This window comes from Gluconobacter sp. P5B12 (genome assembly GCF_018812035.1).
Lineage (GTDB): Bacteria > Pseudomonadota > Alphaproteobacteria > Acetobacterales > Acetobacteraceae > Gluconobacter.
In genome coordinates this window covers 636,886-694,556 of the sequence record NZ_JACRVV010000001.1, presented here as the reverse complement: position 1 = coordinate 694,556, position 57,671 = coordinate 636,886, and the positions used below count along the sequence as shown (strand labels likewise).

49 protein-coding genes (2 of these 49 only partly in view) are annotated in these 57,671 nt (G+C 56.7%); 21 read left to right on the top strand and 28 right to left on the bottom strand.

Going from position 1 to position 57,671, the window contains the following annotated elements:
* Positions 1-873: the 3' portion of a diaminopimelate decarboxylase gene (lysA, locus tag KP702_RS03130; RefSeq protein WP_202206616.1), read on the top strand. 459 nt of this gene lie to the left of the window's left edge; the window shows 873 of its 1,332 coding nt (coding positions 460-1,332); the start codon falls outside the window, past its left edge; its stop codon occupies positions 871-873.
* Positions 866-3,547 (top strand): DUF4175 domain-containing protein, encoded by a 2,682-nt coding sequence (locus KP702_RS03125; RefSeq protein ID WP_215768483.1) that lies wholly within the window; start codon positions 866-868, stop codon positions 3,545-3,547. The genes lysA and KP702_RS03125 overlap by 8 nt, the downstream gene beginning before the upstream one ends.
* A 66-nt stretch (positions 3,548-3,613) precedes the next feature.
* Here KP702_RS03125 and KP702_RS03120 read toward each other — a convergent pair whose 3' ends face one another.
* The 6 genes from KP702_RS03120 to KP702_RS03095 form a co-directional block, all read right to left on the bottom strand.
* Positions 3,614-4,300, bottom strand: coding sequence for an HAD family acid phosphatase (locus KP702_RS03120; protein WP_202206614.1), 687 nt, complete (start codon positions 4,298-4,300; stop codon positions 3,614-3,616).
* Entirely contained in the window at positions 4,297-5,439 is a 1,143-nt protein-coding gene (locus KP702_RS03115; protein WP_202206613.1) for an MFS transporter, read from the bottom strand. The genes KP702_RS03120 and KP702_RS03115 overlap by 4 nt, the downstream gene beginning before the upstream one ends.
* A 78-nt stretch (positions 5,440-5,517) precedes the next feature.
* A complete protein-coding gene (locus KP702_RS03110) occupies positions 5,518-6,282 on the bottom strand; it encodes a CDP-diacylglycerol diphosphatase (RefSeq protein WP_215768482.1) in 765 nt (254 codons plus the stop codon).
* Positions 6,283-6,290: 8 nt separating this feature from the next.
* On the bottom strand, positions 6,291-7,769 hold the full coding sequence (locus KP702_RS03105; RefSeq protein ID WP_046899624.1) for a Ppx/GppA family phosphatase: 1,479 nt from the start codon (positions 7,767-7,769) through the stop codon (positions 6,291-6,293).
* Positions 7,770-7,775: 6 nt separating this feature from the next.
* Positions 7,776-9,968, bottom strand: coding sequence for an RNA degradosome polyphosphate kinase (locus KP702_RS03100; protein WP_215768547.1), 2,193 nt, complete (start codon positions 9,966-9,968; stop codon positions 7,776-7,778).
* 183 nt (positions 9,969-10,151) lie between these two features.
* Positions 10,152-10,877, bottom strand: a complete 726-nt coding sequence (locus tag KP702_RS03095; RefSeq protein WP_052750013.1) for an HdaA/DnaA family protein — start codon at positions 10,875-10,877, stop codon at positions 10,152-10,154.
* A 101-nt stretch (positions 10,878-10,978) separates the two neighbouring features.
* On the opposite strand from KP702_RS03095, the gene purM reads away from it, so the two are divergent.
* The 3 genes from purM (at position 10,979) to KP702_RS03080 (ending at position 14,261) form a co-directional block, all read left to right on the top strand.
* On the top strand, positions 10,979-12,040 hold the full coding sequence (purM, locus tag KP702_RS03090) for a phosphoribosylformylglycinamidine cyclo-ligase (protein ID WP_099210328.1): 1,062 nt from the start codon (positions 10,979-10,981) through the stop codon (positions 12,038-12,040).
* On the top strand, positions 12,037-12,618 hold the full coding sequence (gene purN / locus KP702_RS03085) for a phosphoribosylglycinamide formyltransferase (protein WP_215768481.1): 582 nt from the start codon (positions 12,037-12,039) through the stop codon (positions 12,616-12,618). Before purM ends, purN begins: the two co-directional genes overlap by 4 nt.
* Before the next feature lie 230 nt (positions 12,619-12,848).
* Positions 12,849-14,261, top strand: coding sequence for a DUF2142 domain-containing protein (locus tag KP702_RS03080; protein ID WP_215768480.1), 1,413 nt, complete (start codon positions 12,849-12,851; stop codon positions 14,259-14,261).
* Positions 14,262-14,333: 72 nt separating this feature from the next.
* Here KP702_RS03080 and KP702_RS03075 read toward each other — a convergent pair whose 3' ends face one another.
* Both KP702_RS03075 and ndk read right to left on the bottom strand, forming a co-directional pair.
* Complete coding sequence (locus tag KP702_RS03075; RefSeq protein WP_215768479.1) at positions 14,334-15,737, bottom strand: DUF2142 domain-containing protein; 1,404 nt, start codon at positions 15,735-15,737, stop codon at positions 14,334-14,336.
* Between the two features lie 156 nt (positions 15,738-15,893).
* Complete coding sequence (ndk, locus tag KP702_RS03070) at positions 15,894-16,316, bottom strand: nucleoside-diphosphate kinase (protein WP_046899630.1); 423 nt, start codon at positions 16,314-16,316, stop codon at positions 15,894-15,896.
* 114 nt (positions 16,317-16,430) lie between these two features.
* Between ndk and KP702_RS03065 the strand changes: the two genes are divergently transcribed.
* The 3 genes from KP702_RS03065 to KP702_RS03055 all read left to right on the top strand — a co-directional run bounded on the left by KP702_RS03065 (position 16,431) and on the right by KP702_RS03055 (position 20,520).
* Positions 16,431-18,347 (top strand): ABC-F family ATP-binding cassette domain-containing protein, encoded by a 1,917-nt coding sequence (locus tag KP702_RS03065; protein WP_215768478.1) that lies wholly within the window; start codon positions 16,431-16,433, stop codon positions 18,345-18,347.
* Between the two features lie 162 nt (positions 18,348-18,509).
* Positions 18,510-19,652 (top strand): AI-2E family transporter, encoded by a 1,143-nt coding sequence (locus tag KP702_RS03060; RefSeq protein WP_215768477.1) that lies wholly within the window; start codon positions 18,510-18,512, stop codon positions 19,650-19,652.
* A gap of 61 nt (positions 19,653-19,713) precedes the next feature.
* Complete coding sequence (locus KP702_RS03055) at positions 19,714-20,520, top strand: MerR family transcriptional regulator (RefSeq protein ID WP_202206605.1); 807 nt, start codon at positions 19,714-19,716, stop codon at positions 20,518-20,520.
* Here the strand turns inward: KP702_RS03055 and KP702_RS03050 are convergent.
* From KP702_RS03050 to KP702_RS03040, 3 genes are read right to left on the bottom strand one after another with little or no spacing between them, the layout of a single operon-like run.
* Positions 20,480-20,905: a hypothetical protein gene (locus KP702_RS03050; RefSeq protein WP_202206604.1), complete on the bottom strand. Its 426-nt coding sequence runs from the start codon at positions 20,903-20,905 to the stop codon at positions 20,480-20,482. The two genes, KP702_RS03055 and KP702_RS03050, sit on opposite strands and share 41 nt — an antisense overlap.
* A complete protein-coding gene (locus KP702_RS03045) occupies positions 20,902-22,044 on the bottom strand; it encodes a DegT/DnrJ/EryC1/StrS aminotransferase family protein (RefSeq protein ID WP_202206603.1) in 1,143 nt (380 codons plus the stop codon). The genes KP702_RS03050 and KP702_RS03045 overlap by 4 nt, the downstream gene beginning before the upstream one ends.
* Positions 22,041-23,993 carry a nucleoside-diphosphate sugar epimerase/dehydratase gene (locus KP702_RS03040; protein WP_237389861.1) on the bottom strand — a complete coding sequence of 651 codons (1,953 nt, stop codon included), beginning with the start codon at positions 23,991-23,993 and terminating at the stop codon, positions 22,041-22,043. Before KP702_RS03040 ends, KP702_RS03045 begins: the two co-directional genes overlap by 4 nt.
* A 213-nt stretch (positions 23,994-24,206) precedes the next feature.
* Here KP702_RS03040 and KP702_RS03035 point away from each other — a divergent pair, with 213 nt between their 5' ends.
* Positions 24,207-25,055, top strand: a complete 849-nt coding sequence (locus KP702_RS03035) for a UDP-phosphate alpha N-acetylglucosaminyltransferase (protein WP_237389841.1) — start codon at positions 24,207-24,209, stop codon at positions 25,053-25,055.
* On the opposite strand, the gene KP702_RS03030 is transcribed toward KP702_RS03035, so the two are convergent.
* On the bottom strand, positions 25,056-25,457 hold the full coding sequence (locus KP702_RS03030) for a MarR family transcriptional regulator (RefSeq protein WP_202206600.1): 402 nt from the start codon (positions 25,455-25,457) through the stop codon (positions 25,056-25,058).
* Positions 25,458-25,767: 310 nt separating this feature from the next.
* Complete coding sequence (locus tag KP702_RS03025) at positions 25,768-27,159, bottom strand: leucyl aminopeptidase family protein (protein WP_202206599.1); 1,392 nt, start codon at positions 27,157-27,159, stop codon at positions 25,768-25,770.
* A gap of 77 nt (positions 27,160-27,236) precedes the next feature.
* Here KP702_RS03025 and KP702_RS03020 point away from each other — a divergent pair, with 77 nt between their 5' ends.
* The 3 genes from KP702_RS03020 to fdxA all read left to right on the top strand — a co-directional run bounded on the left by KP702_RS03020 (position 27,237) and on the right by fdxA (position 30,499).
* Positions 27,237-29,795, top strand: coding sequence for a helicase-related protein (locus tag KP702_RS03020; RefSeq protein ID WP_202206598.1), 2,559 nt, complete (start codon positions 27,237-27,239; stop codon positions 29,793-29,795).
* Complete coding sequence (locus KP702_RS03015) at positions 29,792-30,088, top strand: RNA-binding S4 domain-containing protein (protein ID WP_202206597.1); 297 nt, start codon at positions 29,792-29,794, stop codon at positions 30,086-30,088. Before KP702_RS03020 ends, KP702_RS03015 begins: the two co-directional genes overlap by 4 nt.
* A 78-nt stretch (positions 30,089-30,166) precedes the next feature.
* The gene (fdxA, locus tag KP702_RS03010; protein ID WP_202206596.1) at positions 30,167-30,499 is read left to right on the top strand and encodes a ferredoxin FdxA; all 333 of its coding nucleotides are present in this window, start codon (positions 30,167-30,169) and stop codon (positions 30,497-30,499) included.
* A 186-nt stretch (positions 30,500-30,685) separates the two neighbouring features.
* Here the strand turns inward: fdxA and cyoD are convergent, their stop codons facing one another.
* The 5 genes from cyoD to KP702_RS02985 form a co-directional block, all read right to left on the bottom strand.
* The gene (gene cyoD / locus KP702_RS03005) at positions 30,686-31,015 is read right to left on the bottom strand and encodes a cytochrome o ubiquinol oxidase subunit IV (protein ID WP_046899641.1); all 330 of its coding nucleotides are present in this window, start codon (positions 31,013-31,015) and stop codon (positions 30,686-30,688) included.
* Complete coding sequence (gene cyoC / locus KP702_RS03000; RefSeq protein ID WP_046899642.1) at positions 31,015-31,635, bottom strand: cytochrome o ubiquinol oxidase subunit III; 621 nt, start codon at positions 31,633-31,635, stop codon at positions 31,015-31,017. Before cyoC ends, cyoD begins: the two co-directional genes overlap by 1 nt.
* Before the next feature lie 14 nt (positions 31,636-31,649).
* Positions 31,650-33,638, bottom strand: a complete 1,989-nt coding sequence (gene cyoB / locus KP702_RS02995) for a cytochrome o ubiquinol oxidase subunit I (RefSeq protein ID WP_202206595.1) — start codon at positions 33,636-33,638, stop codon at positions 31,650-31,652.
* A 7-nt stretch (positions 33,639-33,645) separates the two neighbouring features.
* The gene (cyoA, locus tag KP702_RS02990; protein WP_046899644.1) at positions 33,646-34,584 is read right to left on the bottom strand and encodes a ubiquinol oxidase subunit II; all 939 of its coding nucleotides are present in this window, start codon (positions 34,582-34,584) and stop codon (positions 33,646-33,648) included.
* Positions 34,585-35,032: 448 nt separating this feature from the next.
* The gene (locus KP702_RS02985; RefSeq protein WP_202206594.1) at positions 35,033-35,803 is read right to left on the bottom strand and encodes a Bax inhibitor-1/YccA family protein; all 771 of its coding nucleotides are present in this window, start codon (positions 35,801-35,803) and stop codon (positions 35,033-35,035) included.
* Positions 35,804-35,952: 149 nt separating this feature from the next.
* Here KP702_RS02985 and thpR point away from each other — a divergent pair, with 149 nt between their 5' ends.
* Together thpR and KP702_RS02975 are read left to right on the top strand one after the other, a co-directional pair.
* On the top strand, positions 35,953-36,516 hold the full coding sequence (thpR, locus tag KP702_RS02980; RefSeq protein WP_215768476.1) for an RNA 2',3'-cyclic phosphodiesterase: 564 nt from the start codon (positions 35,953-35,955) through the stop codon (positions 36,514-36,516).
* Entirely contained in the window at positions 36,513-37,118 is a 606-nt protein-coding gene (locus KP702_RS02975) for a uracil-DNA glycosylase family protein (protein ID WP_215768475.1), read from the top strand. The genes thpR and KP702_RS02975 overlap by 4 nt, the downstream gene beginning before the upstream one ends.
* A gap of 4 nt (positions 37,119-37,122) precedes the next feature.
* Here KP702_RS02975 and KP702_RS02970 read toward each other — a convergent pair whose 3' ends face one another.
* The 3 genes from KP702_RS02970 to KP702_RS02960 are packed head-to-tail and all read right to left on the bottom strand — an operon-like array spanning position 37,123 to position 41,542.
* Complete coding sequence (locus tag KP702_RS02970) at positions 37,123-37,821, bottom strand: MarC family protein (RefSeq protein WP_046899648.1); 699 nt, start codon at positions 37,819-37,821, stop codon at positions 37,123-37,125.
* Entirely contained in the window at positions 37,818-39,917 is a 2,100-nt protein-coding gene (locus KP702_RS02965; protein WP_202206591.1) for a lysylphosphatidylglycerol synthase domain-containing protein, read from the bottom strand. The genes KP702_RS02970 and KP702_RS02965 overlap by 4 nt, the downstream gene beginning before the upstream one ends.
* A gap of 5 nt (positions 39,918-39,922) precedes the next feature.
* The gene (locus KP702_RS02960; RefSeq protein ID WP_202206590.1) at positions 39,923-41,542 is read right to left on the bottom strand and encodes a lysine--tRNA ligase; all 1,620 of its coding nucleotides are present in this window, start codon (positions 41,540-41,542) and stop codon (positions 39,923-39,925) included.
* A 202-nt stretch (positions 41,543-41,744) separates the two neighbouring features.
* On the opposite strand from KP702_RS02960, the gene KP702_RS02955 reads away from it, so the two are divergent.
* On the top strand, positions 41,745-44,669 hold the full coding sequence (locus KP702_RS02955) for an ATP-dependent DNA helicase (protein ID WP_215768474.1): 2,925 nt from the start codon (positions 41,745-41,747) through the stop codon (positions 44,667-44,669).
* A 360-nt stretch (positions 44,670-45,029) separates the two neighbouring features.
* Here KP702_RS02955 and KP702_RS02950 read toward each other — a convergent pair whose 3' ends face one another.
* From KP702_RS02950 to KP702_RS02935, 4 genes are all read right to left on the bottom strand, one after another.
* Positions 45,030-47,951 (bottom strand): TonB-dependent receptor domain-containing protein, encoded by a 2,922-nt coding sequence (locus KP702_RS02950; protein WP_215768473.1) that lies wholly within the window; start codon positions 47,949-47,951, stop codon positions 45,030-45,032.
* A 253-nt stretch (positions 47,952-48,204) separates the two neighbouring features.
* Positions 48,205-49,842, bottom strand: coding sequence for a chaperonin GroEL (gene groL / locus KP702_RS02945; protein ID WP_064274005.1), 1,638 nt, complete (start codon positions 49,840-49,842; stop codon positions 48,205-48,207).
* 51 nt (positions 49,843-49,893) lie between these two features.
* Entirely contained in the window at positions 49,894-50,184 is a 291-nt protein-coding gene (gene groES, locus KP702_RS02940) for a co-chaperone GroES (RefSeq protein ID WP_046899653.1), read from the bottom strand.
* Positions 50,185-50,313: 129 nt separating this feature from the next.
* A complete protein-coding gene (locus KP702_RS02935; protein ID WP_202206587.1) occupies positions 50,314-50,508 on the bottom strand; it encodes a DUF4169 family protein in 195 nt (64 codons plus the stop codon).
* Positions 50,509-50,550: 42 nt separating this feature from the next.
* Between KP702_RS02935 and KP702_RS02930 the strand changes: the two genes are divergently transcribed.
* The 3 genes from KP702_RS02930 to KP702_RS02920 are packed head-to-tail and all read left to right on the top strand — an operon-like array spanning position 50,551 to position 52,402.
* On the top strand, positions 50,551-51,264 hold the full coding sequence (locus tag KP702_RS02930) for a dienelactone hydrolase family protein (protein WP_202206586.1): 714 nt from the start codon (positions 50,551-50,553) through the stop codon (positions 51,262-51,264).
* An 8-nt stretch (positions 51,265-51,272) separates the two neighbouring features.
* Positions 51,273-52,013 (top strand): SDR family oxidoreductase, encoded by a 741-nt coding sequence (locus tag KP702_RS02925; protein ID WP_202206585.1) that lies wholly within the window; start codon positions 51,273-51,275, stop codon positions 52,011-52,013.
* 2 nt (positions 52,014-52,015) lie between these two features.
* A complete protein-coding gene (locus tag KP702_RS02920) occupies positions 52,016-52,402 on the top strand; it encodes a DUF2934 domain-containing protein (protein ID WP_202206584.1) in 387 nt (128 codons plus the stop codon).
* 46 nt (positions 52,403-52,448) lie between these two features.
* Here the strand turns inward: KP702_RS02920 and KP702_RS02915 are convergent, their stop codons facing one another.
* Positions 52,449-53,339 (bottom strand): S-methyl-5'-thioadenosine phosphorylase, encoded by an 891-nt coding sequence (locus KP702_RS02915; protein ID WP_099210368.1) that lies wholly within the window; start codon positions 53,337-53,339, stop codon positions 52,449-52,451.
* Between the two features lie 257 nt (positions 53,340-53,596).
* On the opposite strand from KP702_RS02915, the gene hemF reads away from it, so the two are divergent.
* The gene (hemF, locus tag KP702_RS02910) at positions 53,597-54,514 is read left to right on the top strand and encodes an oxygen-dependent coproporphyrinogen oxidase (RefSeq protein ID WP_215768472.1); all 918 of its coding nucleotides are present in this window, start codon (positions 53,597-53,599) and stop codon (positions 54,512-54,514) included.
* Positions 54,514-55,602 carry a hypothetical protein gene (locus KP702_RS02905; RefSeq protein ID WP_237389860.1) on the top strand — a complete coding sequence of 363 codons (1,089 nt, stop codon included), beginning with the start codon at positions 54,514-54,516 and terminating at the stop codon, positions 55,600-55,602. Before hemF ends, KP702_RS02905 begins: the two co-directional genes overlap by 1 nt.
* Positions 55,603-55,606: 4 nt before the next feature.
* Here the strand turns inward: KP702_RS02905 and KP702_RS02900 are convergent, their stop codons facing one another.
* The gene (locus KP702_RS02900; RefSeq protein WP_099211080.1) at positions 55,607-56,185 is read right to left on the bottom strand and encodes a Smr/MutS family protein; all 579 of its coding nucleotides are present in this window, start codon (positions 56,183-56,185) and stop codon (positions 55,607-55,609) included.
* A 312-nt stretch (positions 56,186-56,497) separates the two neighbouring features.
* Here KP702_RS02900 and KP702_RS02895 point away from each other — a divergent pair, with 312 nt between their 5' ends.
* Positions 56,498-56,704 (top strand): hypothetical protein, encoded by a 207-nt coding sequence (locus tag KP702_RS02895; RefSeq protein ID WP_202206581.1) that lies wholly within the window; start codon positions 56,498-56,500, stop codon positions 56,702-56,704.
* Positions 56,705-56,764: 60 nt separating this feature from the next.
* Here KP702_RS02895 and KP702_RS02890 read toward each other — a convergent pair whose 3' ends face one another.
* On the bottom strand, positions 56,765-57,671 hold the 3' portion of the coding sequence (locus KP702_RS02890; protein WP_202206580.1) for a cytochrome-c peroxidase. The gene runs 554 nt beyond the window's last position; only the last 907 of its 1,461 coding nucleotides appear in the window; its start codon lies off the right edge, out of view — the gene reads right to left on this strand; its stop codon occupies positions 56,765-56,767.

Below are 57,671 nucleotides of genomic sequence, written 5' to 3'. Positions count from 1 at the left end.
GATATTGCACGGGCCTGCGGCAAGATTGCTCCGGCGGCACTCCGCGTGAACCCGGACGTCGACGCCCAGACGCATGACAAGATCAGCACTGGCCGCGCAGGAGACAAGTTCGGGATTGAGCACCGCCGTGCGGTCGAACTGTACGCCGAAGCCTCGGCTTTGGAGCATGTGGAGCTTGTCGGTCTGGCAGTTCATCTCGGCAGTCAGATGCTGACGGCCGAGCCGTTCCGCCAGGGCTATTCCCGTCTGGCAGATATGGTTCGGGAAATTCGTGCCCTAGGGCATACCGTCAAAACAGTGGACTGTGGCGGCGGCCTAGGCATTCGCTATCAGGACGAAATCGCTCCACCACCGGAAATGTTGGCCGGTGTCATTGCCGAAACACTTGGAGACCTTGGGGTAGAGCTCAGCATTGAGCCCGGCCGCTGGCTCTCTGCTCCGACAGGAATTTTGCTGTCCCGTGTGATCGAAACAAAAGCGGGCAATCCGGATTTCGTCGTGATCGACGCGGCAATGAACGATCTCGCCCGTCCTGCGCTTTATGATTCTTGGCACGGTATTCTGCCCGTCGCTCCGGCGGCATTCAACGATGCACTCAAGCCGTGGGACGTGGTGGGGCCAGTCTGTGAAAGCAGCGATATCTTTGCCAAGGACCGGGTTCTGCCCGCTTCCCTGAAGCGCGGAGATCTTGTGGCCCTTCTGGATACGGGAGCGTACGGATCCGTCATGAGTTCGACCTATAATTCCCGGCCGTTTGCTGCGCAGGTTCTGGTCGATAATGGTCGCTGGGAGATCATTCGCCAGCGCCAGAGCGTCGAAGACCTGATCGCAGCAGAAACTATTCCGGACTGGCTCCTTCCCGCCCATGGCTGATTCGTTTGCCGCAGCAGCTCGCCTAGCATCCGTCCGCCGTCGCGCTCGACGCGTTCTGTGGTGGGAACACGCCTGGCCAGCTCTGCGCTGGTCTTTGCTTCTTGCGGCATTCTACCTGCTGGCTTGTCTGGCCCGCATTCCCCAGTCACTGCCTGACTGGTTACACGCTCTTTTCGAGCTCACAGTCTTAGGAACTGCCTTCTGGCTGAGCGTCAAAGGGCTGCTTGCTATCCCGCAGCCTACGGATGCTCAGGTTGATCGCCGGATCGAGCGCGACTCTCGCCTGGCCTATCAGCCCCTTCTGACTCTTGCCGACCGCCCGGCCTACGCAGCAGATGGCGAACAAGGCGCCATCTGGACGCAGCACGTTCAACGTGTGGTTTCTTCTCTGGGGCCGCTTAAGGTCAGCCTGCCAAAGCCAGACGTCACGACGCAGGAAAAACTCGGGCTTGTCTCTGTCGCCGCAGCCCTTGCCATTGCGGCCGTTCTGAGCGGATCACATTCCCAATCCCGCTTGCACGCTGGCCTTGTGCCCGGTGTCGATGACGACAGTATTCCGCTCCCGTCCGTTCAGACCTGGATCGACCGACCATCCTACGCTCCCGGCGCGCCAGTGTTTCTGTCGCAAACGCAGCAGGGCAATCCCATCCACGTTCCTCAGGGTGCCATTCTGAATGCGACCATCACAGGCACATCCGGGCGTCCGGTTCTTCGGGGGGCGACCTCCATCAGTCATGACCGTCTGGACGAACAGAGCTGGAGCGAAAAAGCGACGTTGCAGCAGACCGGCACTGTTACTCTAAAAGCCCGCGGCCGCACGCTGGGTTCATGGCGCGTGGACGTCGAGCCGGATCTGCCCCCAGTCGTAGCCTGGAACGGAAAACCCGCTCCCCAAAAAGATGACTGGCGCACCAGCCTTCCCTGGCACGTTCAACAGACTTATGGCGTAGCCTCTCTGGAAGCGGAAATCAGACTGCCTGACCTGCCTAAAGGCCGCGTCGTGCGTGTTCCAGTGCCACTGAATGGACACCCCAAAGATGCAAAGGGAGAGGCACGCCCGGATCTTTCTTCGGACCCGTTTGCCGGAATGGAAGTCGAAGGCAGCCTTCATGCCGTTAGTGTCTCCGGCCGGGAAAACCACAGTGCTTTTGTGCGCTTCCGCCTAGGCTCCCGGAAGTTTTCGGACCCACTGGCACGAGCCATTGTCGCATTGCGTCGCCGCTTGATGCTGGGACAGGAACGCCCGCAGCAGGCGGCAGACGAACTGAAGCTCCTGACGCAGACAACGGATGTCCTCGCCCTCCTCGCCCCACTTGGCCTCGATATTGCTTCCCTGGAGCCCAATGCTCCTGAAGGAGCGGCGGAACAGGTGCCGGGGCAGCTTTGGGCACTGGCTCTGTATCTTGATGATCTCCGCCGGGACGGGCCGGAAATTGCGGATGCAGCCGCGGCCGTCCGGGCAGCACAGCAGGGTGTTCAGCAACAGCTCGATCACATGCAGTCTCTGGGAGAGAAAGGCCATACGCTGGCTGAACAGGAAGAACTTCAGAAGCGCACGAAAGCTCTCAAAGACGCCCTTAACCACCGCATGCAGCTTCTTTTTCAGAAGGCAGCCCAAAGCGGCATCATGATGCCGCAGTCCGGCACAAGCTCTGCTGATCCATGGTCGGATCAGATGCAGCGCCTTCAGAACGATGCATCGCAGGGGCATGGGGATGAAGCATTACGTAAACTCCAGCAGATGGAAGACATGGCCGAGCATATGCGTCAGGCCACGCCGGAAGATCTGAAAGCCCTCGCGGCTCAGATGAAGGCTCAGGAAGAAGCACGCGCGCAACGTGCCGCCCTTCATGATCTGGTTCATCGGGAAACGACCCTGCTGGATCATGCACAGGCCCGTTTGTCTGCCGCCCGCAAGGCCGCTCTGCCGCCTGACCAGCAGGACGGTCATGAAGACATCAGCCAGATGTCTACAGCCGATTTGCTGCGCCAGCTTGGAATGCAGCCCCCGCCGAATATGGAACAGCCAGCATCTCCAAAACCGACAGCGCCTGTCGATCCTGCGACAGTCGCTGCACAGTCGCCTGAACGTCGCGCAGATCATGCCTTTCAGCGTGCACTATCTCGTGTGGATGAAATTCTTGGCCGGCGGGTAAAGGACCTGACAGGCAAGCCCGCCACTGCGTTCGACAAGGCAAAAGCGGATATGCAGGATGCCCGCAAGGCCTTGGCAGACCGTAAGGATGATCAGGCACTTACGGCAGAACAGAAGGCTCTCGCAGATCTGTCTGAGGCCGGAAAGCAGATGCGCCAGAGCCAGAAGTCCGGCGGGTCGGGTCAGGGTAAAGGCGGAAGCCTGAGTTTCATCCCATCCATGGGCGGTGGTGGCTCCGGGCAACAGCAGCATGGCAAAGCTGGACAGCAGGGTGACGGAGGCGATCAGCCTGACGCCGAAGATGACGACGACGGGGACGAAGACCGCAAGGATCAGGATCCACTGGGCCGCAAGCTCGGCGAAGGCCAGAGCGGCAAAGATTCGGACGCCCACATCCCTGATCGTAACGCCCGTGACAGGGCGCGGGACATCGAACGTGAGCTACGTCGTCGCGCTTCCGACAGAACTCGCCCTCAGGGTGAACTGGACTATCTGGAACGTCTTCTAAAGTCGTTTTGAGGCCACAAAAAAAGGTGCTCAGGATTTTCTCCTGAGCACCTTTTTTATACCGAAAACAGATATGTCTCAGGGAACGCGATAAAACGGGTTGGGGAGAAGAAAGCCCTTCTCTGCATGTCCGTCCGCAAGATCAGAAGGCTGATCTCCCAGACTTGCAATGATCGTATACCCCTTGGCCTCGATGGCAGCGCGTGCTGGTGCCTTATAGTGCGCCGCATACCCATGAGATGTCATTGGGCGCAGATCCAGTCCGTCCCAATGCTTGATTCCAGCCAGATGAAGATTGCGTGCTGTCGCTTCGCGCTCATCTTCATGACGGCCCGTGATGAAGAACACAGCGACATGATTTCGCTCGGCTTCATCAATCAGAGCCAGCGTGGAAGCGAACGCCGGAGCACGGCCGCTCTTTTCCCAGGCAATCGCCCCGCAAGGACCTTTCGGCAGCGCATCACACGGACCATTGGCAATATAACCAAAGTTGTCCGCACGGATCTCGTCCCAATTGGAGAGTGTCGTCTCGTCAATATCGAGAACAATAGCCGGCTTGCGAACCTGAGGCGCCCGCTCGGATATCCAATGACGAGCCTGTGCGATCACCGTGTCGAAATCGTGCTGATAATCGCCGCTATCATGATACGCGCTGGCAGCCATGACAGCGTCACCAACGTTGGCAGGCTGCTCGGCGTACGCTGCAAATGGCGTGAGAGCCGCACTGAAGAAAAGCCCGGTGGCGAGCAGAAAGGAACGGGTCATGGCGGGGCCACCTTTCGCGAAAAGAGAACAAGACCGACCCCAACCAAGGCCAGAGCCGTTCCGATAACGGAAACACCGGGATAACCCAACCCCATGGACAAGGCGACCCCTCCTAAAGCGGCACCAAGCGCATTTCCAAGATTGAAGGCACCAATATTAACCGAGGATGCTAGGGCGGGTGCATCATGAGCCGCCTGCATGACGCGCATCTGAAGAGCAGGCATCAGCGCGAATGTCGCTGCGCCCCAGACAAGAGTTGCGATCAACGCACCCGGCACGGTTTGAGCCGCCCAAGGGAAGAGCAGCATGACGGCCCCTAGAATGGGGAAAAACATGAGCAGACTGCCATCCAGAGAGCGGTCTGCGCTGCGACCACCAATCGCATTTCCGATTGAGAAGCCGACACCAGTCAGCATCAGGGCAACCGTAATGACCAGTGGGCTTGCATGCGTGATGTGCTGAAGAATAGGCGTGATGTACGTGTAGAGCACGAACATGGCCCCTGCCCCGATAGCCGTTGTGGTCAAGGCGAGGAGGACGTTCGCCCTCAGCAACGCCTTGAGTTCACTTGCAACGTCTGGAACAGGGCCTGCCTCTCGAGCGGGAAGAGCAAGTTGCACGGCAATCATGGTCAGAACGCCAAGAATAGCTGTCACACCAAAGGCCATATGCCAGCCGAAATTCATACCCAGCCACGTTGCGGCAGGCACGCCAACGATATTGGCGACTGTCAAACCCATGAACATGGTCGCAACTGCACTCGCCCGGCGCTCTGGTGCAACAACGGCAGACGCTTCTACAGCGCCCAGCCCGAAGAATGCGCCATGTGCCAGGCTGGTCAGTACACGAGAAGCAAACAGAAGCTCGTAACTTCCTGCCACGGCAGAAAGGAGGTTCCCCGCAACGTAAAGCCCCATCAGGAGTGTCAGGGCGAATTTCCGGCGAAGTCTTGCAAGAAGAAGAGTAATGAAAGGCGCGCCGACCATCACGCCCACAGCGTAAGCCGTTACAAGTCCGCCCGCTTTCGGGACGGTAACCTGAAGGCCCTGTGCAATGACAGGCAGAAGACCCATCGGAGTGAATTCTGTGGTTCCGATGGCGAACGCGCCCACGGCCAGCGCCAATAAAGGCCAGTTCACGGGCAATCTCCGGGATTAGCAAGTGTTCGAGGATGATCGAACCATGCCAGTCCCGGAGGCAGAGAACAAGATGAAGGGTTACATCATCCCATTCATGTGCATACCCGGCTCCATGCCGTCCATATGCATGCTCTTGTGTTTCGGATCATCAATCTTGCACTTGTGATCCTGAACTTCCTCGCCGGACGCACGGTCCAGAGCATGAGCGACATCGTCGAGAATGACGAAGCCGCCATGATGACCCGGCGTCACCACGATCGTATGGTCACCCATGTTGTCCGCACCGATCAGACGGAAAGGGGACGGATCAAGGGTCTGCACCAGCTTGGCACGATACGGATGACCGTAAAGGGAGACCGGGGTCCAGTCCTCACCAATCATGTTCTTGTCGATTTCCCCACGGACGTAGGGCGTCAGACAATCGATATGAATATGCAGCTGGTCCTGCGTCCGGCCATCACGAGAATTGATGGTCAGCGAAAGGTGGTCGTCTGGAACGGGAAAACCATACCCTTCCGGGACCCGATGACGTTCGGACCAGGCTTCAGAGAAATAGTTTGGCGTTTCGGGCTGAAGCAGCGAAGGGTCTTCGATGCCTGGCACTTTCCGCGTCGGGATCAGTAGATACTGACCATGCCCGTACAGGTCTTTCAGGAGAGCATAGCCGTCCTGCGGATCATACACTGCACACGGATGATGCTGGGCGTCCTTCGCGCAACGGCTCCCGACAAGCTCCCACAACTTGTTACGGTCATGCCCAGGAACCTTGCCACAACCGACAAGGCCGGCACCAATCGTGAGGGCCGCACACAGTCCCAATGCAGCCTTAGTCCCGATCTTCATTCTCAAACTCATTCTTCCCTTACCTGAGCCTCAAGCTGCATGGCTGCGGCCAATCGTTCAAAGCGTCGACGGACTGCACTTCCTGCTGCACGCACACTCCGTGCACCGAGGATCAGCACAAGCTGAGGTTCTTCCACCAGCAGGCGACATTCTTCCAGCAACACTTCTGTTCCCGCGCACAGCGTATAGGCCAGACGCAGCGCCAGACCCAGCTTCACAGCACGATCAATTTCAGAGCGGGACAGAAGGCGGCGCGAGGGCTCAATCAGTGGAGAGTCCATCGCCACTTCATAACGCACGGCCAGGGTCAGGCCGATAAATGCACGGGCCGTGTGTTCGAACCCCACGCCGTGACAATGCATCACACGCTGATAGGTCTGTTCAGCACGATATTCCGGATGATCGTAGGATCCGATATCCGAAAGGGTACAGGTCAGTTGACGCAGACGCTTCTGGGACGGTGTTTCACCCCGAAAAATCGGTGTCGTCCAATCCACGAGCGCCTTGGAAAGCGTCACGCTTCGCGCCAAACGGTCCGCCATTTCCTCTGCCAGCGTCGTCATGGGATCCTCCCCGGCGACAGAGGAGGCGACGTGCCGCATGTACCAGCCTTCCCGCAGGCCATCCACGCTGAACACCACTTTGGACGGACGAACACGTTCCATCAGGCACTTGAGAACGACCGCTGCGAAGGGTGCATCACCCAACCGCTTCCGTGGGGCATTCGGCAATTTTTCAAGAGTGCGTTTTGAGGCACCGATGACCCAATCCGACATCTCGCGTGCTTCACCCTCGGAAAGCGTGAAGAGATGGACAAGATTCAGAGGATACTGCGTCCGTGCAATCTGAAGACGTGCCAGAGCCCGGAACGCTCCGCCGACCAGATACAATGGGCGGCCACTCATACCCGGAAGCCAGTTGACCTCCTGGAGCATTTCAGAGGCAATCCGCTCAGCTTCCAGCAGAACACCCTTCGCCCGATCCTGAAGACGAATGACGCCAAGCTTGGTTGTCAGGGCTTCGTAATACTGCCCGTCAGCAACGTGGATCAGCTCCAGTGAGCCGCCGCCGATATCCGCGACCAGACCATTGGCTTCCGGCAGCCCGCAGAGAACACCACGGGCCGCATAATCTGCTTCCTCAGTGCCTTCGAGCACACGAATGGCCACACCCGGCATTCTTGCCCGGATGGCAGAAACGAAGTCAGGCCCGTTGGAGGCATCACGCACAGCCGCGGTAGCCAGAACCTCGAAAGGTTCCGCTCCCATGGCCCGCGCGACGGTGTGGAACCGGCCCAACACGTCCATCGCCAAGGTAACGCCCTCGTCGTTCAGGCGACCCGTTGCATCCAGACCGCGCCCCAGCTTGAGCGTAACCTTCTCATTGAAGATGGGGAGCGGATTGCGCGCTACGCCTTCAAAAACCACGAGCCGAACGGAGTTGGACCCGAGATCGACGATGGCGGAGCGCTGTGCAGATGATGACATGAGGTTTCAGTCTTCCAGAATCCGGTCAGGCCGTTCGCGCGGGCGATGGGCCTCCGGAAGAGCTTTTTCCCGTGCGGCCGACCCACGGCCAGACAGGGAGGGATTGTTCATGAAGTACTCGTGTGCGGAGAACGGGTGTGCACCAGGAGACACCCGATGCCAACGACCATCCTTGGAGAGCGTCCAGCTCTGAAGGTTGTCCTTGATATTCATGGTCATGATCTGGCCGAGAATCTGCGCGTGGACGGTGGGATTGGTGATAGGCACCATTGCTTCTACCCGCCAATCCATGTTTCGCACCATCCAGTCCGCCGAAGAAATGAAAACTTTTGCCTTATGCGATGGCATCCGGTGACCATTTCCAAACGCAAAGACACGCGCATGCTCCAGAAAACGACCGACAATGGACTTGATGTCGATGTTGTCAGACAGGCCCGGTACACCCGGACGCAGACAGCAAATCCCACGGATGATCCCGACGATCTTCACTCCGGCCTGGGACGCTTCGTAGAGCAGGTCGATCAGTTCGGCATCGACCAGACTGTTCATTTTCAGCCAGATCCGGGCGGGACGGCCTGCCTTTGCATGCGCGATCTCATCCCTGATGAGTTGCTCAAGCGTGGAACGGATCGTCATGGGAGAGAACGCCAGCGCATCCATTTTTTCCGGCGTGGCATACCCGGTCATGTAATTGAACAGCCGCGCAGAGTCCGAAGCCAATTTTGGATCGCAGGTAAAGAACGAAAGATCCGTGTAAATCCGGGCTGTAATGGGATGATAGTTCCCAGTCCCGAAATGGGCATAAGAACGTAGCGTCCCGCTTTCACGACGGACGACAAGGCTCAACTTCGCATGGGTCTTCAGATGCGCGAACCCAAAGACAACCTGCACGCCAGCGGCTTCCAGAGCACGCGAAAGACGGATGTTGGCCTCTTCATCAAACCGTGCACGCAACTCAACCATGGCCGTGACGGACTTGCCGGATTCCGCTGCCTCAATCAGGGCATGAACGATCGGGCTATCCCGTGAGGTCCGGTAAAGCGTCTGCTTGATGGCCAGAACATTCGGATCACGCGCAGCCTGCCTAAGGAACTGCACCACCACATCGAAGCTCTCGAACGGGTGGTGGACGACAATATCTTTAGCCCGGATCGCCGCGAAGCAGTCTCCGTCATAATCCAGAATGCGTTCCGGAAAGCGCGGCGTGTAGGGCGGAAACACCAGATCCGGGCGGTCATCCACAATCAGCTGTTTGAGATCTACAACGCCCACAAAATTGGGCATGACCACGACATCTTCGTCACCAACACCCAACTCTTCACCCATTTCGCGCCCGAGCGTTTCAGGGAGCTTGTGATCAAGAGCCAGATGGATCCCAACACCGCGACGGCGTTGCTTGAGAGCTGTTTCGTAAGACCGGACGAGATCTTCCGCCTCGTCTTCAAACTCAACGTCCGTATCGCGGATAATCCGTAGGACACCGGCCGCACCAATCATGAGACCGGGGAACAGGCGATCTGCGAACAGGCTGATCAGGTCTTCAAGCAGGATAAAGCGGATTTCACCCGTGGCATCCTTGCCTTCGTCGACCCGTGACGGAAGGCGCAGGAAACGCGGCACCTGTGCTGGCAGCAGAATCAATCCGTCCATGACATGCTTGCCCGACGCAGGGTCCTTGAGACGCATAACCAGCGCCAATCCCATGTTCGGAATAAACGGCAACGGGTGTGAGGGATCGACTGCGAGTGGGGTCAGAACCGGAAAGACGCGCTCATCAAACAGGTCTGAGAGCTGCGCAAGATCAGTCCCATCCAAACCTTCTGTGGATAGGATGGAAATCCCGGCATATTTCAACTCGTCTTGAAGCTGATGCCAGACCCGCTGCTGCTCTGCGAGCAGAAACCGGGCTTTCTGACGGACGGCCGAAAGCTGCTGAACAGGTGTTGCTCCATCCGGGCTCCGAACGACCAGCCCTTCCCGAACCTGCCCCACCAGACCCGCAACACGTACTGAATAGAATTCGTCCAGATTACTGGCGCTGATGGACAGAAAACGGACACGCTCCAGAAGCGGATTGCGCGAACTTTCGGCTTCTTCGATGACGCGTTGATTAAAGTCGAGCCAGGAAAGCTCCCGGTTGATGAACCGCGCTGGGGATGTTGGCATGTCAGCATAGTCTTCAGCTGTCGGAACAACCATTCTGCGCCGCCGGGCCCGGGTTGCGGCTGGCGTCAGATTCCCTTCGCGCGGCTGGTTACGCGAACGTCGACGGGGAGTTGGCTTATTATTTTCAGTCGTCACGATGGTCTCTTCCGGGAAGCTCGAACCAAAACCCGTTTAAGATCAAGGCTTGGGAGAAGTGTGTCAAACGTAGGTTTTATGTCATTCCTCTGACATATCAGGCATCAGAAGATCGGGAAGCATTTCTCGCGCCAGCGCCCGTGTAATTGCGGTTCCACGGGCAAGAGCCGCATCATCCAGCCGCTCAACCGCCGAAACCAGAGCATTTCCCGTGCGCGGCAGATGACGCCAAAGCCATTCCGTAACGGACTGCGAAACAACGAGCTGACGATCCGCCAGAAGAGAAAGCAGCAACGTTGCCCGCAGATCATCTTCCGGCTCTCCCGTGGCCGTCGTTGCGGTCGCACGGAGCCGGCTTCCCAGATCTGGCAGGGAGACATGGCTGCGTGACGGTGGAAGGCGCCCGACCATCAACACCCGGTCCCCCTGCGTCAGCGCGTCATTCAACAGGTGGAGCATGGTCGCCTCATCCCCCGGCGAATCGGCATTATCAATCGCAAGATTTCCCCTTACGCGAATACGCCCTCCCGAAGAGGCGTGAGAAAACAGGCGCGCATCCAAAATGGTCGCATCGTGCTCCTGCGCCCAGACAGACAACAGATGGGTTTTTCCCGTGCCCGCTGGCCCCCAGAGCCACAATCGGCCATCAGGCCACACTTTGCGTGAAAGCCACGCGCGCGCAGGCGCATTTGAAGGGCTCGTGATGAAGCGTTCAGCTGTCATCGCGGTCGGACGACGCAGAGGAAAGGCCATCTGAGGTCCGGCATCGCTTATGGCGTGCCCTTCCTGTCCGTCCTGTTTTGTCATCCCTCATCCCTTTTCATGCCGTTACGCCTTCAATTCAAGCGTTCCGCCCGCGTGCAGGATGCTCTAGAACGGCGTCACGTCAACCAGCGGGAAGCTTCATCATGACCGATCAGCCCGACACCTCACAGGGCGCCAGCTATGCACAGGCTGGTGTAGACATTGCAGCAGGCGATGCCCTGGTCGATGCCATCAAGCCCGCAGCCAAAGCCACGAACCGTCCTGGCACTATGGGCGGACTGGGCGGCTTCGGTGCCCTGTTTGATCTGAAGGCTGCCGGTTTCACCGATCCGGTCCTTGTCAGTTGCACAGACGGCGTGGGCACGAAACTCATGGTCGCGATCGAAGCCGGAAAGCATGATGAGGTCGGAATTGATCTCGTGGCCATGTGCGTAAACGATCTGGTCGTTCAAGGCGCAACCCCGCTGTTCTTCCTCGACTATCTGGCGACCGGCAAACTCTCCATTGAAGATGCCTCAACGGTCGTGAAGGGCATCGCCCATGCCTGCGCAGAGTCCGGCTGTGCGTTGGTCGGTGGCGAAACTGCAGAAATGCCGGGCATGTATGCACCGGGACATTATGATCTCGCCGGCTTCAGTGTCGGCGCGGCAGAACGCGGCGCTCTCCTTCCCGCAGGCATCCGCGAAGGCGACGCACTGATCGGAATGCCCTCCTCAGGCGTTCACTCGAATGGCTTTTCTCTGGTTCGGGAAGTTGTCCGCCGTTCAGGCCTCGGCTGGAACGATCCGGCTCCCTTCTCTGAGGGGCACACACTCGCCGAAGCCCTGCTGACACCCACGAAGCTCTATGTTCGCAGCGTGCTGGATCTGCACGCCAAGGGCCTGCTCCATGGCTGCGCGCACATTACCGGCGGCGGCCTGCCAGGCAATCTGCCGCGCGTCCTTCCGGAAGGTCTGGGCGTTCGCATTGACGGTTCGTCGTGGGTCGTTCCTTCCGTATTCCGCTGGATGGCAGAAACCGGAAATGTTTCAGCTGATGAAATGCTCCGTGTCTTTAACTGTGGCATTGGCATGGTTCTCGTCACCCCTGAGCCAGAGCGCGTTCTGGCTGAACTGGAAGCCCGTGGAGAAAGCGCTTTCCAGATCGGTGAAGTTGTCCGTTCCGACGAGGCTTATGCCCTGACCGCACCGGTCTCCTTCGCATGATGCAGAAGACGCCCATCGCTGTGCTTATCAGCGGGCGTGGCAGCAACATGGGTGCACTGATCGAGGCCTGTGAAAGGCCGGATTTTCCGGCTCGGATCGTACTCGTGCTCAGCAACAAGCCGGATGCGGCTGGTCTGGAGGTCGCCCGCGCGGCCGGTCTTCAGACGGCGGCCATTGACCACAAGGCATTCGGGAAAGACCGCGAAGCTCATGAACGCAAGGTGGACGCCGCCATCCGCGCTTCCGGAGCTCGGCTCGTCTGCCTTGCCGGATATATGCGTGTCCTGACGCCTTATCTCGTCAACGCCTGGGATGGCCGGATGCTCAACATCCACCCGAGCCTCTTGCCCGCATTTCCGGGCCTGCACACACATGAGGCTGCCATTGCTGCCGGCGCAACCGAGCACGGTTGTACTGTCCACCTTGTGACTGCGGGCGTGGATGAAGGGCCTATTCTTGGACAAGCGCGTGTGCCGGTTCTGAAGAGTGACACACCCGATGCACTTGCTGCACGCGTACTGGAACAGGAACATGTCCTGTATCCTTCGGTTCTACAGAACTACATCAACAGACAGTAAGCAGACGGCGGGATGAACAGAAATTTCTTCTTTCATCCCGCTCCTCATTTTATCTGAGCACTGTGTACTAAAGACACCTCTCAGTTAATGCCCTGCCGATAATGACCGCAAAAACGCTCAGCACTTCCAAAACTCAGTTTTATAATTTGCGGATTGCCTTACTCTGAGTGGGTGCATATGAGCCCAGATGACAGTCGGTCATGTGCCCCAACAAGGAAATAAGCACTGATATGAAGTCCGTTTCGTCATTTTTTGCGTTCTGCAAAACAAACCTGCGGCTTCTTGAACTCGCTTATCTTCTCGCAATTGCTGTTATCGGCGTTTTTCTTGTGTACCGCGTCACGCCTGTTAGCGGCGTAGATGAAGAATTCCATTTTTACCGCGCGCAACAGATCGCTCAGGGAAATCTTCTGGCACAGCGTTATTCGGGGCATATGTTCGGGGGTGGACTCGACACCAGTATGCTGACCTGGGTGCGCTATTTCAATGCAAACCGGGACCAGCATAAGCCTTCTGACAGCAATGTCGCTGCGCAGATCGCAAAGGATCTGGAGAACGCCAAAAGAGACCGGGAAGTCGTTCATTTCCCCTCGACCGCTTCATATTCCCCACTGATGTATATTCCCTCAGCCACCGCCATGATAATCGCCAATGCCGGACATGGCGGCGTGGATACAAGATATTACGCTGGTCGTTTAGGGAACCTGCTTGGATACATCGGGATGCTCGCACTCGTCCTTGCGGTGCTGCCCGTAGGACGATTGGCCGTCCTTGCCCTGATGACCACGCCAACAAGCCTCCATCTGGCGACAACATATAGCGCCGATCCTGTCACCAATCTGGGATCAATGCTGTTCCTCGCCTGCTGCCTACGGGCCCGGATGGCCCCTCCCGAAGACCGGAAAATCTGGATCCGGCTGATTATCGCCTTGGCCGCTCCGCTGGGGCTTTTCAAATTAACCTGCAGCTTTCTAAGTCTCGGCTGCTTTCTTGTGCCAACGAACTCCTTTCCGACCCAGAGAAAATATATCCAATTCTGTATGACGGTCGTTGGATTGAGCCTTGTCTCCGCCGTTGTCTGGAACGGAATTTACCCATTCACTCCTGCGCATTACTGGAATACGGGAGGAGATCCTAAAGTCCAGATCCTGACCATGCTGAAGCACCCATGGTCTTTTGTTCGGGAAATCGCTGAAACTTACCGTGTTGGCTCGCACTGGTGGTGGGAGGACGCATGGGGACGTTTTGGCGGCGGCCCAGTGCCACTTTTCTTCAAGATTGGTGAAGGCACTGGGTATGTAGCTATAGCTCTGATTGTTCTGTTGGCTCTCGCTGATAAACGACCCATTGCTAGTCCACGATCCGGAGCAATCCTGATTGCGCTTGGTGCGCTTTATTCTCTCTTAACCATTCTGGCATTCTACGTTGGGTTCTCTCACCTTGGAGAGGACACTGTCAGCGGCCTTCAGGGACGTTATTTTTATATAAGCTGCGCTGCTATTCTGAGTGGCGTTCTGTTGTTCCTGCCGCGCCAGAACAAGACGTATCAAACGATGTGTGCGAGCCTATTAAGCGCCTATTTCGTTTGCGTTGCGCATGTCTGCATTGAAGCAACCGGCATTTATGCGCGTCTTTGGAATTAACGCATAGAAATCCAAGGGGTCGGCTACTTCTTTCGCGGAAACCGTCCCCTCACTATTAAATGGTCACGGCAATTACCAATACCGCGCCAGTATCGTCTGAACGATAGCGCCAAATCCTACCCATAACCCCACCGTAAGAAGCCCGATTTCAACGGCCTTTGCTTTAGCAACAGACAGAAAATGGGGCGTTGATGCGAAAGGAAAGATCAGTACTGAGAAAATTGCAGCGGGGATATAATATCTTCCCTGAAGGCCACCAATATAACTGTCACCGACGGGGGTCCAGATAAGATAGAGAGAAAGGCTGACAGCGCTGACAGTCCCAATGGACACACAAAATATGAGCGCCTTTCTCAGTAGCTCGTCTCTTCCAATTTTTCTTGTCAGGTAAAGGCAAGAGAAAATACCTACGAGAATGAAAAACATGACTTCGAACTGGTAGAACCAGTCTGGAAGTCGTGCATCAAGCCATCCCAGAACACCGACAAACTGGCCCATCAAGGAATGAACAGAAACCCTGAATGTGTGCAGAAGTACTGTGATTGTTTTGAACGGGTGAGAAAGAACGAAATGTAGCTGACGCGCCGCATCAACGCCATCTGCTGAGCGAAAAGGGATCTTCGTTGAGCGAACACCCATAACCGACCATGCCAGAGCAGCAAGGGCGGCAAACACACACGCACCCGCAGCCGAGCGCCAGGCTGCCCATGGAGCAATGATCAGCGGTAGAAACGCGATGAGAATATAAGGTGGCTTGGATGCAATAATGCATCCCATCAGAAGCGCGAGTGTCGGCCAGAACCATCTGTTCTTGCAGAAATCATCATTTAATCGCGTCATGAGAGCCGTACAGACTGCACAGGCTGTGATCAAAGGCCCATCCTGAGAGCAGGATGCGAACAACGACAGCGACATAGGCATTGAGAGAAATGCTGCAATAATCAGTCGTCCCTGACGGACAATCGCAAGGGCGAACATTCCGGCAAGTACGCAAAAGACGGCGCTGGACAGGCGCGCCAGATAAAAAGACTTTAAAATATCTTCATGAAGTCTTTTGCCGACTTCAATCCCCACCACTGATGGAAAATAAAAGATCGGAGAATAGATCACCGTGTTTGGAAAGCCTGCTTCCCGCTTCGGACTTTTCCAGCTTAACGGTGCGCTGCCGAAGATACGGTTCCAGTCTACTTTCCGTTCATATCGACCTTTGAGATCATCATATCTGTAAGCGAATACAACGCTGTCTTCAGGAATGACACCACCGCTATCAGAGGCACTGAAACGATGGCCGATCAACTGTCCCTGAGAGATCTGTATGGCTCTCTGAAAATGATTTGGCTCATCTGCGACCTGTAATGGCGGGGTCGCGATCACCAGAAACATCAGGCAGGCAGAGACCAGAAGTCCCCAGACAATAGCCAGCGGATATTTGTAAAGGAAAGAAGTTGTAGCGTCGTTGCCCACAGATCGAACCATGCCTCTCTTCCGTCATCATGCCGCAGAGTGGGCCTGGATGACAGCGGAACCGGGAACGTGTGAAGGCTGACCAGTCGGGGCGTTCAGATACCGTCCCAAATCATTGGAAATGGAGAGCCACAGAACCTGCGGCTCTCCATTGGCAGAACCCAGACCTTACGGCAGGATTTCTGTCTCAGCGAAGAAGAAAGCGATCTCGTTCTTCGCGTTCTCAAGGCTGTCAGAACCGTGCACGGAGTTTGCTTCGATGCTTTCAGCATAAAGCTTACGCACGGTGCCCTCAGCTGCATCAGCCGGGTTCGTTGCGCCCATGACTTCACGGTGCTTTGCAACAGCGTTCTCAGCCTGCAGAACCTGCACGACAACCGGCTCAGCGAGCATGGAGGACACGAGGCTGCCGTAGAACGGACGCTCCTTGTGAACTGCGTAGAAAGCGCCAGCCTGCTTCTCGGTTAGCTGGATGCGCTTCTGAGCAACGATGCGCAGACCGGCTTCCTCGAACACGGCATTGATCTTGCCGGTCAGGTTACGCTTTGTGGCGTCGGGCTTGATGATTGAAAGCGTGCGCTCGAGAGCCATCTTTCTTCTCCTGTTGGACAAAGGGGTAAATCCCGCCGTTCCACTAGAGCAAATTCGTAGTTCCTGATAGGTCTGTCGCGGTTTTTTCACTCTTCCCGACTGATCGAGGCGCCCGTGAGCCTGCTCACCATCACTGACCTGACTCTCCGCATCGCCGGCCGTACCCTGCTGGATGGCGCATCGCTGACAGTCGACCCCGGTCGGAAAATTGGCCTCATCGGAAAAAATGGGGCTGGAAAATCAACACTTCTTGGCGCGATTGCAGGGGATATTGCCCCGGATGGGGGCACCATCACGCTTGCAAATCGGGCCACAATGGGCCGCGTGAAGCAGGAAACACCATCTGGTGACACCTCGCTGATCGACACGGTGCTGGAAGGCGATATCGAGCGCGCGGCCCTCCTTGCCGAAGCCGAGACGGCCACGGACCCTGCCCGTATCGCAGATGTGCATGAGCGCCTGATTGCCATTGACGCCTACACCGCCCCGGCCCGTGCCGGTGCCATCCTGTCGGGGCTGGGCTTCGATCAGGACGCGCAGCTTCGCTCGGTCTCGGACTTCTCAGGCGGCTGGAGAATGCGTGTCTCGCTGGCGACGGCCCTCTTCCTCAGCCCCGATCTCCTTCTGCTGGATGAGCCCACCAACCATCTTGATATCGAAGCCACCCTCTGGCTCGAATCCTGGCTCGCAAAATTCCCTGGTGCGGCTCTGATCGTCAGCCATGACCGATCACTTCTCGACAATACAGTCGATGCCATTGCTCATCTGGATCATCAGAAACTCAGCCTGACGCCCGGCGGCTACGACAACTTCGTGCGCATCCGGACAGAACAGGCCCTTCAGCAAAACCGTATGGCTGAGCGCATTGCAACACAGCGTGCGCATATGCAGTCCTTCGTCGATCGCTTCCGCGCGAAAGCCACGAAAGCCAAACAGGCTCAGGCCCGCCTGAAAGCGCTTGAGCGCCTTCCGCAGATTGATAGCGTGGTGGAAGACACGCCGACGCGCTTTTCATTCCCGGAACCGCAGCCCCTTCCCCCACCGATGATCACCCTCGACAATGTCAGTCTAGGGTATGACGGACGGGTGGTTCTCAAAGGGCTGAACCAGCGGCTCGATATGGAAGACCGAATCGCGCTTCTGGGCCAGAACGGGCGCGGCAAGTCCACATTTGCCAAGCTACTGGCCGGACGTCTTGATCCCATGGCGGGATCTTACAATCACTCGCCAAAGCTCAAGATCGGCTATTTCGCGCAGCATCAGGCCGATGAACTTGTCCTGTCTGAAACACCGATCGATCACATGGCCCGCGCCATGCCTGACGCGACGCCGGTTGCCGTACGCTCGCAGCTCGCGCGCTTCGGACTTGATGTTAATCGCGCTGAAACCCGTGTTTCAGAATTGTCCGGCGGGGAAAAAGCACGCCTTCTTCTCGCGCTCTCCACGCGTGACGCCCCGCATCTTCTCATCCTCGATGAGCCAACCAACCATCTTGATCTTGACGCACGCGATGCCCTGATCCGTGCCCTTTCCGAATTCGAGGGCGCGGTAATCCTCATCAGCCATGACAGCCATCTGGTGGAATCCGTGGCGGATCGGTTCTGGCTGGTTGAAGACGGGACCATTGCGCCGTTTGACGGTGACATGGCGGAATACAAGGCATGGCTGGTCGAACGTGCTCGCAAGGCCAGAGCGGAAAATACGGAGCGGAACAGAAACGCCAATCGCCCGGCCTCTCAGGAAGCGTCTCAGGCGACAGCTCCCCAGAAGAAAATTGACCGCAAGGAGCTCACACGAGCGCTGGCCCCTCTCCGCCGGAAAATTCGTGATGCCGAAGCGAAGCTCGCTCAGATCAATCGGGAAAAAGAGAAAATCGAAGCCAAGCTTGCCGATCCGGAGCTCTATCAGTCAGGGAATCCCGGCGAAATCGCGTCTCTGAACGCGCATCTCTCGGCTTTGAACACGACGCAGGAGCAAACGGAGGAGCTTTGGCTCGAAGCGCAGGCAGAACTGGAAGAGGCTTCGGCCTGACAGGGCTGCGGATCGATCTGCACCGTCAGGTAGCCTGCTGAAGCTTGCTTTCACCGCCATCAGCACTCCGGGAGAGTATCGTTAGACGACATCAGCCGATTGACCCGCCTTCCCGAAGTCCATAAGCCAACACCGGCTTACAGATTCAGGATGGACCGGCTGATGCCCATTTCGTTTTCCGACCCGAAGGACCGAGACGAGAAGGAACCGCGCGCGCGCGAACTTTCCAAGATTGCCAGCCTTCTACGGATCGCCCTGACTGTGACACTGATCCTGTTGGCCGTCTGGCTGATGAAGGATGTGCTGGCAGTTGTCTTTGCATCCGCGCTGATGGCTGTCGTCCTGCACGGCCTCGCCCGGATCGTGCGGCGCCACGTCTCGTTCATTCCTTATCAGGGCGCTGTTGCTCTTGTCACAGTGGTTATCCTGCTTGCAATGGCAGGCCTTGTCTGGAGCAGCGGCCCGGCGATCGGGGACCAGTTCATTCGCCTCAAACAGGCACTTGTCCAGCAGTCCGGCGATCTGAAATCGCATCTTTCAGGCTCCACTCTGGGCCAACTCGTTCTGGATCACCTACCAACGGCCGTAGGCGGAAACGATGCAACGTCTGGCAGCCTTGGGTCACTAGGCTCGGGTCTCGCAGGATCCGTGACCGGCATTCTCAGCAGTGCCTTTGGTGTATTGGGTACACTGGCTGTCATTCTGATTGCCGGCCTGTACTTTGCCCTGTCGCCTGCAATTTACATTGACGGCTTCCTGCGCCTCGTTCCTTCCCAACACCGTGCATCGGCGCGTGAACTGCTCATGGCCGCTGGAACTACGCTCTGGGCATGGACAGCCGGTCAGGCACTCGACATGCTTGTCGTAGGCATTCTCTCCGGCATTGGCCTGTCATTAATTGGCGTTCCTCTCGCGCTGGCGCTGGGTGTCGTTGCCGGCATCTGCAACTTCATTCCCTATATCGGTGCCATTCTGGGTGCTGTTCCGGCCGTGCTGCTAGGTCTCTCCATGGGGAGCCAGGAAGCCCTGTTCGTGGCGATCCTTTACAGCGTCATCCAGTTCTTCGAAGGCAACGTCCTCGCACCGCTTATCCAGCGCCGCGCGGTCCATATGCCACCTGCCGTTGCTATTCTGTCCCAGACGGTTTTCAGCACCATTCTTGGCATTCCGGGCCTGATCCTGGCGTCCCCAATCACGGCAGCCCTGCTGGCTATGGGAGACAAGGCAACTGCCCCTCTCGATGACGAAGAGCAGACCCGTCGCGACGTCGGCGAGATTTCCGAAGACGAAGCGCGGAAAGACTGAATATTTCGCTTGCTCCTGACGTAACGTCATCATTGCAGATGATGCGTCAGGAGGAAGATCAATGACTGCAAAGACCCTGACCATTGGCGAACTTGCCAAAGCCAGCGCAACAACACCCCGGACACTTCGACATTTCGAAGCTTTGGGACTCATCAAGCCAGGCCGGGCTGAAAATGGCAGACGCGTTTACACGCTCCAGGCAATCAGCACGCTGGCACGCATTTTTCTTTTAAAGCGGATGGGATTCAGTCTCGCTGAGATCCGCTCCCTGGAACTGAAGCCGGCATCCCCAAAAGATATCATAGAGACCCAACTTTCCCTGCTCTCAGCACGTAAGACAGTATTAGAAAGAACAATTTCCCAACTCCGCACCACCCATCATCTAATCTCTGACCAACTCTCTGGTTCGGAGAGCCAGATTTACGATGGCCCGATGGATCTGGTGGCGTTTTGCCTTCTGCTGCGAGAAGGAGAAGCCATTCTAGAACGGGAAAACATTCAGCCCGTTTTTGAAAAATACTTTACTGCCGAAGAACAGATGGCATGGCAGACGCAGATGGATCGTCACTTCCCAACTGGAGACAGAACATCCTATCAGGTTCTCTGGGAACGACTTATCGTGCGCTGTGAAGATGCTCTTGCCCGCTCGGTCGCTCCATCTGCCCCAGAGGCGCAAAGGCTCGCAAAGGAATGGCTGGAACTTCAGAAGCCTTTGCAAGATGCCGTGGGCCCGGAACTCTGGCGCAAGACGGGTACAATGTACGAAGACATGCAGGACTGGCAGACACCTGAACGACAGGCGCCCTTCAGTCCTGAAGTATTCAGCTTTATCCGTGAGGCTGCAACTCTGCTGGCTGGAGCGCCGTGAGAGACGCGTCTTCAAAGGCGTTCATGCGGTAGGGGCCATCGTCCTCAAGCTGCACGCCGACGATGTCCGCTTGATGCTTATGCTTCCAGATGGAAATGATGACCGGATGATTGTCTGCGTTATTCATGCGCAGAATAACTTCCCCCTTCGAAGGCGGACGTTCCCCACTGGGGCCCCAGGCCGTCGTGTGCGACTGAAGCCACAGGTTGATGTCCTGCACTTCAGCAGCACTCAGATCCCGGCTGACAGGTGCAATAATCTTGCCTTCCGTCACAGGGGGAAACTTCCAGGCGTGGATCAGCGGCCAGGCAACGAACCAGACAATACCAACAGGAATAAAAACCAGTGCACAAAAAGCCAGCAGCAGCTTCTGTTCGCGCCTCATAATGTGTCTCCTGCCCAGCTTTTCAGGGCTTCCGTAATACGACTCACTTCTTCATCCGTCAGCTCTGGCTGGATGGGCAGCGCCAAAATGCGCGCTCCCAGACCTTCTGAGACTGGAAGAGCAGCTCCGTCATGATGCTCGCTGTAAGCCGGCTGATGGTGAAGCGGTTTCGGGTAATAGACTGCCGTCGAGACACCTGCGGCTTTCAGGTGCGCCTGAAGAGAATCTCGTTTCGCCGCATCCGGTAGCAACACGCTGTAGATCGCCCAGGCACTTTTGCTGTCAGACACCCGCACAGGTGCTTGAATACCTTGCGGCATGGCGCTGTCATAAGCGCAGGCAATGGCTTCGCGCTTGGTCAGCTCATCTTCAAAAGCATCCAGTTTCGCCAGAAGAACAGCCGCCTGAATCGTGTCCAGTCGACCGTTGATGCCAATGCGCTCCACTTCGTAGCGCGTCTTGCCCTCACCATGCGTTCGCAGGGAACGATAGAGGGTGGCAAGGTCCTCATCATCCGTCAGAATAGCGCCGCCGTCTCCGTAGCCGCCGAGAGGCTTGGACGGGAAAAATGATAGCGTTGTAGCACGCGCCTCGTGCCCCAGACGGCGCCCGTGATAAGACGCCCCGAAAGACTGCGCGCAGTCCGCAATGAGCGTCAGACCTTCCTGAGCAGAAAAAATTTTCAGTTCATCCCACGGCGCAGGCTGACCGAAAAGATCCACCCCGATCAGAGCTCGCGGTTCCAGTTCCCCAGCATTCCGCACAGCGGCCAGCCGCTCCGCGAGAGACGTCAGACTGATCTGGAACGTATCTGGTTCCACATCAACGAAAACGGGTGTTGCGCCCAAAAGGAGGACAACTTCAGCCGTCGCCGTATAGGTGAAGGCTGGCAGAAAGACCGCATCGCCCGGTCCGATCTCTTCTGCCATCAAAACCATCAGAAGTGCATCGGTGCCCGAAGAGACGCCAACAGCATATTTCGCGCCCCCGAACTCGGCCAGCCGCTGCTCAAGTTCCTCGACCTCGGGGCCCATGACAAAGCGACAATGCTCAAACACTGCGTCAACACGGCTCTTGATCGCGTCTTTCAGACGAGCCTGCTGTTTGGGCAGATCCAGGAAGGCTATCGGGGTAATCATGCAGTGACCTCCGCATCAGGCTGTGAAAGCGCGACCGCAGACGGCGCCTTTCCATCCCGGTTATGGTTGAATTCCGGCACTAACCGGTGAAATATTTCCATGACAGCTGAAAGATCTTCGCGGTGGCACGCCGCTTCCAGCGCATTCATGGCATCAGTCGCGATATTGAAATCCACTGTCCGGGGAGACGCCATTCTCAGACCTGGCGCATCTGTCGGCACTGGGGCTTCCCGGCCATGAAACAGCTCTTCAAAAAGCTTCTCGCCAGGGCGCAGGCCCGTAATCTGGATTTCCACGTCTGTTTCCGGTTTGAGGCCAGCCAGACGGATCATCTGACAGGCAAGATCCATGATCCTGACCGGATCGCCCATATCCAGAACGAAAATGCCGCCCTGCCGGAGACGCTGATCCGTTGTATCTTCCCCGCAAGCAGCTTGAGTGCCACGGACGGCAGCCTGAAGCACCAGCCCCACCGCTTCAGGGATCGTCATGAAGTAACGGGTCATGTCCGGGTGGGTTACGGTCAGCGGGCCGCCATGTTCAAGCTGGCGGCGAAACAGGGGGACGACAGACCCTGTAGACCCCAGGACATTCCCAAAACGCACGGTCACACACCGCAAACCGCCTTTACCAGCACGCGCACGCATATCGAGCGCCTGTCCATAGACCTCAGCGCAGCGTTTGCTTGCCCCCATGAGGCTGGAGGGGTTAACGGCCTTGTCCGTCGAAATCATCACCATCGCCTGCGCACCTGAACGCTCGGCCTCGTCCAGAACAATGCGGGTGCCCACGACGTTGGTCAGAACACCCTCGATCGGATTTGATTCCACGATCGGTACATGCTTGAGCGCGGCGGCATGGAAAATAAGTGCTGGACGGTATTCCATGAAAATTTCGGAGATCCTGCCGCGATCACGCACATCAGCAATAATCTGATGCCGCTGAACCGCAGGATATCGCTCTGAAAGATCCAGATTGATCTGCCACAGCGCATACTCACTGTTCTCAATCAGAAGAATGGCAGCAGGCCTGAACGAAGCAATCTGTCGCGCCAGTTCAGATCCAATGCTGCCGCCAGCCCCCGTTACAGCGATGACCTGACCGGCGATCAGGCGGCTCATCCCTTCGCTATTCAACGCTACCGGAGGTCTGTTCAACAGATCTTCAATGGCGACGGGACGAAGCTCAACACTGTCTGCAGGCTTCAGATCAGTCAGAGAGGGCGTTCTCTGAACATCAACACCATACTCACGCGCCACTTCGAGGATACGGGACAACGGAGCGCCCCGCAGTTCGGACGTGGTGATAACCAACGTATCCGGCAGGCGCCCCGAGGCTGACATCTGCTTCAGAATTTCAGGCGTTTCATCAATCGTTCCAAGAATGGGACAACTGTGAATGCGTCGCCCTGCCTGCTGCGTCCCCCCTGTTAGAAGCCCGACAACGCGACGCCCCGCCTGATGATCCCGCTCCATTGCGCGAATGAAAAGATCCGCTTCGTGATCAGCACCGAGTAACAGCACGCGCTCACGCTCAGCGACCATAAGGCGACGACGCGCTGTCAGCCGCCAGAACATACGCAGAGCGCCCAGGCATGTCAGGAGAACCAGCGCATGGATGACCGGAAAGGTCGTACTTGGAAGTGGATAGCCAGCCAAATGTAGCAAGGCTGAAAATAGTGTCGCACTGACAACGGAAGCGCAGGCAATGTTGAAAAGATCAGAAAGACCAGAAAACCGCCAGTATTGCTGTGCCATACGAAAAGGCAGCCCACTGACCAGAAGCGTAATCCCCCCCCCTGCTACAAACCAGAGCGGATGAAGCAGTCCTCCATGAGGGTCAGCCAGCCAACGTGCCACAGGGGCTGCCGCTGCGGACACGACTCCATCCAGAAGAACATTGAGAGCGATGCGTCTCGCCTGTGCGGTCGTGCGACCTGTACGGCTGATAGCGCTAGACGGGGCCGGAAACTGAGGGCCAGAAGATGGTGTGACTTTCACGTCTCCCTTATAACGCCAAAACCACTGTTCCCATAAAGTCCGTCCATGCCCTTTTCTTTGTCGTCCTTTCTCTCCGGTCTTACCCTGCTGGACTTGTGTGCCGCAGTCCTGTGCACGGTCCTGGTCGTCCTAATGATTCAGGCCGGAATTATGGACACTCCCGTGCACCGCAGCTCCCATACGCGGCCAACACCCAAAGGCGGAGGCATCGGCATTATCGGAGCTTTTCTGCTCTGCGCGTTACCAAGCCTGTTTCTCAAAGGGCAGCCCATCCTAAATCCGTCCGTCATCGGGATGCTGGCCGGCGTTATTCTACTCGCTGCCGTTTCCTGGCTGGACGATCTGTATTCTTTCAGGGCGCGTTACAAGCTTGGTGCACAGTTCATAGCCGCCTTTTTGGCCGCGGCTGGAACAGGCGCATCTCTGCCAATGATGGGGATTTTCATCCTGGGGGCCGTGTTTATCACCAATGCCCTCAACTTTATCGACGGGATTAACGGGTTAGCCTCAGGCACGATGATGATTGCCGCGGCCCTTCTGGCGTCAGCAGGGATACAGCCAGTTATTTTCGTGCTGTTCGCGGTGTGCCTTGCAGCATTTCTGCCATGGAATTTTCCCAAAGCCCGCATTTTTATGGGAGATGTTGGCAGTCAGGCAGGAGCGCTTGTCATCGCCTGGGGGGCCATGCAGCCTCTTCATACTTCGGCGCTCATCGTACTCGCAGTGCTTTCAGGCGTGCTGTGGGATGTCCTCTTTACGCTGGCTCGCCGCGCCCGCGCAGGCGATCGACTGGCCGAGGCCCACCGTGGGCATCTTTATCAGCTCGCAATCCGCTCAGGACTGCCAATGCCGCTTGTAACGACTGTCTATTGGGGATTTGCACTGTGGGGTGCAGCGGCCTGTCTGGCCAATGAGTGGCTTGTAATTGCCCTGCTCATTCTTCTGCCTCAGCTTTGCTGGACAGGATATATCTGCACGCGAGCCAGAGCCCGCGTGCAGGATCGTTGGTAATCAGCCAGCGCGACGTGTGCTGATACGCTCGACAGAAGCAGCTGCGCGCTCTGCACGAACCGGACGGGTACCAGAAGCTTCAGCCATGACAGCGCGCATCTCACGCAGGAAGGAAGAACCCTTCAGCGTGCGCTGCACGAGTACGGAACGACGATCCAGCGGATCAACCTTACGACGTGCCAGATCCAGCTCACCCAGACGGTCCAGAGCGCGTGTAATGGCAGGCTTGGACACCTTGAGCTCCGAAGCCAGACCACGAACGGTGTGTGCACCGTCACGCAGGTAGCAGGTCAGGAACACAGCGAGCTGGCGGGCAGACAGATCAGGACCATCACGGCGCACCATGGAGACGATGGTGTCGCACAGAAGGTGAAGCATCTGGTCGTTGTTAGCCTGAGGCATTTCTCTCTCCTTAACGGTCTGCCCTCCCTGTTGCCCGATTGGGCAACAGGAAAAAGAACAATCGAGCCTTGCCGGCCCGAGGGGTTACATCTGTGGCTCACCCCATCATGGGATTGAGCATTGGTCTTCTACATCTGGTGTTTTGAAACGCATCCGCAAGTATGCGGGTTTCAAAACGATTTATGCTGCGGCTAGCAGCTTTCGAACATGGAAGGCCGTATGCCCTATCAGAAGCAGATTTACACCCCATAGTTTTAAGACAATCATATTACGGTTCGTTAAGGATCACCTTCCCGTCAGGTTCTTCACTTCACGAAGACCTGCGAATGTTTGTTATCATTTTAAGAAGCGCACGAAGTGCCAGCGTCTCGCCACCCTCTGGCCGCCCTGGAGAATTGGCGTCATTCCACGCGTAAGTGTCTATATGCAGCCACTTTTGCCCCTCCGGGACGAAGCGCTGAAGGTAGAGAGCCGCTGTAATAGAGCCAGCCATTGGTTTGGATGTTATATTTCCGACGTCGGCTATTTTACTATCTAGCCATGCGTCATAGCCATGCCAGAGTGGCAATCTCCACAAAGCATCAGCAGTATCTGAGCCCGATTCGAGCAGTAATTGAGCCAGTTCATCACTGTTGCTAAACACCGCTGGAAGGTCTGGACCGAGAGCTACGCGCGCAGCGCCGGTCAGGGTTGCAGCGTCCACAATGTAATCTGGGGCAGATTCAGCGGCTTCCGTTATCAAATCGCACAACACCAGACGCCCCTCTGCATCCGTGTTGCCAATCTCGACCGTTTTTCCGCTTCGCGTCCGCAGAACATCGCCGGGGCGCATGGCATGGCCAGACACACTGTTCTCCACACATCCCAGACGCAGTTCCAGATCCACATCCAGTTGCAGATCAATCGCCGCGCACATGACGGCCAGAAGCAGGGCCGCACCACCCATGTCTTTTTTCATACGCAGCATGCCTGCTGCGGGCTTCAGGTCGTATCCCCCCGTATCGAAGCACACGCCCTTCCCAACAAGAGACAGACGTGGCGCGCCTTCACGGGCTTTCCAGCGAGCAACGACGACAGCAGGCTTGCGTTCAGACCCCTCACCTACCTCTGCCAAACATGGATATGCGGCCTTCAGGTCATCGCCCTCAACAATACGAACGTCTGCTCCACGATTTTCTAAAGCCCGATAAGCCGACAGGGCCAAATCTTGCGGGCCAAGCAGATTGGCGGGCGTATTGATCAGATCCCTGCCAAACCAGTTTGCTTTCGCATAGGCAATAACGGTAGCCGCGTCGTCCGGAACAACCAATCGCGTGGTGAATGACCGCACGACCCCAACACGATATTGATATGTTCCCATGGCGAACCCGAGAAGAGCAGTTTCCTGAACGGCGCTTTCCATCCCGTGCGGCAGAAGGCTCCAGTCACCCTCCGGAAGAACCGTTCCCAGCACACCAAAGGCTGTCGGGTCATTCAGGCGCCCCTCATCGACGCAGAGTAGAGCCGCTCCCGCCCCACCGTCACCGGGCAGAAGCGTAAAAGCGCCATCTTTTGCCTTGAACCCCTGCGCCGTCAGAAAAGACGCGTGCTCTCCCAAGAGACCGGCAATCGTCTTGGCATCCTGTGCTTTCACCAGATGTACAACGCGGGGTGTTGGAGCCTCGCTGGCGGAAACAAAAGGGAGCTGGATGTGAGAACTCATGAACCTCTTTCCTTAAAAGATCGAACCTTTTGGCTCGAACGCTTGCTTTTGTTCCGCAGGCACCCGACCATTCACACATGAAGGGTGCACACCGCGGTAACCATTCCGCTCATCATATCATGCCAGCAAGCGTCCGTGCGGCACTTGGCCCAACCAATACGGGCAAGACGCACTATGCCCTGACTCGCATGATGGCTCATTCCTCCGGCATCATCGGTTTTCCGTTGCGCCTTCTTGCGCGCGAAAACTACGAACGTCTGGTCGCGGCCAAAGGGGAGCGTTTCGTCGCCCTTATAACAGGTGAGGAAAAAATTGTTCCTCCAGGTGCGCGATGGTTCTCCTGCACGGTCGAAGCTATGCCACTGGACCGAAAAGCCGAGTTCGTCGCTGTCGATGAGATCCAGCTCGCGTCTGACCCGGACCGTGGACACATCTTTACGGATCGCCTTCTTCACGCCCGGGGAACCGTAGAGACACTCTTCCTGGGTGCGGAAACAATTCGCCCCCTGCTGCAAAAACTGGTGCCCGGAATCGAAATCGACACACGCACACGCCTGTCGAGTCTCGTCAGCACCGGACCAACCAAGCTTTCTCGCCTTCCGCCCCGATCAGCCATTGTGGCTTTCTCGATGTCAGAAGTTTATGCTCTGGCCGAAGTCATACGGCGCCGAAGAGGTGGTTGTGCCGTCATCATGGGGCAACTCAGCCCGCGGACGCGAAACGCCCAGATCGAGCTCTACCAGAACCGGGAAGTCGATTACCTGGTGGCCACCGATGCCATCGGGATGGGGTTAAACATGGATGTGGACCATGTTGCGCTTGCCCAGCTTTCCAAATTTGACGGCACAACACCCCGCCCGCTCTTCCCGCAGGAAATAGCACAGATTGCCGGCCGAGCAGGTCGGGGCATGAAGGACGGTACATTTGGCACTACGGCTGATTGTCCGCCCATGTCTGCCGCAACCATAGATGCCGTGGAACAGCACCGCTTCGATCCGATTCAACGGCTCTACTGGCGCAATCACGCACTGGATTTCAGCAATCCCCGGGCTCTTCTCGCCAGCCTTACGGTCGCGCCGCCCTCCCGCGGCCTGATGGCAGGCCGCGTTGCGTCTGACGTTGTGACCCTTGAATCCCTGATACTTGACCCGGAAATTCGGGAGGTCGCCAAAGGAAAGCGTGCGACGTCTCTTCTCTGGGAAGTCTGCCAGATCCCCGATTTTCGCAAACTTGGCGATGACAGCCATACACGGCTCTGCGCACGCCTGTTCCTGCATATCCTCAAAGATGGCGCTGTTCCGGCAAACTGGATGGAAGGACACATCAAGGGTTTCGCGCGCACCGAAGGCGACATTGATACCCTGATGCATCGCCTGACGGGCGTACGGGTCTGCTCTTATGTGGCCGCCAGAACAGAATGGAGCCGTCACTCATCTGTCTGGCAACAACGCGCCCGGGAAGTAGAAGACCTGCTTTCAGACGCGCTGCATGAGCGCCTGACGTCCCGCTTTGTAGACCGGCGCGCCACGTCTCTGCTTCGCCGGCTGGATGCTGAGACAGATCGCAATCTCCTGTCCGCCGTCACCGCAGACGGAGAGGTCATTGTTGAAGGCCACAGCATCGGCAAGATCCGTGGCTTTTCTCTCCAAACAGACACCACAAACGGGCCTGATCATCAGATCGTTCTCAAAGCCGGGCGCAAAGCTCTTCTGCAGGAAATTCCACGTCGGGTCCGCCTTTTTCAAGAAACGCCAGATAGTGCTCTGTCCCTTGAAACAGAAACCGGCATTCTATCGTGGGACAACATTCCCCTCGGCCGTTTGACGGCTGGAAAAACGTTTCTGCAGCCAGCCGTCAGATTGTTTTCCGCTGAGTTCACTGACACCAATCAGCGAATTCAGGTTGAGCAGCGCCTTCTCCGATATGTGGACAGCACGCTTCAACGGGATCTCTCCGTTCTCTACAAAGCGCAGAGCGCCGTAACGGATCAGCCTCAACTCAGAGGCATTCTTCATCGATTGCATGAAGATGGCGGTATCTCTTCTGTCCTGCCGTCAGATCAGTCCCTTCCGCCACCAGCTCAACGCGCCTTGCGGAAGCTCGGCGTGGAAGTGGGTCGTTTTGCCGTTTTCTGTCCCGCACTTCTGCGTCCACGAGCATCGGCCCTTCTGACACTTCTCACACAACTTCGCCTTGGCCTTCCCCTGATGCCTCCGCCAGCCGGTCGTGTCTCGTTGCCATGGCATATGGTGGAAGGCGTTCCAGGCTGGCTGCAGGCAGCCAAGACAGGGGTTAGACTCGATATCGCCGAACGTATTGTTAAAGAGCTGGAGCAATTGACCCGCAAGCGGGATCATCCCGCTCCTGTCGGTCTCGCCTCACGCCTTGGACTCAAAGCCGACCTTCTTCCAGAGGTTCTTGGCGCCCTTGGCGTTGCCCACAAACCACCGTGCTCTCCCAGCCAAACGCATGCTGGGCCACCTGCACCACTGATGCTTCTGGCTGACCGCCGCAATCAAGCAACACGCAGAAAGTCCAGACCGTCAGGAGCGGCCAGCAACGCAAGACGCCCCATTGTCCGACCAGACAGCCCTTTCGCCGCTTTGGCCATTCTGAGAGATCGTGCCGCCCCATGAGTGATGCCTATCAGCGTTTGGATCAGTGGCTGTATTACGCCCGTGTCGCCAAGACACGCCCGCTCTGTGCTACCATTGTCGGCAAAGGGCGCATCCGGGTGAACAGACAGCCGACCAGCAAGCCACATGCCAAGTTGAGAGTAGGAGATGTGGTTACCCTCCCCCCTCTCAGCCCAGGGGAAGACGTCCGTGTCTGGCGCGTTCTGGACCTTGGAGAGAGGCGCGGCCCCGCGAAAGAAGCATCCCAGCTATACGAGATCGTGAAAGAAGAGCCTAAGAAGCTTGCTTCCTAGGCCAATCCTTCGCATATCATCCCGCACAATATGAAATTGGGCCGCACAGCCGGGCCCGAATGAGGATCGGAGACACCAATGAGCTATGTGGTCACGGAAAACTGCATCAAGTGCAAGTTCATGGACTGCGTGGAAGTTTGCCCCGTAGACTGCTTCTATGCCGGAGAAAATTTCCTCGTCATCAATCCGGACGAATGCATTGACTGCGGCGTTTGCGAACCTGAGTGCCCGGCAGAAGCCATCTTCCCGGACAGCGACAACCGTGCAGCTCCCTGGATCGAGATCAACTCCCGTCTTGCCGCCCAGTGGCCGAACATCACCCGCAAGGGCGAGCAGCCGGCCGATGCGGAAGAGTGGAAGGACAAGCCCGGCAAGGCAGCAATGCTGTCAGAGGCTCCTCACAAGGACTGAGACCTCTTTGCCTTAAAGACATCAAGCCCGGCCATAGTGCCGGGCTTTTTTATTGCGCTACTGCTCAGCCTGCGACTGCAAAGACGTAGAATGCAGCAGGGCCCTTCCGAGCCAGAAAGCAGGCATTAAAAAAGGCTGGCAGGTTTTCTCCCGCCAGCCTTTCCTGCCGTGATCCTTTGAAGGATCTTAGCGGGACATCATGTTGATGGCCGTGTCATGCATGATGAACAGCGTACCGCCGACAATGACGATGACCGATGCTGCTGCAAAGATGAAGCACATCAGGTTCCAGCTCTGCTCATTGCTGGTGTTCAGGTGAAGGAAGAACACCAGGTGAACCACGATCTGAACGACCGCAAGAACACCAAGAGCTGCAAGTGCCATCCCCGGGGCCAGTGCGTGTGTCATGACTGCTGCGAAAGACGCAACAGTCAGGACGACCGCAAGAACGAACCCGATGATGTAAGACTGATAGGAGCCGTGGCTACCATCGTGGGTTGTATGTGCCTGGGCCATTACATCACACCTGCGAGATAGACGAAGGAGAAAACACAGATCCAGACGATGTCCAGAAAGTGCCAGAACAGGCTGAGGCAAGTCAGCTTGTCCATCATCCGCGGAGACAGATCCTGCGGGCCCATCATCTGGACCATCAGAACTGCCATCCAGATCAGACCGCAGGTGACGTGCAGACCGTGCGTTCCAACCAGCGTGAAGAACGCGGAGAGGAATGCAGAACGGTCAGGACCATTTCCTTCTGCGATCATGTGGGTGAACTCAGTCACCTCAAGACCAACGAAAGACAGACCCAGAACGAACGTCACGGCGAGCCACAGAAGAACCATCCCCTTGTTCTTTGCCAGCGCACTAAGCGAGGCAAAGCCGTAGGTGATGGACGAGAACAGCAGGATAGCCGTCTCAATCCCGACATTCGTCAGATCGAACAGTTCTTTCCCCGAAGGGCCTCCGGCGTACTGGTTCCGGAGGACTGCGAAAGCAGCAAAGATCGACCCGAAGAGAATGCAGTCGGTCATCAGGTAGAGCCAGAAACCGAAGACGTTCGGGCTCTCGTGGTGATGCTCGTGGTCGTGACCGTCAGCGTGTGCCAGAGGCGACATGGTTGCTTCGTGAGCCATTAGCTATGCCCCCCTTACTCTGCTGCCTGAGCAGCGGCGATACGACGGGAATAAACTTCCTCGTTGTGCTCGATTTCGCTGACAGGGACGTAGTAGTCGATATCACGGTTTGCACTGCGCATGATCATGGTGACAGCGATACCGATCAGACCAAGACCAGCCATCCACCAGATGTACCAGATTGCACCGAAGCCTAAGATGAAGGCGAACGCACCGATGAAGGCACCAGCAGCGGTGTTCTTCGGCATGTGGATCGGAGCAAGCGGCTTGTTGTGTGCACGACGGCCAAGCTGCTTCTCGGTGTGGAACGTGTCCAGACCGTGAATGTCCGGGATCACTGCGAAGTTATAAGCCGGCGGCGGAGAAGAAATGGACCACTCCAGCGTACGGCCACCCCATGGATCGCCCGTCAGGTCGAGGTTTTCCGGCAGGTTACGGTCACGGATGGAGACGTAAAGCTGCGTGAGCTGGCAGACGATACCCAGAGCGATAACAACCGCACCAGCTTCTGCAATCAGCAGCCACGGACGCCAGTCCGGATTGTCGTAGTGGTTCATACGACGCGTCATGCCTTCGAGACCGAGGACATACAGCGGAACGAAGGCAAGATAGAAGCCAACGAACCAGCACCAGAACGCGCGCTTGCCCCAGGCTTCGTTCAGCTTGAAGCCGAAAGCCTTCGGGAACCAGAAGCCCATACCTGCAATGTAACCGAAATACACGCCGCCGATGATGACGTTGTGGAAGTGGGCAATGAGGAACAGGGAGTTGTGAAGGATCCAGTCAGCGGCCGGCATGGCCATCATGACGCCCGTCATGCCACCGATGGAGAAGGTGATCATGAAGCCGATCGTCCAGTACATCGGAGCCGTGAATTCAACACGTCCCTTATACATGGTGAACAGCCAGTTGAAGATCTTCACGCCAGTCGGGACTGCGATAACCATCGTCATGATACCGAAGAAGGTATTGACGTTGGCGCCTGCGCCCATGGTGAAGAAGTGATGCACCCACACGACGAACGACAGCACCATGATGGAGCACGTAGCGTAAACCATCGTGTTGTAGCCGAAGAGCGGCTTGCGGGAGAACGTTGAGGTAACTTCAGAGAAAACACCGAAGGCCGGGATGACCAGGATGTAAACTTCCGGATGGCCCCAGGTCCAGATCATGCTCAGATACAGCATGACGTTGCCGCCGGCATCGTTCGTGAAGAAGTGCATGCCGAGGTAACGGTCGAGGCTGAGCAGTGCCAGCGTAACCGTCAGAACCGGGAAGGACACCATGATCAGCACGGTCGTGCAGAACGCTGTCCAAGTGAAGACCGGCATCTGCATCCAGCCCATGCCAGGAGCACGCATCTTAACGATGGTCGTGAAGAAGTTCACGCCCGTCAGAAGCGTTCCGACACCGGAAATCTGAACGGCCCAGATGTAGTAGTCAACGCCGACGCCCGGGCTGAACTGCATCTCGGACAGAGGCGGGTAAACCAGCCAACCGCACTGAGCAAACTCACCGATGAACAGTGAAAGATTGATCAGAAGGGCGCCGACCAGCGTCATATAGAAGCTGAGCGAGTTCAGGAACGGGAACGCAACGTCGCGCGCACCGATCTGGAGAGGCACCACCAGGTTGAGCAGCCCCGTCATGAACGCCATGGCCATGAAGAAAATCATGATCGTGCCGTGAGCGGAGAAGATCTGGTCGTAGTGGTGTGGCGGAAGGTAACCAGGGTTACCGGCATAGGCCAGCGCAAGCTGGGTACGCATCATGATGGCGTCCGCGAAACCGCGGAACAGCATGACAATTGCCAGGATGATATACATCACGGCAAGGCGCTTATGGTCGACTGTCGTCAGCCATTCACGCCACAGGTAACCCCACTTACCGAAGTAAGTAACGGCACCCAGCACGGCAAGGCCGATGACAGCCACACCCAGGAATGTGCCGACAAGAATCGGCACATCGAAAGGTATGGCTGAAAGGGAGAGTTTTCCGAGCATCTGTCGGTTATTCCTTCATGCCAGTGTCGGACGGTGCAGCGCTGGAAGCGGACTGCATATGCATGACCTTGCCCGTCGTCTTCTCAACCATCATGCCATTGTTGTACTTGGCGACGATGCCGTCGAAGAGATCCGGCTGGACATGCGCGAAGTACTGAACCGGCGCAGCTTCCTGCGGGGCGGAATACTTCGGATATGTCGTGTCATCGAGGTTTTCGCTGCCGCTCTTCACCTTCTCGACCCAGGCGCTGAATTCTTCAGGCGCCATGGCGAGGGTGCGGAACTTCATGTCAGAGAAACCGCGACCACTGAACTGGGAAGCTTCACCCAGATAATCACCGGACTCAGTTGCAAGAAGATGCAGCTGCGTCTGCTGACCTGGCATGGAGTAGATCATCGATCCCAGACGCGGGATGAAGAAAGACGTCATGACGGTGTCAGAGGTGATCTGGAAGTTCAGCGGCGTGTTCGTCGGGACATCCAGCTGGTTGATCGTTGCGATCCCCAGATCCGGATAGATGAACAGCCATTTCCAGTCGAGAGAGACCACCTGAACGTTCAGCGGCTTAACATTATCAGCCGTCTGGATTGGGCGGTACGGGTCGTAAGCGTGGGTGCTGTACCAGCTGATCGCGCCAAGAGCGATAATGATCAGGGAAGGTACGCCCCAGATAACATACTCAATCTTCGTTGAGTGATCCCAGGTCGGCAGATACTCGGCCTGGGTGTTGGAAGCACGATACTTCCAAGCAAAGTAAAGCGTTGCGATACAGGTCGGAACCACAACAAACATCATGATGACAAATTCTGCCACCATAACATCGCGGTTCATTTCTGCGATCGGACCGCGCGGCTGAAGCAGATCAACCGTGCAACCCGATAGCATCAGCGCCGGCAACGCTGGGAGATATCGCCAGAGTTTTTTCATCGGTCCTGCTTTCATCATCCGTTCCGGCATGGAGTATTCGCCGGGAAACGGTTTGACACGATAAGGGCCGCATCAGAGCTGCCGAACGCTGCCATAGTCTGCTGCCTTTCTCGTTCGTATCCTGACGTCAGGAACCGGATCAAAGATCCGATCCTGAAATTCATTCAGCATGGGACACGACTGTCCCGGTTCCTCAGGTTTTTTCTGCCTGAATCGCCCGGAAGACAAGGCTTATCACGGATTTCGTGAGGGATGGGGCATGACCCTCTCTCCCCTGCAAATGGCTGTTTTTCGCCACATTTGATTTCATTACCGCTTTCATTAAACGATAAAGTTACAATTTTTTAATGTAAACCTTCCCGAATGAGACGGAAATAATTCAAGACCTTTTTAGTCCGCAAACAAGAAAGGGAGCGACATTGACTGTCGCTCCCTCTGGAAACTTTCGAGTAACGCTAATGTACTGTCAGTCGCTATTACTGGAGCGTACACCCGTGAACTGAATAAGAAACTGAAAGAGGTTCACGAAATTGAGATACATCGACAGCGCATCGTAAATGCTTAGTCGAGCAATATCATCCGAAGACGCAAACGACATATATTGCTGGTAGTTAATCTTGATACGCTGGGTATCGTAAGCCGCAAGACCTGTAAAAAGCGCAACTCCGATTAGAGAAACGAGCATTGCCAGCGGTGCACTGTGCAGGAAGATGTTCACAACCATCGCGATCATGAGGCCAATCAGGCCCATGAACAGGAAGGAACCGAGTCGAAGAAGGTTCGCCCCCGTGGTGTATCCCCACAGAGCCATACCGCCGAACATTGCCGCACTGATGAAGAACGTCCGTGCGACGGAAACACCCGTATAACTCAGCAGCAAGCTGGCCATACTGGCCCCCATCGTCGCACTGAAGAGTAGGAAGATCGCCTGCACTGCGGGGCGCGACAGCCGGTTGATCCCGAAGGACAGGACCATCACGAACGCCAGAGGCGCGAAGATCATGATGCCGCCCAGGAATGTGGGCCGCAGCACAAATGCGCCGCTTGAAGTTTCTGCAATGTGAAAGAACAGCGTGCGCAGAGAGGTTTCCGCCACGCCATAAGCAACGAGCCCCGTGACAACGAGGCCAATCGCCATCCAGTTGAAGACGCGGCACATATAGGCGCGGAGACCGGCATCGAGACTGCCTGCGCCTGCCTGAGTGCCGGCCCTGCCGAAGTTGGAATTAAAAGCCATGACACCTTTTCCAGTAAAAGGCCCTTTTAAAAAGGGCGCTTGACGAACCTTACAAGCTCGCTCGTACTTTCCCTGAATGTGGGGCTTTTCACTGTACGGTCAAGAAGACCCTTCATATCTGTGTTTCATTTCCTCGGGAAACGAGCCTCTTGAGACTTTTTGTCGCACTCGACCTCTCCCCCTCCCAGCGCGAAGCGCTTGCTCTCCTCCGTGGAACGCTCCCTGGCGTGCAATGGGTGCCTTCGGAAAATTACCATCTGGCGTTGCGCTTCATTGGTGAAATTACCGATCGCTATGTGATGGGCGAGATCGATCTCGCCCTTTCCCGACTATCCTGGAAGCCGTTCGATATCTCGTTTTCGGGTGCCGGGCTGCGAGAGGGCATGACAGCTGACAGCCTGACAATCGGCATCGAACGATCTGCCGCTCTGGAGACGCTTCAGGCACAAGTGGAAAAAACACTCCGAAAAGCAGGATGCGCGCCTGCCAAACGCCGCTTCCAACCCAGCGTCACTCTCGGCCATCTCGCAACAACGCAGAGAGCTGACGCAGCTCGCTGGGTTCAGAGACATAATCTCTTCAGAAGTAAGCCAATGCCTGTCGAGCACGTTACGCTCTTTGAGAGTCTCCGCGGTTACGACCAGCACGTCTATGTCGCGCAGGCCGAATATGCCTGGCACCCTGAAATGCCACTTCTTCCTGAGGATGAATGATTTCCAGCCCAACGACACAAGATCGTCTCACAGCCCTAGTCCGCGAGGTCCGTTCGTGCCAAGTCTGTGAGGAGCACCTTCCACTTGGCGCACGCCCGCTGATCCATGTTTCAGCGACCTCCAGGCTTCTGATCGCGAGCCAGGCGCCTGGAACCAAAGCTCACCTCAGCAACACATCCTTCAAGGATCCGTCCGGAGTTCGCCTCAGAGAATGGCTCGGCCTCTCGGAAGAGGTATTTTACGATACTCGGCAAGTCGCAATTTTGCCTATGGGACTTTGTTATCCGGGGAGACTCCCTAAAGGAGGAGACTGCCCGCCGCGCCCGGAATGCGCACCAATCTGGAGGAAGCGGGTTTTGTCCCTGATGCCCGCTCTCCGCCTTACATTATTGGTTGGCAGTTATTCCCAGCATCACGTCTTGGGTCGCGGGTCAGTCACGGAGCGTGTCAGGAATTTTCGCCATTATCTGCCTGAGAATTATTTTCCACTGCCTCACCCATCATGGAGAACGGGTGTTTGGGAAAAAAGGGCGCCCTGGTTTCAGGAAGAAGTCATCCCTGCCCTTCGGGAACAGGTCCAGAAGATACTCAGTTCCGATTGAAATATCAGTGTCGAGCCAGACGTAAAGTATCAACAAGAACGCCCTGTACGCCTGAGATGAAAATCTGGATTCCGATAGCCAGAAGAATAAGCGCGGCCAAACGACTGACAATCCGCGCGCCAGTGATACCAAGCATCGAAACGATCCGCTCCGCATAGGCATACGCGATGGCAACGACGATGCCCATGGCAGTCGCCGCTGCTGATACGCCCATATAATAATCCGGCGCAGGCATATGCGGCGGGCATGAAGAGCTCAGAGCGATTGCTACGGAGATGCTCCCTGGCCCCACGGTGAATGGCATGGCCAGCGGAAAGAAAGCGCGTTCTTTGAGATCAGGCGCAGCAACGGTTCGACCACCCTGAAGAGCCTGCTTTTCTTTCCGGGCTTCACTTGTCTCCGGCTGCTGCAGCATGACCCACGCGCGCGAGGCCACAACAAGACCGCCAGTAATGCGCAGGGCATTCATACTGATGCCAAAGAAACTCAGAATCCAGCTGCCAAACCAGATGGACACCAGGAGGATCGCCAGAGAATTCAGCGCGACAAGCCGCGCCAGTTCGATAACCTCTTTGCGTGTCCGCCCCTCTGTCGCCTGAGCGAAAATCAAAGACGCACCAAGGGGATTGATGATCGAAAACAGTGCTGGAAATGCAATCAGCCAACTATTGACCGCATTACCCAGACTGGGAGGGAGGCTCATGAACCTGTGGTGCCTGATGCAACATCTGGACGACACGACGCCCGCTTCTTACGAGCCCGCCGCTCTTCTCCCATGAGGAAAGCCCGGATCATGCGATAGTCCTCGGAAAAACAGCAGATCGTCCCTGCCCGCCCTTCCAGACAGACCGTAAGACCCAGGTCATTATAAACCGCCATCAGAGACTGGCCAACACGCACAAATGCAAGTTTTCGGCCTTCCTGACGTGCCAGATCCCTTAGCCGCCAGATAGCCGCAATACAGTTACGCTCGGCTCCTGCCGGATCGCCGAGGCCAATAATGAACTGACCTGTACGGAAAAATGGAATGGCGGCTCGGCCTGCTTCGTCATGCAGCAAGCCACTCGGGCGATGCGGTCCAAGTTCCTGCAAAGCATGAGACAGGCTTCGATAATGGCTTTCGTTCTCCGCATTCCAAGCCTCAAAACGAATGCGTGTTCTCCGCATTCCCACCCAAAGCGCAAACAGACCGCAAAGCGCAGACAGCCCAAGAAACCACCGCCCGATCGCCGTGTGCGCGTCATAAATCATGGAGCGCCACCAGATTGGACCCAGATGCCGCTGCACAGCAACCCAACCTACGCCAACAAGGCCTAGCGCCCACAAAGACATTGGCGCCAGCATGGCTGGCGTCAACGGAGCTACGAGAAGGTGCGCTCTACGGTAGTAGCAATTCCGGAACGGTGCGATCAGTAGCATGACAAGGCCCAGCGCTACCGGAGCTTCCCATGGCGCATGACGAAGCACCAGCAAGACAACCGATGCACCCAGAACGCCCAGAGAAACCTTCCATGCAAGAGCGACGCGCTGGGAAAGCCCTAGAGCCAGCCCAACAAGAGCAACGCCCGATACGGTAAGGAACAAGTCTGCAATCTGCGAAACCGCAGCACCGAGTGACGTCCGCAAAGGTGGCAGTTCAGCGACCAGCGCATAAAAGACGAGAAGAATTCCGGCTACAGCCTGAACGCTGGTTGCAATGGTGACAGAGAAGTCCGCTTCAGACTCCCGAACCACTTGGCTCGGACGGATACGCCTTGGTGCCTGCCCAGCAGAAACCAATGCCTGCTCTCCACGCAGGAACAGTTCATGCCCGGCAAACATCAGACCCGCCATGACCAGCGGAATAATGTAGTAAAACAGGCGGAAAACGAGGATCGCGCCCATAATTTCCGGGACCGGAAGATATGGCCGCAATGCCAGAAGCATGGCACTGTCAAAAACGCCCAGCCCTCCCGGAACGCTAGCAACCAGCCCTGCTGTGTAAGACGCGATATAAATGGCAAGGAATGTCCCGAAGCCAAAATGGGCTTCCGGAGGCAACGGCGGCAGCACACTGTAAGCAATCAGAGCGGTGGCAGCCATGTCAGCGGCACTGACTGCAATCTGCGCGATTGCTATACCCGTGCTGGGAATTTCAATCTCGTAACGCCAGATTTTTACATGTCGACGAATACGAGAGAAAACGACATACGCAGCCAGAATACCCCAGCATCCAAGACCAGCCAGCCGCAGCAGAAAAGCGGGCAGATGGGACAGAACCGGAATGGCATGCGGCTCAATGGTCAGAATGCTTCCGACCAAGGCGAGGGTTCCCAGCAGATAGGTTGCTGAGCAGAAGGCAATGATCTGGGCAATATCCGCAGGGGCGACACCCCAGCTCCGATAAAGCCGAAACCGCACCGCAGCACCCGAAATCGCTGCACAGCCAAGGTTATGCGAGAGGACGTAAGAGCAGAACGCCGCAAAAGATGAGCGCTTGAACGACACATTGGCCCGGACATGCAGACAGGCCAAGCGATCATAAAACGATAGAATAAAATACGACAGAAGCGTCGCCCCGGCTCCCGCCAGAAGCGCACCATCCGGAATATCGCTGAGACTTCTGGCAATGTCCCGCAGGGAAAGATTGTGCAGCTCACGCCAGATCACCACCACAGCGGCAATCAAAAGCACGAGCCCGACAATTGCCGGAGCACGTGTCAGCAGTAATTTCCAGCGGCTTTTGACAGGCCCGCTCTCGTCGTCCGCGTCGAGAGCAAGCCCATCATTTTGCCAGTCGTCTTCCCGAGGCGGGCACATCGACGTCAGACCTGAGAGGTCCCGGCAGCCGGGCGAGCCAGTGCACCCCGGATCAGGGCCACAGTCTCAGGCAAACCGAAGAGTGACGCGAAAATGCCGAAGCGCGGGCCTTCGCTTTGACCCAACAGCACTTCGTACAGGCAACCGAACCAGGAGCGCAGCTCAGACTTCTCAAAGTAGCGCTTGCCGACCTCGAACACGACATCCTGCACATCGCCAGGAGACGTATGAACAGGGAGCCGTTCCAGAGCGACAGCCAGGTCTTCAAGCCCCTTTCGTTCGGTCTCGGACGGATCACGATAGACCTTGTTCGGGTACACTTGCTCCTGGAAGTACGTCAGAGCACAACGAACGAGCTTGTCGACATACGGATGCGTTTCTGGCGACAGCGTCTCGTCATAGCGACGCAGGAATTTCCAGAGTGTCTCCGGATTGTCTGCGTTTGCCACGTTCGCGAGGTTCAACAGCGCTGTGTAGGAAACCGGGCTGGTATCTTCCGGGCGTACAGTTCCACCGTGAATGAACCAGACCGGGTTTGCCATCAGGTCTACCGGTTCCTGCGTCTCAGCCTTCTGAACCAATGTCAGGTAGTCGTCCGTTGCGCGGGGAATAACGTCAAAAAACAGACGCTTCGCACGCGTAGGCTGCTGATACATATACTGGCCGAGGCTTTCCGGCGTGCCGTAACGCAGCCACTCCTCGACAGACAGACCATTGCCCTTGGACTTGCTGATCTTCTGACCCTGAGCATCAAGGAACAGTTCATAGGTGAGTCCGGCAGGCGGCTGCTTGCCCAGAATACGGCAGATCTTCGAAGACAGCTTCACGCTATCAATCAGATCCTTGCCCGACATTTCATAATCGACACCCAGAGCATACCAGCGCATGGCCCAGTCGGCCTTCCACTGCATCTTGGCATGTCCACCAAAGACGGATGTTTCAAACGTCTTGCCGGCTTCGTCCTTCCAGACAACTGTACCTGCATCCGGGTCCACCTTGATGATCGGGACCTGCATCACCTGCCCCGTTTCAGGGTGAATCGGCAGAACAGGGGAGTAAGTCGCGCGGCGCTCCGGACCAAGTGTCGGAATAATAGTCGCAACAACTTCATCATGCACTTCGAGCATCCGCTGAAGTGCAGCATCAAATGTCCCGCTCGTATAATAGTCCGTCGCGGACGCGAATTCGTAGTCGAAGCCGAAACCGTCAAGAAACTGGCGCAGGCGGGCATTATTGTGAGCAGCGAAACTTTCGTATTCACCGAAAGGGTCGGGAACGCGGGTCAGAGGCAGACCCAGGTGCTTTGCCAGCAGTTCCTGCTGCGGCACATTCGTTGGAACCTTGCGCAAGGCGTCCATGTCATCCGAGAACGCGAGCAAGCGGGTCGGACGGCCTGTCAGAGCCTCAAAAGCCTGCCGAACCCAGGTCGTACGGGCCACTTCGCCAAACGTACCGATGTGCGGCAGCCCGGACGGGCCATATCCCGTCTCAAGCAGGGCAGGCACTTTTGGGTCGCGCGCGCCAACATGCGCGGCAATTTTTTTTGCCTCTTCGAACGGCCATGCCTTTGGCAACGGCGCGTCAGGTGCGAGGGGCGGAATGTTATGTGTTCTGGAATTGTGCATGATTACCGGAAAACGTAGGCAGACACGTATCCCGGGTCAAGCAGTACGAGAGCAAACGAAGTTTCTGCACAGGCGTCAAACCATGACGAAATGTGTCAACACCCTCCCGGCAGTGACATGACAGCATACGCAACCTCGTTCTTTCACGGTCTGTTCCTTAAAGCACTCGCTCGCTCCTATCCTTCCAGTTAGACTGACCGCAATGCCGCGCTTGCCATCTTTCCCATCTCCGTTTGACGCACCTGCTCTTGTCGCGAGACGAGGCCTGTCCTCCCTTTTGACACCCGATGGTGAGCTTCTGGATCTTCCCGCTGACGAAGTACGGGAGAAGCTGTCACAACTTCCTCCTCCGCTTCTTGTTCATGGCCCAGCAGCCCTGCGCGCCCTCGATCTTACGCCGCTGTCCCAGCCCGTCCCGTGGTTTGATCTTCTGGATCTGTTTCTGTTCGTGTGTCCCGCCACAACCGTCGCCCCCACACCGCGTGGACTGGCTATCGCACTTGGACTGACGCCACCAGAAATCACTACGGCGGACCTCCTGCCGCTGCTCTGCGAGACCCTTCTCGGCAAGTTACGGGAAAAAGCTGATACTCCTGAAGGAAAGCGCTTACGGGCCCTCCTGCTCCCGCTGACGCGCGCCGGCTGGATCTGGAGTGGCGAAGTGGCCGATGCCATTGGCTCCGCCTCCGATCCGGGCAGTGCGCACCCTTATGATGCCGTACGCGTCTGGCGCCGCCTGCCACGCTGGGAGGAAACAGCCCCCAGACCGGCTCCCGGCAGCCAGCCCGTTTCGCCGCAGGCCGCGCGTGAAAGACTACGCCAGATCCTTGGCAAGAATGCAGAAGCACGCCCCGGACAGGCTGACTTTGCGTCTGTTGCCACTGCGGCTTTCGAGCCCCGGGAAACGCTCGGATCACCCAATGTCGTACTTGCCGAAGCCGGAACAGGCACGGGAAAGACCCTTGGCTATATTGCGCCTGCAAGCCTGTGGGCCGAGCAGAATGATGGAGCCGTCTGGGTCAGCACTTACACGCGACATCTTCAAAGGCAGATCGAGCAGGAACTTCATCGTCTCTATCCCGATGAGGCAACGCTGAGACAAAAGGTCGTCGTCCGCAAAGGACGTGAGAACTACCTGTGCCTCCTGAATATGGAGGATCTGCTCAATGCCGCCACCTCTCGGGGGAATGACGGAGCAGCGGCCCTGCTACCCCTCAGTCTTCTCGCACGATGGGCTGAAGCGAGCCGCGACGGTGATCTGATGGGCGGCGACCTTCCGGGATGGTTCGGCGATCTCTTCGGCCAGGGTACGTTGCACGGTGTGGCAGACCGGCGTGGCGAATGCATCCATGCTGCGTGCCCGCATTACCAAACCTGTTTCGTGGAACATGGTATTCGTCGTGCCAGACAGGCAGATCTTGTCGTCGCCAATCATGCGCTTGTCATGTCGCAGGCGGCCTGGACTGCCCTCGCACCCCCCGGCCTCCCCGATGAAGATGCGACGCCAACGCGATATGTTTTCGATGAAGGACACCACGTCCCTGAAGCAGCAGACAGCGCGTTTGCCATGGTTCTGTCAGGGCTTGAAACAGCCGAACTCAGACGCTGGCTCTTGGGTGCAGAAGGAAGCCGATCCAGAGCACGCGGACTCCTGCGGCGCCTTGATGATCTGGTTGAACGTATTCCGACAATAGACGCTCCACTGCATGCCGTGCTGCAAGCAGCGCGAGCGCTACCAGCTCCGGGCTGGAGCGTAAGACTGAAAAACGGAATGGACGCGCCGGTTCCTCAGGAAGACGAAGCACCCGCGTTTCTCCCGCTCATGGCACCCGAGCCGGAACTGGACAACCCTGCCGAACTGTTTCTTCAGGCCCTCGACCATCAACTCAAAGCCCGACGCACCCAAGGCCCGCAACAGGACACCACATACATCTCCACCGAGTGCGATCTGCACCCCACGAATGATACAGTGCAAACGAGCGCAGTGGACTTGGCCAGAGCGTTGCGGCGCCTTCAAACCCCACTGATCCAGCTGACAAAACGGCTTGAAGCAACAGTAGAAGACGATCCGGAAATGGAAGCCCCCACGCGCCAGCGGATCGAGGCTTTCATCCGGACTTTGCATCGCCGCGCCATCAGCCGCGTTACAGGCTGGGTCGGAATGCTGGATGCCCTTCAGACGCCCCCTGAACCTGACCTGACACCCGTCCATATTGATTTCATCCGGACTGAACGTCTTCCCAGAACACGTGGGGCGCAGGGGGACCATGACGTTGGCCTCTATCGTCACTGGTTGGACCCGACAATTCCATTTGCGTCGACTATTCAGACCCCAGCTCACGGTCTGCTTTTGACATCTGCCACTTTACGCGATCAGACCGGCTCAGAAGATGGAGAAGAAAGCTGGCACGCGGCCGAGCTGCGGCTTGGGGCCACGCATTTCATGAAGCCACCAATCCGCGCTTCGCTCATGAGCCCGTTCGATTACGCCAAGCAGACACGCGCTTATGTTGTGACCGACGTTTCCGCCGAAATTGCGTCTCTTGCCCATGCATTTCGAGCACTATTCGAAGCAGCGGGTGGGGGAGCTCTTGGGCTTTTCACGGCAATCCGTCGGCTTCGCGAGGTCCATCGTCGCATTAACGAGCCGCTGGAGGCTCAGGGCTTCCCCGTATATGCCCAGCATGTTGATGCGATGGACAACGCGACACTCGTCGATGTCTTCCGCACGGAAACCCACAGTTGCTTATTGGGCACCGATGCTATGCGGGATGGTGTGGACGTTCCGGGAGAAGCATTACGCATGGTGGTGTTTGAAAAGACACCATGGCCGCGCCCGGATATCCTGCATCGCGAGAGACGCCGCCTTCTCTCTGAAGGACGACCTGGTGATTATGACGATCGCATTACCAGAATGCGCTTAAGACAGGCTTTCGGCCGCCTGATCCGGAGGGGCGACGACAGGGGTGTTTTCGTGATGCTTGATCGCCGAATGCCGTCTCGCCTGCTCTCAGCTTTCCCGAATGGTGTTGAGGTCCGCCGGCTAAGTCTAGCAGAGACCATCAGTGATATTGCGGAGTTTCTGCCCCCTCCGTTACCAACTTCTTCGAACGACAGTGTGACATAGAGAACGGCGATGTAAACTTCACCGCTTTGCTAGTGTGACCGGATAGTCAGAAGACCAGCGGTTCATGCCGCACAGGAAGTTCCAGCTCTTCTAACCAGCTGTTTCAGTGCCCGTCTTCCGAGAAGACGACGCCGTAGCCACAGCAGCTGGCACACTTCAAATTCTTCCCCCATTTTGGCCAGACAGAGCCGCCTTTTGCTGGAAGAGCAGAAGGTTGGATGCGCCCTAAACGATTTTTTCTACCACGCATTTTTGAACAAAGTACAAGCAGAAGATTCAAAGACCGCTAAAAGAAAAAACCCGCAGTCCCATAAGAAGCTGCGGGTTTTGCTTTGTCATTTGGTCAAATGACAGTCGAACTTAGAAGTCTTTGCTGATCTGCAACCAGAAATTACGTCCGATAACGAACGACGAATAGGTCGAAGCGTCGGTATTCGTTGCGCCATCAGGGAAGAATGGCGGAGCCTTGTCCGTGATATTGTTGATACCCCCCGTGAAGTTCCACGAGTTGTAGCGGTAGCCGAGGGCAATGTCCTGCTGCACCATTGCGGGTGCCTTTACACGACCATACCCATCAGACATCTGCATGAACGACGAGGTGTCGTTGTAATGCAGGCCACCGGTGTAGTTTGCCATATAAGTGAACGAAAACCGACCATGCTGCCATGTCGCGGTGGCATAATCACGCCAGCGCGGGTTGGATGTGCCGTTCGGGTAATAGATCGCGTTGGTGTAGTGATAATACGGGCCGCCCGGCGTCTGCTGCTGGGAGAAATTGACCAGATTCTGCAAGTTATTGCTAATCGTAATGGAATCCATGCTTGTCAGACGGATCCGATAGTCAAAATCCCAGTCAATACCACTTGTGTTCATAGTACCCAGGTTCTGACCTACAGCCATGACCTGCGCAATCTGTCCGTTAGCTGAGCGACTTACCAAGTTGCAAAGCGCAGTATTGGAGCCGTCGTAACAGTTATTTAGAATATAGTTCGTTGAAAGTGAGCCAACCGTAGAACTGACATTGTAATGCCAGAACGTCACCGAGGTAGACAGGTTCGGGATCCAGCGCGGCGTCAGAACTGCACCAAATGTGTAAGTCCTGCCCGCTTCAGGGCGTAGCTTTGTATTACCACCCTGAATAGTCGCCACCTGCCCTGCACCTTGCTGTGTAAACGTGGCAGGATTCGCCACGCCTGCCCTCATGCAGCTGGCAACGACAACCGGATTAGAGGCTCCAGCGCATGGATCAAGCGATGTCTCGTAGCTCAAGGCCTGCGCACCGTAAAGCTCATTAACATTAGGCTGGCGGAACGAGGTTCCGATCGTACCGCGGAAACGGATATCACGCGTCGGAGCCCAGTCGATGGAAGCCTTCCAGTTCTTGACGCCTCCAAACGTGTTGTAGGACGAATAGCGACCCTGAGCGTCAACGGTCAGATCTTTAGCGAGGAAAGCGTTCTTGAGAAGCTGCGCCTTCCCTTCGAGGTAACCTTCCGTCACGTTGAAACCGCCTGACGTCACGCCCTGCGGGTTCGTCAGCGCCGTCCCTGCCTGGATAGCCGGGTCCGGTGTATAGGTCAGCTGTTCGCCGCGATGCTCCATACCCATCGCGATACCGACATCGCCACCATTAGCCCACGGCATCTTCACGACATGATCGTTATGGATACGCAGGTTAAGATCACGAAGCTGATAATGGCCATGCGTCGTGGTATTAAGGTTGGAGTACTGTGCAGCAGCGGGGGAAAGCGAGGAGAATGGGCTTCCCGCCACACAATTCGGCGTCGATGCACACAGATTGGAATTATACGTCATGCCAGAATCCGGATCGCCGAAGTTCGTCGGCTCCAGACCATAGCTGTTCAGCAGGGCCGGATAGCTGCCCATGTTGCTCTGCTGGTAGGTATACATATTTGAGCCATACGTATACGAGATGTCGTATTTCCAGCCTTTGTAGATCACGCCCTGTGCGCCAACCTTGGCCGTTAGCGTGTCGCTGGCTGTCTGCGTCTCACGAGGGCCCCACTCATTATAGCGGCGAAGCATCTGGAGATCCTCACCCGTCGTGTTGCCTGGGTAGTTCGACGGGATGGTGACGGACGTCGGGTAAGGCCCGGTTGCAGACAGTCCACCCTGCACAGGCTCAGCTGCCATGTTGGTCATGGAGTTCGAATGTGAGTACATCACATTCGAATAGAGCGAGAAATGTTCGTTAACGTCGTAATGCGCGTCACCATTCAGGGTGGCATCCTGAAGGTTGTTTGTCAGGGATGTGTCGCGCGCAAAATTGTAGCGCCTTGTTCCCGGAACCAGATTGCCGTTCAGATCACTCCGGTAGGCATTTTCGGCACCAAAGAACGAGCCATATGGCGAGTAGCTCGATCCAAACCGGTTCTGGGAAGGATCAGCATCATTTCCGATCTGGATGTTATTTCGTGACCAGGAACGGTTGCGCTGACGCACCCCACCTTGCGTCATGTATTGACCGAACACGGTGACGTTACCCTTGCCGTGGTCGAAGTTGAACCCCTTAAAGCCGGAAATTACGCCCTGCGGCGCATCACCATGCCCCGTGATTCCACCGCGTATCGTGATGTTGCCGGTATCCAGATCGTGACGCAGCTTAATGTTGATGACGCCTGACACCGCGTCCGCACCATAAAGCTCTGAACCACCATCCTTCAGGATTTCGACACTCGCCACCTGCTGGATGGGAACAGCATTCATATCAAAACATGACGTCTGACTGTTCAGCGTGGCGCGCTTTCCGTCGATCAGAACGAGAACGCGGTTCGTACCAAGGTTACGAATATCCGTGCAGCTGACACCACCACCACCGTTGGTGTCAGTGTTCTGCTGGCTGCTGGAGCCTACCGACGGCAGACGCTGAAAAAAATCGGAAAGTGTTGTCGCACCCGTCTGCTGGATTTGCTTAGAAGTAACGATCTGCACCGGGTTGGCGTTGGTGTTGTTTGAGGTTCCCAAAGCCGAACCGGTAACAACCACGCTCTCCTGCGTTCCAGAATCAATGGAACGAACAGCGTGAGATCGATTGACCGCTACAGGCGCAGCAAACTGCGGAGCTGCGACTGGACGAGCCAGCGATGCCGGAGCGGTTGTTGCAGGCGTCGCAGCAGAACGCACCGGACTATGAGTCACAGTCTTGTGGCGCACATGTGAGGAGGTGTGAGTGCTTTCGGTTGCAGCATAAGCAACGCTCGAAAGCGCCCCCATCCCCAGCACCGATGCGCAAAGTAACGTATTGCGACGCGATACGATCATAATGAAACGAAATCCTTCTAAAGGCAGTGACGCCCTTTAGACATTTCATTGCGAAAGTGTCACCCCAACTTCCAACGCATTAGATTGTTACGTGATGGTTTTGTGACAAGCGTTGCATAAGGGTCACATATGTGTCGGACGCATATCAAAATAAGTCAAAAAAAAACCGCCCCACCCTGAGGTGAGACGGCTTTTTTGTATCTATTCGACACACTCCCCGGCTTTTGACAGCCGGGAAATCTGAAGCGTTGGATCAGAAATCCATGTCGCCCATGCCGCCCATGCCACCTGGAGCAGCCGGAGCCTTCTTCTCAGGGCGTTCGGCAACCATGGCTTCCGTCGTGATCAGCAGACCACCAACCGAAGCGGCATCCTGCAGAGCCGTACGAACAACCTTCGTCGGGTCGATGATACCTGCGCCAACCAGGTCCTTGTACTCAGCGTTCTGAGCATCAAAGCCGAAGTTGTAGGTGTCGTTCTCGAGCACCTTGCCAGCGATCACGGCGCCGTCTTCACCAGCGTTCTCAGCGATCTGACGCAGCGGCGTCTGAAGCGCCTTGCGAACGATCTCGCCACCGATACGCTGATCGTCGTTATCGAAGGTCAGACCCTTCAGAGCAACGGAAGCGCGGGCAAGAGCCGTACCACCACCCGGGACAATGCCTTCTTCAACAGCGGCGCGGGTAGCGTGCAGGGCGTCGTCAACGCGATCCTTGCGCTCCTTCACCTCAACTTCACTGCTGCCACCGACGCGGATGACGGCAACGCCACCAGCCAGCTTTGCAAGACGCTCCTGGAGCTTCTCACGATCGTAGTCAGAGGTTGTTTCTTCAACCTGAGCGCGGATCTGGTTGCAACGACCCTTGATGTCGTCGCTGTTGCCAGCGCCTTCAACGATCGTGGTGTTTTCCTTCTCGATGTGAACCTTCTTAGCGCGGCCCAGCATGTCGAGGGTAACGGATTCCAGCTTGATCCCGATGTCTTCGGAGATGACCTGGCCACCCGTCAGGATCGCGATGTCTTCCAGCATGGCCTTGCGACGGTCACCGAAGCCCGGAGCCTTGACGGCAGCGATCTTCAGGCCACCACGCAGCTTGTTCACGACCAGCGTGGCAAGTGCTTCACCATCGACGTCTTCAGCGATGATCATCAGCGGACGACCGGACTGTACGACGCTCTCGAGCAGCGGCAGCATCGGCTGAAGCGAAGACAGCTTCTTTTCATGGATCAGGATGTACGGCGCATCGAGATCAGCCGTCATCTTCTCCGGGTTCGTCACGAAGTACGGGGAGATGTAGCCGCGGTCGAACTGCATGCCCTCGACAACGTCGAGTTCCGTGTGCAGACCCTTGGCTTCTTCAACCGTGATGACGCCCTCGGAGCCGACCTTCTGCATGGCAGAAGAGATCATCTCACCGATTTCACGCTCACCGTTGGAGGAGATCGTACCGACCTGAGCGATTTCCTCCGGGGAGGTCATCTTCTTGCTGTTCTTCTTCAGCTCTTCAACAACGACGAGGACAGCCTTGTCGATGCCGCGCTTCAGGTCCATCGGGTTCATGCCAGCGGCAACAGCCTTGGCACCTTCGCGGATGATTGCCTGAGCAAGAACCGTGGACGTCGTCGTGCCGTCACCAGCCAGGTCGTTCGTACGGGACGCAACTTCGCGTACCATCTGAGCGCCCATGTTCTCGAACTTGTCAGCCAGTTCGATTTCCTTGGCGACAGACACACCGTCCTTGGTGATGCGCGGTGCGCCGAAGCTCTTGTCGAGAACAACGTTACGACCCTTCGGGCCCAGCGTTACCTTGACGGCATTTGCAAGAATATCAACGCCACGCAGCATACGGTCGCGGGCGTCGGCACCAAACTTAACTTCCTTGGCAGCCATGTTCTTAATCTCCTGTTGAGGTTTTTAACGAGAGGAAACGGGGACGGCTTTTCAGCCGATCACACCCATGATGTCGCTCTCTTTCATGATCAGCAGCTCTTCACCGTTGATCTTCACCTCGGTGCCGGACCACTTGCCGAACAGCACCTTGTCGCCTGCCTTGACGTCGAGAGCCACGATCTGGCCCTGCTCGTTCCGGGCGCCCGGGCCTACGGAAACGATCTCGCCTTCGGTCGGCTTGTCCTTGGCGGTGTCAGGGATGATGATGCCGCCAGCGGTCTTTTCTTCACCGGTCAGGCGGCGGACTACAACGCGGTCATGCAGGGGACGAAATGTCGTCATGGATCGCTCCATTTTAGGCCGTGCCCTTCTACAAAGCGACGCGGCCGGGTTACGCGCTCAATTACTGCAGCGCAGTTGGCACTCCCATATCGAGAGTGCCAAGAGAGGTAGTGCCGCCACCCGTTTTCGTCAAGAACCATCGCCCTCGGCAGAAAAAATTTTCTTTCCGTCTAACAGGGCCTCGGAACGCCTTTTCTCCAGCATATCCGCCATTTTTTGACCTTTCGTTCTGCCATGAAGACGACGATTGGTCTCAGCTTCCTTCGCATCCTCTGCGGACTTGCGGCGTTTGCGTTCCCGACGGAGATTGATGACGTCGCTCATGGCATCTGCCTTTCCGGCGTTACAGAGACTGGACAGAAATCAATGGACCACAAGCATTCCCAAGAAAAGACCGAGGGCCGCATGATTCGCCTCAAGGCAGCAGACGGTCACGAATTCGAGGCATGGGAGACGGGCTCCCCCGAATCCGCACGCTCCATTGTCGTCGTGCAGGAAATTTTTGGCCTGACCGGACACATCAGGGACGTCTGCTCTGATCTGGCTCAGCAGGGCTTCCATGTTCTGGCCCCTGCCCTCTTTGACCGCGTTAAACCCCATACGGTTCTGGCGTACAACGAGACTGGCCTAAAGGAAGGGCTGGAATTTCGAAGTGGCATTTCGCCAGATCTGATCCAGCAGGATCTGGAAGCCTGCGCGCAGAAACTGAGACAGGATGATGGTCACCGCCCAGTCGGGATTATCGGCTTCTGCTGGGGCGGCCTCATCGCCTGGCTGGCTGCGACACGGACGCACCACTTTAATGCTGCCGTGGGATGGTATGGCGGCGGTATTGCCAACCATTGTGACACAGCCCCGCATTGCCCGACGCAGCTCCATTTTGGTGGAGAAGATGCGTCTATTCCGCCAGGCGACGTTCAGAAAATTCGCGCAAGCCGCCCGGAAGTCGAGGTCTTCCTCTATGACCAGGCTGGACATGGCTTTGGGTGCCCCGAACGTTCCAGCTTCAATCAGGATGCCCGTGATCTGGCCTGGAGCCGGAGCGTTGCGTTTCTGAAGCATCACATCAAGCGTGCGTGAGGCCTGACATGGAAGGCATTGCAGGAAAAATTGTTCTCATTACAGGCGGCAGCAGCGGCCTTGGTGAAGCAACCGCGCGTTATCTCGCAGCACGAGGGGCTTACGTTGCTATTGCCGCCCGGCGCCGGGACCGACTGGACGAAATTGTCTCCGAACTCGAAGCACTTGGCCAAACTGCACGGGCCTACACACTGGATGTCACAAACCGCCAGAACGTTGCCGACGTTGTAAAAGCCGTTGAGCAGGACTTCGGACGTCTTGATGTCCTCGTGAACAATGCCGGGCTTATGGCGATTGCCCCCATGAAACGACTGATGGTCGACGAATGGGACCGGATGATCGACATCAACATCAAAGGCGTTCTTTACGGCATTGCCGCAGCACTACCGATCTTTGAGCGTCAGAAATCGGGACATGTCATTAACCTGTCCTCGGTTGCCGGGATCAAGGTCTTCGCCCCTGGAGGCACCGTCTATTCAGGAACGAAGTTTGCCGTGCGGGCCATTAGCGATGGCCTCCGGCAGGAGGCTGGCAACGCGTTTCGCGTTACGTCTATCGAACCGGGCGCAGTGGAGAGCGAACTCAAAGCGGGCAGCGGCGACAGCGAAAGTCGTCAGCATGTTGAAGCGTTCTACAAGATTGCAATTCCGGCGGAATCCGTGGCGAGGGCCATCGCTTTCGCTATCTCACAACCTGACGACGTGGACATCAACGAGATTGTCCTGCGCCCAACCCTTCAGGAGTTCTGATCATGAGCAACAACCCACTCGAAGCAGATCCAAAACGTGACGCAGCAATCCGCCGCGAAGCCAAGTTACTGTGGGAAGCTGACGGCAAGCCAGACGGCGGCCCTGAAGCCTATCTGGATAAAGCAACGGACCTGATCTCCATCAAGGGCGTTCCAGAGGGCACGCCTGTTGAAGATCTGCCATCGCCAGAGTTGGCAGATGTTCAGATCGAAGACCCGCGCTTACAGGAAAACCTCGGGGAATTTCCTGAACGCAGTACGGATCAGGGTGACCATCGCCATTTCCCTGTCGCGGATCGCAAGGAAGAACGCGAACTGTTGGATGACCCTAGCACCGATGCGGGCCAGCCAGGCTACGCTCAGATTGACGAGAAGCAGGAAGGGCACTGACTGCCCTTCCCTACTGCCACCCGTTTTTACGCGGGCGGCAATCAACTCAGGCTTTGTTCAGAACGCGACCGGCAACAGCATCCAGTTTGGCGACAAGTGCCGGATCACGCTTTTCAGGTGCCGTGATAATCGCAAAATCAAGCGCACGCTCGGCGGAAAGATCAAGCGGGCGCTTCTGACCCAGAACGGGGATCACAGCCTTCACGAGGCGACGGGCGTTATCCGCATTCCCCTTCATGACCTTTACCACGCCTTCAACAGTGACGCTGTCATGCTCGGTGTGCCAGCAGTCATAATCCGTGACCATGGCCACAGTGGCGTAGGTCATCTCGGCTTCACGGGCGAGCTTGGCTTCTGGCATGTTGGTCATGCCAACAACCGAACAACCCCATGACCGGTAGAGCTCACTCTCGGCACGCGTCGAGAACTGTGGCCCTTCCATGACGATGTAGGTTCCACCACGCGTGACCGGAATATCGAGCTTGCGGGATTCTGCTTCCAGCACATCCAGCAGACGAGCAGACACCGGGTCCGCCATGCCGACATGAGCCACACATCCAGTCTCAAAGAAGCTTTTTTCGCGCGCGAAGCTGCGATCAATGAACTGATCGACAAGCACGAAACGACCTGGCGGGAGTTCTTCCTTTAAAGAGCCGACAGCTGAAAGAGACAGAATATCCGTCACGCCTGAGCGCTTGAGAGCATCAATATTTGCGCGGAAATTCAGACGTGAGGGCGGGATCGGATGACCACGACCATGACGGGGCAGGAAGACGCACTTGATGCCTTCAAACGTTCCGAAAAGGAGCTCGTCAGAGGTTTCGCCCCAAGGTGTTTCAACTCGGCGCCATTCCTTGTTTTCCAGACCGTCAATATCATAGAGGCCGGAGCCACCAATAACGCCGATAACCGGCTGAATTTCTGTTTCCGAAGACATGATTGTTCAGTCCGCCCCTGATGAACATGTTTGAGGACTGTTCAGGAACACGAGACGGAAGATTGGCGCAAGTCTCCGCTGATCCGTGTCGAAAAAAAATCACGCAGGCATTTACGGAGTGGCAAGATGCTCTCTGCCATCATCGCGCCACAGAACGGCAGCAGACATGCAGCCAGCCAACTGTTCGTCTCGAGCGCAATTTGCTAGGACACTCCGCGTAACAAGAATTCGTCCTTAGGATGGTAGGGGAGAGAAAAATGGACCAGATCAGCCCCGTTTTTGCTGAACTCGTTCGCCCGGATGTGCCTCATGATACGCTGAAGCGTGAGGCGAAGGCCTGGTTTGAATCTCTCCGGGACCGGATCTGCGCGTCCTACGAGCAACTTGAAGACGAAGCCGTTGAGGGTGTCTCGCAGGTTCTGCGAGACCGCACGAAAGCCGGCCGCTTCACTCGGACGGCATGGAGCAGACCGGAAGGCGGTGGCGGCGTCATGTCCGTCATGCGTGGACGCGTCTTTGAAAAGGTTGGCGTCAACGTCTCCACGGTGTGGGGTGAATTCTCTCCCGAATTCCGCAAGAACATTCCGGGTGCATCTGAAGACCCGCGCTTCTTTGCGACAGGCGTTTCCCTCGTTGCTCATCCCTGCAATCCGCATGTCAGTGCCGCGCATTTCAATACGCGCATGATCATCACGACCAAAGGCTGGTTCGGCGGCGGTGGAGACATCACTCCAATGTTCCCCGACAGCGCCGAAGCCCGCAGTGACGCCGACTACTTTCACAAGATGTTCGAAGCGGCCTGCAACAAACATGATCCGGAACACTATCCGCGCTTCAAGGAATGGTGTGACCGGTACTTCCATTTGCATCACCGTGACGAACCCCGCGGTCTGGGCGGCATCTTTTACGATCAGTTCTCGACTGGCAGCCTTGAAGGTGACTTCGCCTTTACGAAAGACATCGGCATGGCTTTCCACGACGCCTACCCTGCCGTTGTTCGTCGCCGCATGTTTACTCCCTGGACGGATGCAGACCGAGACGCACAGTTGATCCGCCGCGGCCGCTATGTGGAATTCAATTTGCTGCATGACCGCGGAACCCTGTTTGGCCTAAAAACCGGCGGGAACACGGAAGCAATCCTGATGAGCATGCCTCCGGAAGTCCGCTGGCCGTGATGTTCCGCTCCCCGACCCGCCGTGACTGCCTGAAAGGGCTGGCCCTGCTCGGTGCCGGAAGCGCCATGCCTTCTCTGGTGGCCCGTGCCGCCGATCTGCCTGACGCACATCTCCTTCTTGGCGGAACACTAGCGTCTATCCAGGGGCAATTCGGGGAACTCGCTGCGGGAGTCATTTCCCGCACGTTGGGGCTCGACGCCCCACTCGAAATCACTCCTGACATTGGTCAGGATGGGGTGCGCGCTGCCAATCTTTTCGATGCCAACAGCGCCCCGGATGGAAGCACGGCCCTGATTGCACCGGGAAGTGCCCTGCTCGCCTCCCTAACAGGGGACTCTCGCGTCCACTATGATTTCGCACGGTGGATTCCCCTTCTGACGGCTCACACGACAACTATCGTGATTGCGCGTGCGGAACTGCACAAAACGCTCCGCAGTCGCCTGAAGGGATTTTTCCACGATCATCCGGTCCGCTTGGCTGTTTCTCGCCCAACAGGGACCGAACTCGACGCGCTGCTAGGACTGACGTTACTGGGTCTACGCCCTATTCCAGTGTCCGGCTTCAGCCGGACGGAAGATGCACTGGAAGCGCTCGCGAACAATCAGGTCGATGCTGTTCAGGTGCTTCCGTATACACTTGATGTCCCGGTAGAGGCCATTCTAGCCAAACTGCCGCCAGGCACAGCACCGCTCTACCATACCGGTGACCTGTCAGACACCGGATCAGACACGATCCCCAATTTTCTGGAAGCCTATCAGGAGGCCCGGCGGCGGCCACCGGAAGGAGCGCTATACCGGGCATGGCAGGCGGTCTCCGCAAGCACCTACACAGCCCTGACCGTTGCCCTTCCCATGCTCACCCCACCAGACATGGTAAAAAGCTGGAAAAAGGCCTGCTGGGACGCAGCTGTAGATCCTACCGTGCGCCACTGGGCGGAAAAACACCATTTCATGCTGGCTGCAGGCGACAACGCTGCGCCCTTCCTCTCTAGGGCAACGCCTGATATTGGCGCGATCCTTGCTCTAAGACGCTGGATTGCCATGAATACGCCCCGCTGGCGCATCGGCCAAGAAACGCGACCGCTCTGACCTTTTACCGACGCTTTGTCCGCAGCAAAATCCGGACGGAGCCATGGTTGGCAGCATGAGGGTGGACAACGGCAAGTACCATGGGCCGGATGTCTGCCCTCTGGAGCCATAATGGCAGCTCTCGACGGATCAGCCCGCTCGTGGCGCCGCTCCCCAGCCCTGTCACGACTTCGACGCACCGCCAGTTTCGTGCTTTGGCGCGATGCATGAAGTCCAGCAGGCGCTCAAAAGCGTCCTGCACAATATATCCATGCAGATCCAGCTTCGCATCGACCTTAAGCTCGCCCCTAGAAAGGCGCTTCCAGCTCGTATCATCCAGACCAGGTGATCGAACACCGACCCGCAGATCCTGCGGTCTTGGTCGACGAAGAACTGGACGCGCCAAAAGAGCGCGGAATGACAGGTCCTGTTCAGAGGGTGGAGGCGAAACAAGCGGAACCCGAGCAGGCTTTACCGCTTCGACTTTTGGCGTGGGTGGCGGAACGGGTTTGGATTTGGGTCTGGAAGGGTGTAGCGGCACGATGTCGCGCACGACCATGCGCCACAGGCTTTCCTCCTCCTCTTTCAGAACCCGTTTTGCCACCAAAGAACCCCACCTGACCTGACTCAGTCTTGCATCCCGCAAATAACCTGCACTGCGTGTAACTGTTTCCATGCCGATCGAACAATGGAAAAGACGTAATTTCAGGCCTCTCGCAATTTTGGCATCAGGCTCTTCTTCAGAACGTTCGGTCCTACAACTCTATGACTGGCTAAGGTGGCACTGCCCGCTCACGAGAGATCCGAACATTTCAGGCGCAGTATCAATTCAGAAAGAGACCATTATTTTTGTCCGAGCTGCGCCTTGTAGAACCGTCAGCAGCGTTCCCAAGTCTTCTCATGAAGGAGACAGACCGTGAGTAAACTGACCAAAGAAGAGCGAGACAGCCTACCCGACGATGAATTCGGCCTTCCTGAAAAAAGGGCCTACCCCGTCGACACAAAGGCTCGGGCACGAAATGCGAAAGCGCGCGCAACGCAGGAGCTTGAACGCGGTCTCCTGACGCCGGAAGAAAGAAATGAAATTGATCAGGCGGCAGATTGCAAATTACAGGAAGAATAACCCAGAATCAGAAACGGCCCCGAATTTCTTCGGAGCCGCTCGCTGACGTCATTGGAACATTCAGTTGGCTTGCGCGTCCCGAAGGGGCGCATCTGCCGGAACATCCTTGAGCGGAATGCCCTGATACTTTCCTGTCAGAGTTTTCAGGAAGGCCACAATGTCTGTAACATCCTGTTCTGTGATGTCATGATCGGGCGTCTCATAACGGGCCATGGCACGAACCGCAGCGTCCAGCGTCTTTGCTGATCCGTCATGGAACCACGGGCCTGTCAGTTCCACGTTCCGCAGGTTGGGGACCTTGAAACGCTCACGATCAGACGGATTGTTCGTGAAGGCAAAGCGACCATCGTCCACAGCCGTCAGCTTGGTGTGACGGTCCTCGAAATACGGCCCTTCCAGACCCAGAATTTCGTAAGCGTCTCCACCGACCGCAACACCGCTATGGCAGCCCGAGCAGCCAATTGCCTTAAAGCGTTCATAGCCACGCTTTTCCTGAGCCGTAATCGCGTCTGCCTTGCCCTTCAGGTACAGGTCAAAGCGGCTGTCTGGGGTTATCAGTGTTTTTTCATATTCGGCGATCGCGTCCGTCACCGTGTTCTTGGTGATATCGTCCGAACCATAGATGGCCGTGAACTGGTCAGCATATCCAGGCTCAGCACGCACACGATCGGCAACGGATGCCCAGTCATGGGATCCCATTTCCAGCGGGTTCATCACTGGGCCTGCAGCTTGCTCAGCCAGATCCTTGGCACGACCGTTCCAGAACTGACCGATATTGAAGACGGAATTGTAAACCGTCGGTACGTTAATCGGGCCGGTCTGACCATTAATGCCGGTCGCCGTGGTCTGATTATCCACACCGCCCTTGTTCAGGCCATGGCAGCTCGCACAGTTGAGCTGGCCATTCCCTGAAAGCTGCTTGTCGAAGAACAGGGTCCGGCCCAGTTCAGCCTTTTTCCAGTCTACG

Coding starts and splice junctions, on each gene's coding strand:
- KP702_RS02985 (WP_202206594.1), bottom strand. CDS start 35,803: ATGGCTTTTAATTCCAACTTCGGCAGGGCCGGCACTCAGGCAGGCGCA.
- KP702_RS03080 (WP_215768480.1), top strand. CDS start 12,849: ATGAAGTCCGTTTCGTCATTTTTTGCGTTCTGCAAAACAAACCTGCGG.
- KP702_RS02915 (WP_099210368.1), bottom strand. CDS start 53,339: ATGTCTTCGGAAACAGAAATTCAGCCGGTTATCGGCGTTATTGGTGGC.
- KP702_RS02950 (WP_215768473.1), bottom strand. CDS start 47,951: ATGATCGTATCGCGTCGCAATACGTTACTTTGCGCATCGGTGCTGGGG.
- ndk (WP_046899630.1), bottom strand. CDS start 16,316: ATGGCTCTCGAGCGCACGCTTTCAATCATCAAGCCCGACGCCACAAAG.
- cyoA (WP_046899644.1), bottom strand. CDS start 34,584: ATGATGAAAGCAGGACCGATGAAAAAACTCTGGCGATATCTCCCAGCG.
- KP702_RS03075 (WP_215768479.1), bottom strand. CDS start 15,737: ATGGTTCGATCTGTGGGCAACGACGCTACAACTTCTTTCCTTTACAAA.
- groES (WP_046899653.1), bottom strand. CDS start 50,184: ATGACGACATTTCGTCCCCTGCATGACCGCGTTGTAGTCCGCCGCCTG.
- KP702_RS03025 (WP_202206599.1), bottom strand. CDS start 27,159: ATGAGTTCTCACATCCAGCTCCCTTTTGTTTCCGCCAGCGAGGCTCCA.
- KP702_RS03045 (WP_202206603.1), bottom strand. CDS start 22,044: ATGATTACCCCGATAGCCTTCCTGGATCTGCCCAAACAGCAGGCTCGT.
- cyoC (WP_046899642.1), bottom strand. CDS start 31,635: ATGGCTCACGAAGCAACCATGTCGCCTCTGGCACACGCTGACGGTCAC.
- KP702_RS03020 (WP_202206598.1), top strand. CDS start 27,237: ATGAAGGGTGCACACCGCGGTAACCATTCCGCTCATCATATCATGCCA.
- KP702_RS02925 (WP_202206585.1), top strand. CDS start 51,273: ATGGAAGGCATTGCAGGAAAAATTGTTCTCATTACAGGCGGCAGCAGC.
- hemF (WP_215768472.1), top strand. CDS start 53,597: ATGGACCAGATCAGCCCCGTTTTTGCTGAACTCGTTCGCCCGGATGTG.
- KP702_RS03050 (WP_202206604.1), bottom strand. CDS start 20,905: ATGAGGCGCGAACAGAAGCTGCTGCTGGCTTTTTGTGCACTGGTTTTT.
- KP702_RS02920 (WP_202206584.1), top strand. CDS start 52,016: ATGAGCAACAACCCACTCGAAGCAGATCCAAAACGTGACGCAGCAATC.
- cyoD (WP_046899641.1), bottom strand. CDS start 31,015: ATGGCCCAGGCACATACAACCCACGATGGTAGCCACGGCTCCTATCAG.
- KP702_RS03105 (WP_046899624.1), bottom strand. CDS start 7,769: ATGTCATCATCTGCACAGCGCTCCGCCATCGTCGATCTCGGGTCCAAC.
- groL (WP_064274005.1), bottom strand. CDS start 49,842: ATGGCTGCCAAGGAAGTTAAGTTTGGTGCCGACGCCCGCGACCGTATG.
- KP702_RS03055 (WP_202206605.1), top strand. CDS start 19,714: ATGACTGCAAAGACCCTGACCATTGGCGAACTTGCCAAAGCCAGCGCA.
- KP702_RS03125 (WP_215768483.1), top strand. CDS start 866: ATGGCTGATTCGTTTGCCGCAGCAGCTCGCCTAGCATCCGTCCGCCGT.
- KP702_RS02955 (WP_215768474.1), top strand. CDS start 41,745: ATGCCGCGCTTGCCATCTTTCCCATCTCCGTTTGACGCACCTGCTCTT.
- KP702_RS02905 (WP_237389860.1), top strand. CDS start 54,514: ATGTTCCGCTCCCCGACCCGCCGTGACTGCCTGAAAGGGCTGGCCCTG.
- KP702_RS03095 (WP_052750013.1), bottom strand. CDS start 10,877: ATGACAAAACAGGACGGACAGGAAGGGCACGCCATAAGCGATGCCGGA.
- KP702_RS02935 (WP_202206587.1), bottom strand. CDS start 50,508: ATGAGCGACGTCATCAATCTCCGTCGGGAACGCAAACGCCGCAAGTCC.
- KP702_RS03110 (WP_215768482.1), bottom strand. CDS start 6,282: ATGAAGATCGGGACTAAGGCTGCATTGGGACTGTGTGCGGCCCTCACG.
- purM (WP_099210328.1), top strand. CDS start 10,979: ATGACCGATCAGCCCGACACCTCACAGGGCGCCAGCTATGCACAGGCT.
- KP702_RS03120 (WP_202206614.1), bottom strand. CDS start 4,300: ATGACCCGTTCCTTTCTGCTCGCCACCGGGCTTTTCTTCAGTGCGGCT.
- fdxA (WP_202206596.1), top strand. CDS start 30,167: ATGAGCTATGTGGTCACGGAAAACTGCATCAAGTGCAAGTTCATGGAC.
- KP702_RS03030 (WP_202206600.1), bottom strand. CDS start 25,457: ATGCCTCAGGCTAACAACGACCAGATGCTTCACCTTCTGTGCGACACC.
- cyoB (WP_202206595.1), bottom strand. CDS start 33,638: ATGCTCGGAAAACTCTCCCTTTCAGCCATACCTTTCGATGTGCCGATT.
- KP702_RS03100 (WP_215768547.1), bottom strand. CDS start 9,968: ATGGTTGTTCCGACAGCTGAAGACTATGCTGACATGCCAACATCCCCA.
- KP702_RS02970 (WP_046899648.1), bottom strand. CDS start 37,821: ATGAGCCTCCCTCCCAGTCTGGGTAATGCGGTCAATAGTTGGCTGATT.
- KP702_RS02975 (WP_215768475.1), top strand. CDS start 36,513: ATGATTTCCAGCCCAACGACACAAGATCGTCTCACAGCCCTAGTCCGC.
- purN (WP_215768481.1), top strand. CDS start 12,037: ATGATGCAGAAGACGCCCATCGCTGTGCTTATCAGCGGGCGTGGCAGC.
- KP702_RS02960 (WP_202206590.1), bottom strand. CDS start 41,542: ATGCACAATTCCAGAACACATAACATTCCGCCCCTCGCACCTGACGCG.
- KP702_RS02930 (WP_202206586.1), top strand. CDS start 50,551: ATGGACCACAAGCATTCCCAAGAAAAGACCGAGGGCCGCATGATTCGC.
- KP702_RS02965 (WP_202206591.1), bottom strand. CDS start 39,917: ATGTGCCCGCCTCGGGAAGACGACTGGCAAAATGATGGGCTTGCTCTC.
- KP702_RS03015 (WP_202206597.1), top strand. CDS start 29,792: ATGAGTGATGCCTATCAGCGTTTGGATCAGTGGCTGTATTACGCCCGT.
- KP702_RS03060 (WP_215768477.1), top strand. CDS start 18,510: ATGCCCATTTCGTTTTCCGACCCGAAGGACCGAGACGAGAAGGAACCG.